The organism is Aerosakkonema sp. BLCC-F183, assembly GCF_041929145.1.
GTDB lineage: Bacteria > Cyanobacteriota > Cyanobacteriia > Cyanobacteriales > Aerosakkonemataceae > Aerosakkonema.
The window spans coordinates 1-57,671 of sequence record NZ_JBHFNU010000079.1; the positions used below are offsets into that span (position 1 = coordinate 1).

Here is a 57,671-nt window from a genome sequence, read left to right on the forward strand (position 1 = left end):
AACAGCAGCTTGTTGAGGAAGCTGCAAGACGTGGCATGACCCAATCAGAGTTGATTAGGAGTATGATTGCTAGACTACCAGAACCAAATAAAAAGCCGTCCTAGAAGGACGGGGCTTGTATCCCATTATTTTCGGTCAGCATTCATGAGGTAGACGATGCCGGAACCGGAACCACTTCCGGCATTCAAGCCTACCGTCTCGCCGTTAAATCATCGGGGGTACTCATCTTCGATTCGATAAATCCCCCTAGATTATAACGGGAGCCTTCTGCTGACATTAAGGTAAAGCAGATTTGACCAAAGGGGATCTCTATGGGGCGAAACTGCTGGGAGCCAAAATAGATGGTGCAGAGTTCACAGATGTCAGGATGTCGAATTCGACCAGACAGTATCTTTGTACGATCGCATCGGGGACGACAGCGTGGACTCACACAGAAACTAGAACTACCCTAAACTGTTCCTACAATCAAGTCAGACAAATTATTTTGAGCTAAATCAACAATAAAGCCAGAAAAAATCTGGGCTGGTCTCCTCAGTACCCAGATTTGGGGGAAATTTTACTACACGCTTGGCAATGGCATCAAAAACTGCACAAATAAAATTCAAAAGTCAATCATTCCAAATTATTTTTGGCCTTAATTTTCAGGCTGCGCCTAGATATACTTTTGACTATTTAACAAGCGCCTGTTCTGGCAAAAACAACTTTGATAGTCTTGAGAATTAACGCGATGTCATACAAAGGAGTCCAAATTGTTTGATAGCGTAGGTCTAGCAGAACGATGTCTTCAAAATCCTTGACCGAAGAACGACCGTTAACCTGCCATTCACCTGTCAAACCAGGCTTAACGTTTAATCTGCGCCAATGATGCTCGTTGTAATGAGCGACTTCATCAAGGGTGGGCGGTCTGGTACCAACCAAACTCATTTCACCTACCAACACGTTCCAAAATTGCGGCAGTTCGTCTAGACTGGTTTTGCGTAAAAAACGGCCCACTCTGGTCACGCGGGGGTCGTTTTCATTTTTAAAGATTAGCCCTTTAGCTTCGTTCTTAATCTGCGATTTCAGCGCTTCGGCATTTGTGACCATCGAGCGAAACTTACGGATCTTAAAAGGTTGACCCCGCAGTCCGCAGCGGTATTGGGTGTAAAATATAGGGCCGGAACTATCAAGTTTTATTGCGATCGCGATCGGCACAAAAACCACTGCCAGGATCAGTAAACCTACTGTACTGCCCACTATATCCAGTAAACGTTTAAAAATGGATCTAGCCGAAGGATGTACGTAGTGATGCACCGGAAAAGATACGGATGTAGATATTGCTGAAGGAATAACGCTCGGAGACAGTACTGGATGGCTCATCATAACGGGTTCCTAAATAAGACAACCGTAAAATCACTTAGATTCGATCCAAATCATATAGTTACTTTTTCGGAAGCGACACGATCGGGAGACCCAATTTGCTAAATCTTCATCGATTCCGCTCATATTGCCAGCTTTTGTAAAGTTACTGTGAAGTTTTTCCGTATAAACCAGGATTCTACTTAAAAGGGGAGGCACGTTCTTTGAGTACCTCTACGGATTGAGGAAGAGGGGCTGGAAAAGTCAAAAGTCAAAAAAGGGACTAGGGGCTAGGGGCTAGGGGCTAGGGAAGAGGGAGAGGTAAAGGGAAGAGGGAGAGGGCAGAGAGAAAGGGCAGAAGGAAGAGCTAAAAGGGAGAGGAAAACGGAAAAAGGGAAAATATTAATTCTTCTGCTCCCCTGCTCCCCTGCTCCCCCGCTCCCCCGCTCCCCTGCCCCCTGCAAAGGTTGGCAATTCGCTTATAGAGTCAGCTAAACTACAGCCACGCCCGATCGGTGGCAAATATTGTGAGTTAAGAAAAGGTTGTGAGGAGTGGAAGTCAGAATCAGTCGTTTGGAGTCCATTTTTGAGCAGATGGCAGAAACTGTAATCGCTACAAGCGAGACAGTTGACCGTCTGACTGAGCGGATAGATGCTCTATCGTATCAAGCACAGGAACAAGCTAAACAAGTGCAACAGCAAGGTTATCAGATCCTAGCGTTGGGTAATGCGCTGCAAACTCTAGCGGAAAATCAAGAGCAGTCGCTAGAACAACTGGCGTATCTTACGGAAGCTTTAGAGCGCTTGATGGCGAATATGGGCGAAAACAGGAGCTAGAAAGGATTTATTTAAATTTGCTCTCAAAAACTTTGCAGAAACGCTTTAGGAGATCGGGGATGCGCTTTTCTCGGTATGCTGTCATCCTTCCGCATACTGTCGCGATCGGTTGTCTGGTTGTTAGTTGCGGTGAAAGTAAAGTTACTCAGTGCAATAAGCTCAGCAATATAATTAATCAGGCTGACGCAGTTACCAAAGATGCCAAAACAGGTAAACCGTCAGCGTTGATTAAGGCAGCTGTTGAGCTTGACAAGGTGGCTCTTAGTCTCAAAGCGATCGAAGTTAAGGATGAGAAACTACAAGGTATGCGATCGAGCTTTGCGATCGTGTATCGCGATATCAGCAAATCTTTCCGAAAAATAGCTGGTGCTATCCAAAGGCAAGATGCACAAACAATAAAGTCTGGACTTAAATTTTTGAAGCAGGCGCGGAAAAAAGATAAAGCTTTAGTCGAAGAGATAAATAGTTATTGCGCTCATAAGTAATTTCAGGCAGCCTATCCTCACAAAAACTGCTTTGTACCCTGATGAACGTATGACAAGCGATCGCATTCAAGCCACAATATTTCAGATACAAATTGTCACCTGAATGCGATATAACCTACAAATTGGCAGATGGCAAAACTTTCACTTTATAGGCACATTCTTTCGCTCTTTCTCTAGCTTCTTCGACGGTTTCACCAAGCGCCAATGCTACACCCATACGGCGATTTTTGCGAGTTGTCGGTTTACCGAATAACCTTAATTTACTTGTGGGCACTTTTAAGGCTTCATTTATTCCGGTAAAGTGAGGATTATCTCCTGTTTCGTCAGCCAAAATAACCGCAGAAGCACCGCATTTAATTAACTCTATATTCCCTATTGGCAAACCCGTAATCGCCCGGACGTGCAATTCAAATTCGGACATATTTTGGCTAATCATTGTCACCATCCCAGTGTCGTGGGGACGCGGACTGACTTCGCTGAAATAAACAGTTTGCTTTCCATTCGGATCGCCAGCAATAAATAATTCAACGCCAAAAATTCCCCAACCGCCTAAAGCTTCAGTAATTTTGTGCGCGATTTCTTGACACTGAAGGAGAGTATCTGGATTTAATATACAAGGTTGCCAAGATTCTCGATAATCACCGCTAACTTGAATATGTCCGATCGCAGGACAAAAAGACGTACCTTCGATCGATCGCACGGTTAGCAAAGTAATTTCCGTGTCGAATTCCACAAATCCTTCTACAATTACCCGTTGCTTCTGGGTGCGTCCGCCAGTTTGGGCGTATTCCCAAGCAGGTGCGATTTCATCTTCCGTGCGAATGATACTTTGACCTTTTCCAGAAGAACTCATCACTGGTTTTACCACACAAGGCAAACCCAATTGCGCGATCGCATTTCGATACTCTTCTTCTGTATCGGCGAAACGATATGGCGAAGTTCGCAAACCCAATTCTTCTGCTGCTAAGCGACGAATACCTTCGCGGTTCATCGTCAGATTGGTTGCGCGTGCGGTGGGAATCACCCGCCAACCTTCTTTTTCCAATTCGACGAGAGTTTCAGTTGCGATCGCTTCAATTTCCGGTACGATTAAATCAGGTTTCTCCAAATCCACCAAAAAGCGCAGTTTAGCATCGGAAAGCATATCGATGACGTGGGCGCGGTGGGCAACTTGCATTGCAGGCGCATTGGTGTAATAATCTGCTGCAATCACTTCCAAACCGAGTCGCATCGCTTCGATCGCAACTTCTTTACCCAATTCTCCCGCACCCAACAGGAGTAAACGTTGAACTCCCTTCTGTAAAGGCGTTCCCCAAATTTGAGGTTTCGCTTGTAGTCCTGGCATATCTATTTTAGTCAAACCTTTGATAAAACCAGCGTAACCGACTGACAGGCGGCTGATCCGTCGAATCCAAAGAAAAATGCAGTAGCGTGGGCCAGAAGGCCCGCGTCTTTTATCCAGAGGCGTGATGAAACCTTTCTATTAAACCGTCACACGGATCTATAAAACAAGGTGGCTGGACTTGCTTCATCAGCTTTAGGTAGTTACTATAGGTAGAAGTGAAAAAGATATTTGTCCCACGATCGGTACACAAGTAATTTTGTGTTTCTCCCCTAGTTGACTGACAAAGCTCTTTATGCTGGCAAGTGAAAGTTGTACCTAGAAGAACAAAACCTGCCTTTGCGGGTTACTGGTCATTTTGCGTCAGCATATGCCGACTTTGCCATATTAGCAGCGATTCCAACCGCCTTGAACTAAAGATCTGTCAGTCAACCTGGCAAAGGTATGCTATGTGTTTACCCTAGATAAAGTTATCGCACGTCATGCAAACGCCAAAAGACTCTCTTAGCCAGCACTTAGAATCTGCTCGTTCCAAAATTCTTAATTCCTACCTTACAACAATTGAAGATAGTTTTCGAGAAAACTGTCCCCTACTCAAACTCATAAATTATGGTACAGGGTCGGGAAAGACTCACCAATTGTTCCAAGCAATATATCAAACTATTCAAAAGCATTCAAATATTCAAATCATTGGGATATATGTTGCCCCCTTAAGAGAACATTTATGTGTTCCAAGTTCAGTTGCGCTTCAATATCCAAATATTCCCGTCTATAAGCTAAATTCGTTAGATATGAAAACGACGGATGAGTATATCAAATTATACAAAAAATGGATATCTACAATCCTAAAAAACAAAAAATTTTGGGAAGTCATATCAAAAGGATATTCTCATGAACAGGTTCAGGAAAGTCAACAAGAACTTAAGACATTAGAAAAGGTTATACGCCGCCTTGAATACTTTAAGGAAGCAGATTTTGGGGACGAGGAATTAAATAATTCTGTTTCTAAGAAAGCAAGATGGGAACTGAATGACTTAATTGAAAGTTTTTTACAATTTATCATTAAAGGTAAATTAACTCAAGAAACTTGGCCAAATGAATGTTTCAAATTTATGGAAATATTTTTTCCTCTCCATCTACTTCGAGAAAAATCTGGTATTTTGATGCTCACGTATGATAAATTTGAAACCTCTATTCCGTACTTTGAGCATAATGGTGAAAAATGGGTAAAGAAAAGCTTTTATCTTGATAAATACATTATTCACAAAACAAACGAATCTAGAAAATTTATCGTTGCTCTTGATGAGCAGGAAGATGGTTATCAAATTATGCTAGATGAGAAAATTGATATCATCTCTCCGCAAAAACTAGCAATCAATAATGCTCTGTCTTCTATTAACAGAGAATTTTCTACTATTTTTTCTGCCCAAAACAATGAAAATATAGATTTTTTAAATTTTATTGATAAAAATAAAGGGGCTTTTCACGAATTTCAAGAACATTTTGAAAAAAACAAACCTATAGAACAAAAACTCGAAAAATTTGCTTCCATATATCAACGGCTGACCCATAAAGAAGGAAACTCTATTAAGTTTTTAGAACAGGTAGGAAAGATTAAAAACGCCCTGAGTAAATCAATAGAAGAAATAGTTAAAACTTTAGATGATTATGATGAGAATAATTCCATTACATTGAATTTTGAAATGTTATCTAGAGTTTTTTCAAAATTCGAGAATAATAGAAGTTTGTTGATTCCCCAGAAGCTTTACAACAAAATTAGCGATGAATTGATGAGTATTTTTTCATACAACAACCTATACATATACAATATCGAACTTCTGAAAAAATTGTTTTTAACCAGACCTTCCGGTGGTCATGTTCACATCACTGAGGAGAAAGTTTCAGATAATACCTCTTTAGCAGAATTAATTTATGCCATTCTAGCTGTTCGACCACAAATCAAAAACATTAAAGATTTTCTAGCTAATGTTTTGGATGCTGAAGATTCTCAATCTCGTTCTTTAGATATTTGGTCGAAACAAATAGATAAAGTCAAGAATGCAAGCGAAGAAAGCATTTCACAAAATCAACCGCTCAGATATTTAAACCGTATCTATGTCTATGAAAGCTATAAATCAATTATCAATATTAAAGAAATTTCTCGTTATCAAAGTCCTAAAAATAACTTGATCGAGCCTGCACTTAGAGAAGTTTCTATTGGCAGTACGGCTATATTGACTTCACCCGAACAAAAGATAAAGTCCATGCTAAGTAATAATAGCAATGTGATTTTTCTTATTTCAGCTACAGGGGGAATATTTGGGGATTTGAGTAGAAGTTATGATATGCGTTATTTAGAAGACAATTTACGTAATGAAACTGGTCAAAGTGGCTTTAAAGCAATGGTTGAAGAAGAAGTATTGCTTTGTGAAGAAATCAGAGAGCAGCGTGAGGCAAAGCGGCAAATTACAGCAAATTTTTTCAAGGAAAATTTATCATCTTTCCCCAATAACCAAACTAAAGAAGTTGCAGAACGATTTGAAAAAACGATTTTTAAAGAATTTATCGATTCTTTAAAGAATGATGGTACTTGGTTTGGTATTTACAAAATACAAGAAATAAAAAATTTCATTCGTTTCTTGTTTTACCTTTTTGAAGATGACTCCATTCAAGAAACAATAGCTTTTACTCAAACTCTACGCTGGATTGAAAAATTGCTCCATTATTGTAAGGCAATCCATAATCATAACTTTGTATTTGAGGGATCTCCAGAGCATCCAAACATATATTATATCAAGCTCAACCATAAAAAATATGAGAGTAATATTCGTATTAAACTCATCTTATATAAGGCATCCTTCAATAGGCTTTACTTTGATAAAACAACTCAAAAAACATATTTAGATGAGCTTCTTGAAGAAGAAGGGCAGAAAATTTTCTTTATATCAGCTTATGAGTCAGCTTCAAAAGGAGAAATAAAATGAAAAATAAAATGATTGAAGCCTTATCAGATATATCACGAACAAACCAGTTACAGATATTACAGACACCTGAAGAAGTTGCTGAAAAAATTTTCCAATATCTCTTTAAAAAAGGTAGAGGTATTGAGCATTTTACTCTTCAATATCAGGTTGCTGAAGATTACGAAGATGAGGATTCACAAGGTAGTTTTTATAAAAAACGGCATAAATTTATTAAAACTGAGATCCAAAAACGGCTTTCTGAATCTGGGGAAAAGCTAGGATATTCAGACATTCAATATTTCCTTTCATCTGTTGACGGAAAAAAGTATGTGTTCTTTTTATCTCCCAATAAAAACCATTCGGGGTGGAGGCAGTTATTTAGCAATAGTCGAGAAAGAATTTTTAATTTAGTTTTTAAATTTTATATTCTTTCTCAAGGCTTATCTGTTGAGACAGTAAATGGTTTTGAAGAATTACTCTTAGTCCATTCCAAAAGCCTAACCAAATCGAAAGATGCTCTTTTGGTGTGGGGACAAAATTTGTTAATCAAATACAATCAATATAATGTCCTAACGCTAAACTTATCTCGAAAGAGCCGACGCTTCTTATCAACAGATCGTTACAGTACCATAGATGGTGATGTTATAGGAGAATTGTTGAGCTATAAAAATAAGAAATACTATTTTGAACGTGACCGCGATGCGCGTCGCAAAAATTCTATTTATTTTATGCGGTTTGATAAAGATAACGAAGAATTTGACAAGTTCAAAAAGACTCAACTTTATCATTACCAAAACCTCATAACAAAGCTTGAAGAGTTTTTAAATGAGTGTGATATTGCTTTTAAACCTCTTCATTTTCAGGCCGATCGCTACTTAGAACACCCTTTTATCAAAAACATCAAATCTGTAGAATCATTAGAGATTATTAATAATACTGGAGCCGATCTGAATGAAGATGACCAACAATTGCTGGAAAATTTTCTGAAACATCAAGGGGTATGTCTTCTCACATTTTATAATTCTGGAAAAACCATTAGTACCTATGAACAAGTAGAACTTGAGCGGGAGGACGATACCTGCTGGAAAATTACTGAAGTTGTTCCCTGGTCAAATATTCAACTTGATAAAGGAAAAAACCATTTAGTTTTCAATAAAATTTTGGAGGAAGAAGCTGGCTCAATGGCTTACAAGGGAAATGATAATCTCTGGTATCCATCAACAAAAATAAGTAATAAAGAGACAGTTGATTTCTATTCACAGTTAAAGAAAAGATTTAACTATTTGGAGAGAGGAGAGTTTTTTAGCACGCAGGGGATAAATGTGTCAGAATTTAAGCTTGTTGGAAATGAAGACTCTCCTTGGTCAGTTCTCAATTATACAGATAAAAAAATTGATAAAGAGGCTTTGAGCGAAAATAATAAGGACTTTACGAATGGGGAATTTTTGGATGTAGAGGCATCTATTTACTGCTATCTAAGAGGACAAGAAAATACTGAACAATGGGAAAAATTTTGTGATAAATACAAGATCAAAATTTCGCCAGAATTTCAGAAGGTCTTGATTGAACTAGGAATTAAGAACTGGATCGGGCAAAGTCTTGTAAATTCCAGCTTTGGTTTGCCCATAACTCCTCAATCATTTGCTGAAAAGGAATTCTTTACTATATATGTACGCAGTCCTAAAAACCAGGAAGCTAAAGCAGTGGCGATAGAATTTCTTTATAAAGACGCCTGCATCTATATCAAAAATGTAATGCGCGATACAAAAGAGATTAAGCAAAAATTTAGATTTTTAAGGCAAAGGAAAAATTCAGAAGATTTAATTAACGATCTACAATATTTTGTAGATGAATTAGATCGTTTGTATATTAGTTGTTACATAAGTGATTCTTTCACACCAATATTAATTGGACGCAATGGTATTCTTGAAGACTTAGAAAAGAAAAAGCTAAAAATTAACCGACAAATTCAAGGAGAGAATAGTAGTAAATTATTACCACTGGTATCATATTATAATAGTGATATTAAACCCATTAACCTAATCCAAAATATGATATGTTTGGATTTGCATAACGAAACCTTTATCCAGTATTATGTTCCGCCAGCGAAAAGTATTGAGAGTTTTATTAAGAGGGGGTTTAGAGTATATCATTTGATAGGGAAAACATATTCCGGGGAGCCAATTCCGACATCTGAACTTATCGAGCATCCCATCACAGCTTTGCATTTTAATACACTCACTCAAAATGTTTTAAAGATTAGTGATAATAGTCAATCATCCTTGCTACAAAAAGTGGCAAAAATATTAATTGAAAATTGAGAAACTCAGTCGCTTGCTGTAGTAGCGAAAATAAAGCGTCCACTAGCTAGGGTTTCTTTACCTAAGTCCTCAGAAAAAAAAGCACCTGGAATTCCAGGCGCTGTTAACCAGGGGGTGGAAAGTTGAAGATACTCCTAACCTAGAGCTTCAGCACCAGCCACAACTTCCAACAATTCTTGCGTGATTGATGCCTGCCGTGCTTTATTGTACGACAAGGTGAGCGAACCAATCAATTCGGTGGCGTTGTCGCTGGCATTGTTCATCGCCGTCATTCTAGCGGCGAGTTCGCTGGCAGCGGACTCTTGCAAGGCCCGCAACAATTGGTTATTCAGGTATAATGGCAGCAACGCATCCAGAATTTGCACCGGATCTTGCTCAAACAGCATATCTCTGGGGAAACTGCGAACTTCGGTGGTTACTTTCTGCCGCTGGACCTCAAAATCACCACCTTTCGTGGTGAGGCGGAAAATCTCATCATCTGAAGATTCCAAACCTTGAGGGTCGAGGGGAAGCAGGGTTTGAATGACAGGTCGAGAGCTGATCAGAGATACAAACTTGGTGTAAACCAACTCAACTCTATCCACCGACTCGGAGAGGAACAAAGATAGCAGTTCGTCAGCAATTTGGGAAGCTTCCGCCGCCGAGGGAATTTGTTCCAAACCGGAGAATGTAGCGCTAATAGGTTGGTTGCGACGTTGGAAATACTGGATCGCTTTGCGTCCTACCAGGATAAACTTGTAGTCGCGGCCTTCTGCTTTGAGTTCCTTGGCGCGGTTTTCGGCGCGACGGATGACGTTGGTGTTGTAAGCGCCGCACAAACCGCGATCGCCTGTAACTACCAAAATCCCTACCGATCGTACTTCTCTTTGTCTGAGCAGGGGAAGGTTCGCTTCTTCAAACCGCAAGCGAGATTGCAAACCGTAGAGAACTTGAGCCAAAGCATCGGCGAAGGGGCGAGTGGCAATTACTTGCTCTTGGGCCCGACGCACCTTAGCTGCTGCCACCAACCGCATTGCTTCTGTGATTTTTTTGGTGTTTTTGACCGACTTAATGCGATCGCGAATTATTTTTAGATTTGCCATAATCCCTTTTTAGATTTTAAATTTTAGATTTTAGATTTTGGATTTTGGATTGAATCTAAAATCCAAAATCCAAAATCCAAAATTACTTGGCTGTTGCCAGGAAGGTCTTCTTAGCTTCGACGATCGCTTCCTTCAGCAGCTTTTCTGCTTCATCACCCAGCTTCTTCTCAGTTTGAATCAGCTCGATATACTTAGGCTTGCTGGTTTTCAAATATTCCCGTAGAGACCGGGCAAAAGGAGCGACCTGTTCTACAGCCAGGTCATCCAAATAGCCATTCAAACCAGCGTACACAACTGCCACTTGCTCAGCAACTGACAGCGGCGAGTATTGCGGTTGCTTCAAGAGTTCGCGCAAGCGCTGACCCCGCGACAACTGGTCTTGAGTTGCCTTATCCAAATCGGAAGCAAACTGAGCAAAAGCTGCCAAGTCATCAAACTGAGCCAGTTCCAGCTTCAGTTTACCAGCCACCTGTTTCATGGCCTTGGTTTGAGCGGCTGAACCTACCCGCGATACGGAGATACCTGGGTTAACTGCCGGACGCAAGCCAGAGTTAAATAAGTCGGAAGTCAAGAATATCTGACCGTCGGTGATGGAAATCACGTTTGTGGGGATGTAGGCGGATACGTCACCAGCTTGAGTTTCGATGATCGGCAGTGCGGTCATACTGCCTTCGCCCAGGTCGTTACTCAACTTAGCAGCGCGTTCCAACAAACGAGAGTGGAGGTAGAACACGTCTCCAGGATAAGCTTCCCGTCCTGGCGGACGACGCAGCAGCAGCGACATTTGACGATAAGCTTGGGCTTGCTTGGACAAGTCGTCGTAAATAATCAGGGTGTGCTTGCCTTTGTACATAAAGTACTCGGCCATGCTGGCACCGGTGTAGGGAGCGAGGTATTGCAGAGTGGCGGGGTCGTTGGCGTTAGCGGCAACCACAATGGTATAATCCATTGCTCCTCTTTCTTGGAGGACGTTGACTACGTTAGCGACTGTGGAAGCTTTTTGACCGATCGCAACGTAAACGCAGATCACGTTTTCGCTCTTTTGGTTGATGATCGTGTCAACTGCGATCGAAGTTTTACCGGTTTGACGGTCGCCGATAATCAGTTCGCGCTGACCGCGACCGATGGGAATCATCGCGTCAATAGCGGTAATCCCGGTTTGCATGGGTTCGTAAACCGATCGACGAGCGACGATACCTGGTGCGGGAGATTCGATCAAGCGGCTTTCAGATGTGTGGATTTCTCCTTTACCGTCGATCGGACGACCGAGCGCATCTACCACGCGACCGACTAAAGCGTCTCCCACCGGCACCTGAGCGATTTTACCGGTCGCTTTTACCGAGCTGCCTTCTTGCAGGTTGCGACCTTCGCCCATCAATACCACACCAACGTTGTCTTCTTCCAAGTTGAGCGCGATGCCGATCGTGCCGTCTTCAAACTCTACCAGTTCGCTTGCCATTACTTTGTCCAGGCCATAAACCCGGGCAATACCGTCGCCCACTTGCAGCACGGTACCAACGTTAGAAACTTGAACTTCTGTACCGTATTGCTGAATTTGCTGGCTAATAATGCTGCTAATTTCGTCTGGTCTGATGCTGATCATTTTTGTTGTCAGTTGTTAGTAGTCAGTTGTTGCTAGTTAGTAATTGGGTAATCTCAAATTTCAGATTCCAGATTGTCGATTGCATTGCCATCTAAAATCCCAAATCTAAAATTTAAAATTGACTTATCCTGCACTCAAGCGCATTCCGATGCGACGAAGCTGTCCTCGCAAACTGGCATCCAGCACTTGCGACCCTACTTTGATGATGACACCACCAATTAAATCGCGATCGATTTCCGTCTTCAATTCAACTTGTTGGGCACCAGAGAGGTATTTTACCCGCTCGACGATCGCTTGTCGCTGTTCTTCTGAAAGTTCGACAGCTGAGGTTACTTCTGCCAACGCTGTTTGCTTAATTTGGCGCAGCAGATCTTGGAAATTTTCGCAAATTCCCTGCAAAAATATGATGCGTCGCCGATCTACGAGCAGCTTCAAAATATTCATCGTGTATGGATGAACTTGCTCGCCCACCAACTGCTGCAACACGGCTTTTTTCGCTTCTGCTTCTATGATGGGATTTGACAGAAAATCCCGCAGTTCTGGAGAGCTTTGGAGGAGACTCAACAAGCCGCTGACATCTTCTCCAATCTTATCTACTTGGTTATTGGATTGGGCGACAGACATCAACGCCTCGGCATAAGGCTCCATTACTTCAGCGCTAATTAAACTGCCTTTCACGAGCCACCTCCTACGCTGGCAATGCTGCGGTCAATTAATCTTTGTTGAGCCGATTCATCTAAAATTGATTGCAGCTGATTTTCAACTCGCTGCATAGCTAATGCTGCTACGCGCTGGCGCAGTTCTGCATTTGCTCGCTCTATTTCTGTTTGCAATTCTTGGCCAGCTGTTTTCTTTAAATTTTCCACATCTTGCACTGCCTGAGCCAGAATTGCTTCTTTGGCTTTTTGAGCGCTTTCTTCTGCTGATTTCCTAATTCTTTCTGCTTCCGCTTGCGCCTGAGCTAATTTCTGCTGTTGATCTGCTAAAGCTTCAGCGGCTTGACGTTGGCGTTGTTCTGCCTCTGTAATTGCCTCAGCAATTCTGGAGCGTCTGTCTGATAATGTTTGGGTCAATACTTTCCGCCCAAAATAAAACAGCACGCCAATCAGAATAGCAAGGTTGATCAGATTGGCTTCTAAAATATCAAAGTTTAGGCCAAAACCACCTTCTTCAGCTGCATGGGCTACCTCAGCGCCTGCCGAGTGAGCCTCTGCCGCTAGTAATAACAAAGTCCCCATGATACCGCTCCTAAAAATCCCCTTAGATCGTGACTAAGCCTTGACCGAACACGCAGGTCGAGCAGTGCTACCCACGATTTTAATGCTGGTGTCTCGCCTGCAAATCCTACTCTCTTTACTTTTCATCCTCTCGTGTTAAATAAGCCTTAGCCCAGCAGCAACTGCCGCGATCGGCTGTTTGTACAAATACAGGATAAAGTTGCACTAAATCATGATATATCTGCATAAATATCATGATTTTTGCCTGCATTTACATGGCTATTCGCACTTTTGCGGCTGAGTATTCTAATAGGAAAGCATTTTCCACTTCTAGCCTATTTTTATAGGCACAAAGGAGAAGCGAACTAGCCTTAGCTCTATCTGTTGACAAGCTCCGGCCCCAAGATTTTTTCTAGAATCTGACGACTCAGAGCATCTACTTCTTGCTCAAGTCTTTGCATCGCTGCTTGCTTTTGCTCATCTATTTCTTGCTGAGCTTGTTTTCTGCCAGCCGCAGCTTCTTCTTGAGCTTCAGCAATTTTCTGAGCGGCAATTTTCTTAGCATCGTCCTGAGCTTGAGCGATCGCATTTTGAGCTTGCCTGCGAGCATTCGCTAGCTGTTCCTCATATTGCTTGGCCAACATCTCAGCTTTAGCCAAGCGTTCGCGAGCTTCAGCTTCGTTGGTGCGGATATAGTTATCGCGATCGTCTAATGCCTTGGTCAGGGGTTTGTAGAAAATCGCGTTCAACACAACCGCCAACAGTAGAAACTGCACTGCCATCAAAGGCAACGTGGCGTCGAAGTCAAACATTTTTTACAGGATCTAACAACTACTGGACTGAAGTTAGCAATTTGGTAATTTTCTATCTCAGATTTCAGATTTCAGATTGAATTTCAATCTAAAACCTGAAATCTAAAATCTAAAATTCCCGATTTGCTAACTCAAAACTTTTCTTAAGCGAATGGGTTAGCAAACAGCAGCACCAGGGCAATTACCAGACCGTAAATGGTCAGGGATTCCATGAATGCCAGAGTTAACAGCAGAGTACCGCGAATTTTGCCTTCAGCTTCAGGTTGACGAGCAATACCTTCCACAGCTTGACCTGCCGCATTACCTTGACCGATACCAGGGCCAATAGCAGCCAAACCAATTGCCAGAGCAGCAGCTAGAACGGAAGCAGCAGCAATCAATGGATCCATGATTTTTTACTTACCTTGACTACAAAACAAACGATTTTGGGTTTTCGATTTGGTATTTCGGATTTGAGACTTTCTAGTTCATCCAAAACACCAAATTCATCAACTGAGGATATTTTGTCAGATGCGAGAAAAGGAGAATGAATAATTCTATTCTTCCTTATTTCTGCAATCTTTCCTAATGAGAATGCTCCTCATGCTCTTCACCACCATGCCCTTCCATCGCCTCATGAATGTAGGCGGCTGCTAAGGTGGCAAATACTAGGGCTTGAATTGCGCTAGTAAACAAACCTAACGCCATCACTGGCAGCGGTACAAACAGAGGAACTAGGAGTACCAGCACGGCTACCACCAGTTCATCCGCCAGAATGTTCCCGAATAGACGGAAGCTGAGGGAAAGGGGCTTGGTGAAATCTTCTAGAATCGCGATCGGCAATAAAACCGGCGTCGGCTCAATATACTTCTTAAAGTACCCTAAACCGCGCTTACTAAAACCAGCGTAAAAATACGCAAGTGAAGTTAGTAATGCCAAGGCTACTGTGGTATTGATGTCATTAGTGGGGGCAGCTAGCTCTCCTTCCGGTAACTTTATCAGCTTCCAGGGAATTAAAGCTCCCGACCAATTCGACACGAAGATAAACAAAAACAACGTGCCAATAAAGGGCACCCAAGGACGGTACTCTTTTTCTCCCAACTGGTTTTTCGCTAAATCCCGAATAAATTCCAGGGCGTATTCCATAAAATTTTGTATGCCGCTGGGAATTCTCTGGATATTTCGAGTAGCCGCTAGAGAAGCTATCACCAGCAGGCCAATCACAAACCAGGAAGTGAGAAAAACTTGCCCATGTACTTTCAGACTGCCCAATTGCCAGTAGAAGTGATGTCCTACTTCCAATGAGGCCAGTGTAAAACAATTAAAGGGATTTAAGACACTGAGCATTTTTCCGTTCAGGAAGTTTTCCCAAGATACAAGTTTGGGGATGATTCCCAGCGTATCTGACTTATTTGGGGTCAGAAGGCAGGGTTGTTCGCACTGTATAGATGATGAGCGCGGCTTTGTATGTTAGAAATCCCAAAAATATGGGGATAACGTGTAGCTGACGCCATTGAGTTGCTATTATAATCAACCCAATAAACAGGGCGAACCGAGTTTTGCTCAGACGCTGTTTCTCGTTGCCAAGTCGCTCAACATCTTTAGCCAACATTCTCAAGTAAACCACACCTGTGCACGCCCCAATCAAATAATTTAGGGCAATGTTGAGGTTGTAAAAAATCCACACAGAAATAAAAATAATCCCTGTGCAAGCTAGGGTAGCTACGAGCAACTCTTGTTGCAGGCTATAGTATTCCTGCATAGATGCGCTGGCTTTTGATTCCGGCGAATCGGGTTGCAGAACTTCCCCATTTGTGCTGGTGGGTTGATGAGATGAGTCTGACAAGGTTCGGGGACTTGCAAATCAGTCCGACAAATTGACTTGGCTTCGATCAGCCAAAACAAATCATATCACGTTGAAGTAACAATACTTAAAATAAAATTAATCTTCGAGTTGGTGATGGGTAGGGCGTCGGGAAGTCAAAAGTCAAAAGTCAAAAGTCAAAAAAGGGCGTCGGGACTAGGGCGTCGGGAAGAGGGACTAGGGGTTAGGGACTAGGGCGTCGGGAAGAGGGAGAGAGAAGAAGAGGAATTTTGACTTTTGACTTTTGACTTTTGACTTTTCAAAGTCTTCCGGCCAAGTTAGCGACGGCGGCGGCTAACTCGGCTGGTTCGACAGGCTTGGGGATGTGGATCTGGAAACCTTCTAAGAGCGATCGCGTGCGATCCTCAGCTCTAGCATAAGCGGTCAGCGCCGCAGCAGGAATGCGTCCCCCTTCTTCGGGCGCGAGCGTTCTCACTTTGCGGATTAAACTGTAGCCGTCTTCATCGGGCATCCCAATATCGCTCACGAGGATATCCGGTTTTGACTTTTGAATAAACTCGAATGCCTCCCTTGCCGATGAAGCTACGGTTACTTCAGCACCGCATTCTTCCAGTACTGTGGCTAAAAACAACCGCGTGTCGGCATCATCATCTACCACAAGTACCTGTAAAGCGTTGAGAACAGGAGGGTTATCAAAAGGGAGAACTGGTTCGACTTTAGATATTGTGTCAGTATCGCTGGTTGCGTGCAAGCGCACGGGCATAATGGGAAGTCTGACGGTGAATTTTGCTCCCATACCATCTCCTTTGCTTTCGGCATAAACTGTTCCGCCGTGCAGTTCCACCAAATGGCGTACAATAGCCAAACCGAGGCCGAGTCCGCTGTATTGCCTAGTCATCGAACTATCAGCTTGACGAAAGCGATCGAAAACGTAAGGCACAAAATCCGGGCTGATACCTTTTCCTGTATCTTTTACAGTAATTTCAACCAGAGAATTATCTCGTTTTAGTCGCACCTCAACTCGTCCGCCGTTGGGTGTAAATTTAATCGCATTCGATAATAAGTTCCAAATTACCTGCTGCAAGCGGTCTGAATCGCCGGCAACCAAGCCAGTTGTAGGATCGAGAACGCGCTCCAGTAAAATTTCCTTAGCTTCAGCTGCTGGGCGTACCGTATCCAGAACCGATCCGATAATCGCAGTAAGTTCGACCGGACGGACATTTAAACGCAGCTTACCCTGAATAATCCGCGAAACATCCAGCAAGTCGTCAACCAATTGTGCCTGTGTTCTGGCAGTGCGTTCGATAATATCTATCGCCTTTTTTGTGGTTGACTCGTCAAACCTGCGGCTGTTGAGCAACTGAGCCCATCCCAGCATAGCATTTAGCGGCGATCGCAATTCGTGAGAAAGCGTGGCCAAAAACTCATCCTTCATCCGGTTTGCAGCTTCTGCTTCAGCGCGTGCCTGCTGTTCGCGGGCAAGCAACAGGGCGCGTTCGTCTTCAGCTCGTTTGCGTTCGGTAAAATCGCGCATAATTTTGGCAAAACCGCGCAACTGTCCGGTTTCATCTCGTAAAGGCGTGGCAATGCCACTCGCCCAAAAACGGTTGCGGTCTTTCCGCAAGTGCCAGCGTTCGTCCTCGGCCCGACCTTCCCTAATTGCTTTTTCCAGCTCGTGCTTGTCCGCGCCGCTTTTGAGGTCTTCAGGTGTAAAAATAATCGAGCCAGATTTTCCTAAAATTTCTGCTTCTTTATAACCTAATATACGTTCTGCACCAGCACTCCATCTAGTAACGCAGCCGTCGGTATCCAGGAAGAAAATAGCGTAATCTTCTACATTTTCCAACAACATCCGAAATCGTTCTTCGCTTGATTTGAGGGCTGATTCGGCGCGAATTCGCTGGGTGATATCAGCCACAATATACACAGCACCTTTAAAAGCTTTTAATCGATCGAATACTGGATCTGCGGTTATGGAAAACCATCGCTCTTGAAACTCTACCTGTGCGTTCTCTCGGCACCGAGTTTGTCGAACGCGAGTGAAGGGAGTTTCTGCCATACTTCCCAGGATACTCTCCAATATTTCTTGATGGAAGCGATCGCTAATTTCGGTTTCCGGTTTTCCCAAAAGCTGGGCCATCGCTTTGTTGCAGCGCAGCACTTTTCCTTCCGCATCCAGCAAACAAACTCCATCGCTAATGGCATCAAAAGTAGTTTGCCATTCTTTCGCCAAAGCCAATGCTGACTCCTCTGCCTCTCGGATACGGAGCAATGCTTTAATGGTAGCTAGCAATTCGATCGGCTCTACCGGCTGAGCTAGATAACCATCTGCACCGCCTTCTAAACCTTGTGCCTTATCCTCGCTTTTCACAAAGCTAGCAGATAGATGCAGCACCGGAATAAAAGATGTGGCAGGATTAGTTTTGATCCGGCGGCAGACTTCAAATCCGTCTATATCTGGAAGCCTCACATCAAGAATAACTAAGTCGGGTTGCTGCTCTCCTACTGAGCGCAGTGCAGATGCTCCCGTGCCAGCTTCTTCTACCTCAAATCCAGCACTGCGAAGGGTTCGAGCAACTACATAACGATTGGTTTCGTTATCATCTACGTGCAATATTTTAATTTGATGATTCTGAGGCATAATCGTATTGGTAATTGGCAATTTGGGTAAAAGCAATCATTTAAAATTTGGCGTTTTTATTTGCGGTTATATCTCGCTCGTCATGACTAAATTTAATTATTATTTTCCCCAATTTAATAACTATTTACTACTATTCCAGCCAAAATAAGTGCTTCTCGGAAAGAAGCGATTGTCTGTTCGTGGCATAAATTTTCTTTGGATAAAATTGCTATTACACGACTTTCTAAATAACTTATTTCTTCTTCAACGAGATGTTTGGAAGTATTAATAATTACAGGAATATTTTTGGTGGCGGGATTGCTTTTTAGTTGCTCTAGAACCTCAAAACCGTTCATGTCTGGCATCACCAAATCTAGAAAAATGCAAGCGGGATGTTCCACTTGCGCCAGATGGATGCCACTAGAACCCGAATCTGCTTCAATGACGAGCGGAAATGGTAAGCTCGGTAGTTCAGTTAGCGAAAGACACCCTACAGATTGTGAACTGGGATAACTATCAACTAAAACCTCGTAATTTGCTACTGTTCCATCTCTAACTGCTTCGTGCAAAATTTCCTTGAGGAGATAGCGGGCTATTTCATTATCATCAACAACTAACAACTTCTGCTGTTTATCGGCTTTGATCAGAGCGTTTATTTTGTTCAAAAGCGACAGACGCTCCACTGGTTTTTTCAGGAACGCATCTGCTCCTAAACCTAGAGATTTACGCTCGTTATCAACAACTGTGATCGCACAAATTGGGATATCTTGAGTTGCTGATTTGCTCTTGATTTCTGAGATGAAATCCCAGGCATTTTCTTCTTTTAAGAGTATATCCAAAATTACGGCTTTGGGTTTAAAAAATTTAAGTGCTTGTCGTGCTTCTTTAAGCGATTGCGCTGCCATAAGTTGGTAAATAGATTTTTCAAAATACTTTTGATAAGTAAAAAGTGTTTCTTCGTTATCTTCGATCGCCAATATAGGTTCGCGCATCGAATTTAATTGCCAATTCGTATTTGCTGCTGACTCTCTTTCTGTCACATTTCCGTAAACCAGAGGTATCGTAGCGAAAAATATGGAACCTACACCGACTTCGCTCTCGACCGATACACTACCTCCCAATAATTCAGCTAATCTGCGCGATAGCGATAGTCCGAGACCAGTTCCTTTAACGTGTTTTTGAATGTAAGAATCTACTTGAATAAATTCCTCAAAAATTCGCTCTCGATCTTTGGGCGCAATTCCAATACCGGTATCTGCTACAGAAAATACTACATTATTGCCATTTCTAAGTGCTTTAACGATCACTTCACCTTTTTCGGTATATTTCAGGGCATTAGAAATAAAATTTCTGAGAATTTGGGCTACTTTCGCTTCATCGGTGTGAAGGGTAGGAATATCCGTCGGTTCTTCAATTATTAACGAAATAGAAGAATTATAACTCAGAAGAGGACGCAACATTCCCCGTAAAGTTGCGAATAAATCCCTTACCTCAAATTCACTCGTATGAACGACAATCTTCCCAGCTTCTACTTTGGCCAAATCCAATAAATCGTTAACTAAATCTAAGAGACTTTCTGCTGACTTGCGGATGAATATGACCTGTTTTTCTTGTTCGGCAGATAATTCACCATCTAACCGATCGAGCAGCATCCTAGACAGAGATAATATCGAATTAAGCGGTGTACGAAACTCGTGGCTCATGTTCGACAAAAAGTGTGTTTTGAGTTCGTTTGCTCGCTGTAAAAATTCGGCTTTTTCATCTAACTCTGCATACAGAGCAACAACACCGCGATTGGTGTCTTCCAATTCCCGGTTGATCTGATTTAACTCTTCTTGACGCTTTCTTAATTCTTCTAAAGTCCGAATCAATTCTTGATTTTGGCGCTTAATTTCTTCAAATAGTTGGCTCGTGGGGCGGCTTAAAAATTTTGTTTCTCCAGAAATAGAAAATGAATTGTCTGGATATTTTATGGCTAATTGCTGAGTAATTTCCGCCAAGCGTTTGGCTGTAAGTATAGCGGCTCGTTTTGGTAAATTCTTGCCCATCACCACTTTAGTGCCATCATCGGGCGAAGATGCGATCTCAAAGCGATCCATTAACCGCTTGCTGCCAACTATCCCCAATCCCATACCTGTTTGAGATTTGTAGTTTCCGTCTAAAATTTGTTTAATGTTGGCGATGCCAGTGCCTTTATCTTCAACAGAAATCAGTAGCACCTGCTCGCAGTTTGGCAATGTTTTTAAGCCTTCTGGACTGACTTTTGGGGCGGCAATATTCGAGCCAGCCTCAGAAGTATCTTGACAAGAGGCAACTATTGAAGGCGCATGACCATTCATCCAAAATTTAACCTTTCCGCCCTTGGCGTATTGAAAAGAGTTGCGGGCAATTTCGGATACTGCGGTGGCAATGCGCGTCTGATCTTGGGAGTCAAATCCCAAAGCTTGTGCAATGTCTCGTGCCAGCTGACGTGACATTACGACATCTTGTTCCGAGTGTATTTCTATACTTAGGAGAGTAGTCATTGCTGGGATAGATTTCAGATTTAGGGTTTTAGATTTCTAATTGAGAAATTAAATTGGCAATCTAAAATCTGAAATTTAGAATTAATTTAATTCTCTTTGGCGATTAGCACTGTTACATCGTCGCGCCCCCGGTTGAAATCGCGGTACAAAACTCCGGCGATCGAACTGGGATGTTTCGCTACTAAACCAGGATAGCGATCTAAACGCCACTGTGTCCCTAAACCATCGGAGTGCATCAGTAAAAGCCCTCCTTTTGGCCACTGATAGACAAACTCTTGTATTTTGCGAACTTCGTGTCCGACCGTACCGTTGTGGGAAACCATACTGTAGCGACCAGAATCAGAAATAACGCTGGCAGAGATGTTGCCAACGCCTGCAAAGCGGAGGCTTTGTTCTGCCAAATCCAGTTGAGCGATCGCAATTGCAGCGCCCCGCGTACTTTTGAGGGCTTGATGAGCGGCTTCTATAACTGCTGCCGGACTTTTATCGGCATTTTCTCGAAAGATTTCGATCGCTTTTAAAGATGCCTGGGCTGCCATAGGGCCGTGGCCCAAACCATCCGAGACTAACAGCAGAGTGCGATCTTCGTATTGTTCGATCGCCCAAGCATCACCGGAAACCTCCTCACCTGTTTTTGGCAGACAAACTAGACCTATTTCTATATTGCTGTTTGATGAGCTAGTAGGTATCGGCGTTGCCCACAGCTGACTTAATAAAACCGTGCCGTTCTGGGGAACAGAATGAATATCAAAAAAAGCAGAAAGGCGACTAATTGCCCCCAAACCGTTGCCAGGAGTGCCTGCCGTCGAATACCCGTCCCGCAGGCACTGCCCGACATCAAGCATTCCCGGCCCTTTATCCAGGGCTAAAATTTCGATACCGACAATGTTATTTTTTGTGAGGGAACGCAGCAGCAACTGACCTTCCCTAGCGTGGCGAACCAAATTATTGGCTATCTCGGTAACTACGATACCGACTTTTCCTCTTTCGGTTTCGTTAAAACCGAGACGACTGGCTAAACTCATAGCTATCCGTCGCGCATCACCAGCCTGACTGGGCTCTACGATCGGCAAAGCGACGCTATCGCTCATCAAAACTCCTGGGTCTCTTCACCCCGCCATTCTATGGCGGCTTTACAATTGATTATTTCCACTTTGTAATGGTAATGCGGGTGCCTTCTCCCACACGGGAAAAGATATCGAATTCGTTGACTAGCCGCTTGGAACCGCTTAACCCCATACCCAGTCCGCCTCCGGTCGTGAAGCCGTCTTTGAGCGCCAGTTCGATATCGGGAATACCTGGCCCGGAGTCTTCAAAAGTCAGGCGCAGACCGCGACGGTTTCCTTGTTGCAGCGCTTCCAGTTTAACGGTTCCCCCACCACCATAGTCGAGCGTGTTGCGTGCCAGTTCGCTTGCTGCCGTGACGATCTTAGTCTGGTCTACAAGGCTGAAACCTAATTCCACAGCCCATTTCCGCACAGCTTGCCTTACCAGCACGATATCTGAGGAGGAGTTGATGCCCATAACTTCATGCCCCTGCATCACCATTTATGCTTCCCCCTTGAGAATCTCCTAACGATGCTCGCAGGAGAGCCATACCTTTTTCAACGTTTAAGGCGGTGCGAATGCCTTTGAGGGAGAGCCCCAATTCCACTAGAGTAATGGCTACGGCTGGCTGCATTCCGACAACGACCGTTTCCGCATCGAGTATGCGGGACATTTTGGCAATGTTTCCCAGTACTCGCCCAATGAACGAATCGACGATCTCCAGTGCCGAAATATCGATCAGTACACCGCGAGCGTTTGTCTGGGTGATGCGGTTAGTTAGGTCGTCCTGTAAAGTCATCGCTAGGCGATCGTGCATATCTACCTGAATGGTCACAAGGAGAAATTCGCCCATTTGCAGTATGGGGATGCGTTCCATAATACTTTTTTACTCCTCAAATAGCGGACTGTTAGCGTCCGATCGCAATTCCCGATCGCTTTAAAGCTAGGGCAAAAGCATCGGCTAGCGTCCCCTTAGTCGTTATATCCGCTAAATCTACACCCAAGTAGACAATAGTTTGGGCGATTTGAGGGCGAATACCGCTGATAATGCAATCAGCCCCCATCAGACGAGCCGCAGTTACTGTTTTTAATAAGTGCTGGGCCGTCAGCGTATCGACTGTTGGTACTCCCGTAATATCAATGATGGCAACTTGCGAACCGGTCTCGACAATTTTCTCTAAGAGAGATTCCATCACAATTTGGGTGCGGGCGCTGTCGAGGGTGCCGACGATCGGTAAAGCTAAAATGCCTTCCCACAGCTTCACGACTGGCGTTGAGAGTTCCAATAACTCTTCTTGCTGGCGCAGGATCACCTCTTCGCGGCTTTTCTGATAAATCTCGGTTGTCCACAGACCCAGTTTGTCTAAGAGGTTCGTAGCAGACAGAATTTCTTCGACAAGCATTTCGTTATCCTGGAGTTCCTGACGCAGGCGCTGGAACAAGGGCTGCTTCAACGAGAATACAAAACTGGCTGTTTCTGTTGGCGTCCAGCCTTTCTGAGAGCGCGATCTCGAAATACCCGCCAGCATGTCCCTCACGCCACGCCACTCAGCCGATTGGATGTCGGTTAAGTTGCCTCGGAAGACAGCCTCTGCAAACAAGTCGAGGAATTCTTTGCACTCTTCGCGCAGTTCGCTTTCCCTAAACAAGTCTTTGCGGATACCTGAAGTCTTTTGCTCTTTCAGCCACTCTGCCAACAGTTCGGCTTCGTGATTTTTCAGAATTTCTGAGATTTTGCTCTGTGTGTTTAAGTTCATTGGCATTCAAAACTCAGTGGGAGCAGGTTTTGTTGTTAGTTCTTTTGTTTCCATTACAAGTTTATCTGCTAGCCGTTTAATTTTGATGTTTGCACTGATGGGGCGAGGGCTCGATCGTTTTCCCCAAACACTAGACAAATAAAAATTTGATGTTAACCATACAACGTGCGATCGAGCAATCCCTATTGCTATGACACTCGACTTGGCACTGGCAGAACATTTCGCCGATACAAAGCTTCTTTTGGTAGCGACACAGCATCAATCCTTTCAAAATATGGACGGTTTGGGCGAAACTCAGAATCGGTGCGATCGTATGCCAGCGGTGTTTCCTGACAGTCTGGAAGGTAAGCCCTGTAGTATCGAAAGGTGGCATCTAAAAAGCCGAATTTATCTGGCATCGTTTCAAACGACATTCGCATTTCTTCTTCAGTTACCTGTCTGAACGTGCTACAAAACAAGTGTCTATACCATGATGGGATAGGGCTACTAGGATAAACACATTCTTGAACTATTTCTATATGTTATCCAAATCTATGAAAATCCTCCGAAATAGTGTTTTTGAGTAATCGATATCTTCTCGATGTGTCAGAACATATCGATGTATCCTCAATGCTCATACTTTAGTAGTTAACTTGCTGTCAGATCTCCTATCGTGTAGGTAGTTTCTGTTATTGTGTTTGAGTTAATATTTTTACTTCCCTGGTGTTAGTAAAATCAATTGTTGAGATAGGAGCGATCGCACTTCTTCCACCCCCAATTTTACCTCTGCCAAAATCTCTCCCACTGTTCTTGTGGGATGGGCATCTTGCCCGTTTTTATGTTTGGAATTATCATCGCAAGCTTGCAAAAATTCCAACTCAGTTTCTGACAAATTTACAATTTCATAATCGTAATTAAACAAACACCGACTCGGCCATCCATCCATACAAGGATTGCGTTCTGGAATCGCCGCCAATAACGCATCATCCGATGACCAATTTGCTTTAGGTAAAGGCGGACGTGCCAGGAAAAATTCGTAATGCGTGATATTTGCCGGATCTAATAATTCAATTAATCGATAACGTTCGCGATCGCTCAATCCTTCCGCCCGTTTCATTAACTCTGTATTTTTCCCCAAAAGTCTCTCCAACTGCCAAGTTTTCGGGTTAGAAAATCCGACAAAATCTAACCCGGACGCATCAATTAATTCAAATAAACTATCGATGTTGTAATCAATCTCTTGGGGATGAACGTACATATCGGCAAAACTTTCATCGCGCTGATTTTCCAAAGACCATCTTTCTTTTTCGCGCTTGACAAGACGGTTATTTTCTGGTAATGCAGCGAATATTTGTCGTCCCACTCGAACGCCATCGCGGTAATCTTGTGGCCCAGGCGTCCCCGCCGGCGATCGGCCCTGAAGGAGAGCGATCGCCTTCTGCATCAGCTGAATTTCCCAACGTCCCAGTTCTGCATAGACAAAAATGTGCATCAGTCCCCCTGGCGCTAACTTCGCCGCCAAAGACTGAATACCCCGCTGTGGATCGGGCAAGTGGTGCAGGACTCCCACACAGTTGATCAGGTCAAACTGACCGGGGAGTTGTCCCGCATCGTACAAACTGAGGTGATGGAACTCCACACGATTTGCACCCGATCGCTGACAGCGCTCTTTTGCTACCGCCAAAGCACCACCGCTCAAATCGATACCCACAACTTCAGCTTTGGGATTGAGGTGTACCAGGTACTCAGTCCCCACCCCCGTACCGCATCCAGCATCCAAAATGCGGATCTCCTGCGTCTGAGGTTTTTGCCCCGTGCAAAAGTTATAGGCGGAAAGCCAATTCCAACGCCAGTTATAGCCGGGGGGCGGATTATCCAGCAGCGGTTCTGGCGGAAAGGGATATGTATCGTAAAGACGCTCAACGGCGGAAGTAATATCTTGCATTTTTTTAGGGGCTGGGGGTTAGGGATTAGGGATTAGGGGTTAGGGGTTAGGGCTTAGGGCTTAGGGGAAGAGAGAAGAGGGAAGAGGGAAGAGGAATTTTGACTTTTGACTTTTGACTTTTGACTTTTAGCTCCCCCACTCGCTTGTAACAAAACTTATCAAGTCTCTCAGCTACTTTGTCGCAATCCAGTATGATTACGGAATACACAGCCGATGAGGGTTATACACATTTCTTAATAAATGAGTGTGACAAGCCCGAAACATTCTAATCTAAAGACTGGGCTGATTAACCCCAGGCAGTCGTGATGGCATCCTTTCTAAGCCTTCTTTCGCAGGCGAAATTGGATTGGGTCGAACTGCTAAGCGGCACCCCGGTCGGGTATAAGACGATAACGATTCTATAGGGAGCTTTAGAGAACCGATGAGTGTCAAAGCAAGTGGTGGAAGCTCAGTTGCGCGTCCGCAACTATATCAAACCTTACCAGTTGCAACCATTTCCCAAGCGGAACAACAAGACCGCTTCTTGGAAAGCGGGGAATTGAACGAACTGGCGAACTATTTCAGCTCGGGCGCTAAGCGTCTGGAGATTGCTGGCACGCTGACCCAGAACTCAGATTTGATCGTGTCCCGTGCCGCCAACCGGATTTTTGTTGGTGGTTCGCCGATGGCTTTCTTGGAAAAGCCAAAAGAACCAGCAATGAGTATGGTTGGGGCAGGGGGAGACGTAAAGGAATCGATGAAGCTGGGAACGGCGACATATGTAGAAACTAGCGGTGGCTTCTTTGAAGGATTGCGATCGCTATTTAGTGCTTCTGGTGGCGGACCAGTTCCCCCAGGTTTCCGACCGATCAACGTTTCCCGCTATGGCCCCAGCAATATGCAGAAATCGCTGCGGGACTTATCGTGGTTTTTGCGCTATGCCACTTATGCGATCGTCGCAGGTGACCCCAACATCATCGCTGTCAACACGCGGGGATTGCGGGAAATAATTGAAAATGCTTGCTCCGGAGAAGCCACCCTCGTAGCGCTGCAAGAAATGAAAGCGGCGGCGTTGGGTTATTTCCGACAAGATCCGGTCGGGGCAAATATTGTTACCCAGTACATGGACGTTCTGATTACAGAATTTAAAGCCCCAACTCCATCTGACAAACTGCGGCAACGTCCTTCTGGCGACCAACAAGGTTTGCAGCTGCCCCAAATTTACTTTAATGCGGCAGAGCGGCGTCCCAAATTCGTAATGAAACCGGGACTTTCCGCCAAAGAAAAGCAGGAAGTTGTTAAAGCTGCTTATCGGCAAGTATTTGAGCGGGATATCACCCGCGCCTATTCCTTGGGAATTTCCGATTTGGAATCCAAGGTTAAGAACGGTAACATTTCCATGAAGGAATTTATCCGCCGCTTGGGTAAATCTCCCTTGTATCGGAAAAACTTCTTCGAGCCCTACATAAACAGTAGGGCCCTGGAACTGGCCTTCCGGCATATCTTGGGACGCGGGCCTTCCAGCCGCGAAGAAGTGCAAAAATACTTTGCGATCGTATCTCAAAAAGGTCTACCCGGTCTGATTGACGCTTTGGTAGATTCCCAGGAATACTCCGACTACTTCGGCGAAGAAACCGTACCCTACATCCGGGGATTGGGTCAAGAAGCCCAAGAATGCCGCAACTGGGGGCCGCAGCAAGACTTGTTTAACTACAGTGCGCCCTTCCGTAAAGTACCGCAATTCATCACCACCTTTGCGGCATACGATCGGCCACTGCCCGACCAACACCCCTACGGTTCCGGTAACGACCCGCTGGAAATTCAGTTTGGCGCAATCTTCCCGAAAGAAACGCGCAACCCCAGCACTAGACCGGCACCTTTTGGTAAAGATACCCGTCGCATCCTGATTCGTCGCGGCCCAGGGATTAACAACCAAGTCAGCAATCCCGCAGCGCGGGGTGTGGCTCCCGGTTCTCTTGGCCCCAAAGTGTTCAAACTGGATCAAATTCCCAGCTTTACGGGTGGCAAATTCGGGAAGCGTACCGTATCAACCCAAGGTGTGAGTGTCAAGTTCTCCGAAAGCTCGACCCAAGCGCTCATTCGTGCCTGCTACCTACAAGTATTCGGGCGGGATGTGTATGAAGGACAGCGCCTGAAAGTGCAGGAAATCAAGCTGGAAAACGGCGAGATTACCGTGCGGGAGTTTATCCGCGCCTTGGCGAAGTCAGACTTGTTCCGCAAGCTGTACTGGACACCATTCTACGTTTGTAAGGCGATCGAATACATCCACCGTCGGTTGTTGGGTCGTCCTACCTACGGGCGTCAAGAAAACAACAAATACTTTGATATTTGTGCCAAAAAAGGCTTATACGCTCTGATCGATGCCATTATCGACAGCCCAGAGTACGGCGAGTCGTTTGGAGAAGACACAGTTCCCTACGAACGCTACATTACTCCGGCAGGTTTAGCTCAACGCAGTCTCCGCGTTGGCAGCATCGGCGAGACAGGTGCCAGAGTCGATAAGGAAGAAACGCCGCTATTTGTCGAACTCGGTCAAGTCACCGAAATGCGGACAGAACCAGATATTCAGTTCCGCATTAACCAAGGCGTCAGCAAGAAACGCGATCAAACCAAAGTCTTCAAGCTGACAGACACCAGCGACAAGAAGGCTGTAGAAACGCTGATTCGCGCTGCTTATCGACAAATCTTCGAGCGCGATGTGGAACCCTACATCGTGAAGAATGAATTCACCGCTCTGGAAAGCAAACTGGGTAACGGTGAAATCAACCTCAAAGAATTTATCACTGGCTTGGGTGAGTCTGGGCTTTACATCAAAGAGTTCTACACCCCATATCCCAATACCAAGGTAATCGAACTCGGCACCAAGCACTTCTTAGGACGGGCTCCTCTGGATCAAGCAGAAATTCGCAAGTACAACCAGATTCTCGCTTCTGGCGGTATCCGCGCTTTTATCGGTGCGATGGTGAATAGCGCCGAATACGCTCAGGCGTTCGGTGAAGATACGGTTCCTTACAATCGTTTCTTGACCCTGCCGGCAGCTAACTTCCCGAATAGCCAAAAACTGTACAACCAGTTGACCAAGCAAAGCGAGGAGGTAGTAGTACCCAGCTTCTCTACAACGAAGCCTCGTATGGACAGCACCAAGATGCCGTTGATGAGCAAAGCAATGGCAGACTTGGCGCGGAGAGCATTGGCGATGGACAAGAGCAAGCCACTGTTTATCGAGTTGGGACGCTCCTTCAGCAACGGTCAAGGGCAATCTGTGGAAGTGGGTGTCGGTACTACCCGCCGCAAACCAGCGCGGATTTATCGCCTGACCCCTGGTGCTAATCAAGCTGAAACAGCTCTGGTTATCAACGCCGCGTACTGTCAGGTGATGGATGTCTTCAGCGGTCAAGTGCCCAACGAGTTCCGTCGTTCTGACTTGGAAAGCAAACTCCGCAACGGTGAAATTTCTGTGCGCGAGTTTGTGCGCTTCTTGGCGGGTTCGGAGATCTATCGCCGTCGTTTCTACACGCCATATCCCAACACTAAGGTGATTGAGTTCTTGTTCCGGCATCTGTTGGGCCGCGCACCGGCTACTCAGTCGGAAATCCGTCAGTACAACCGCATTCTGGCCGAGAAAGGGCTGAAGGCGGCTGTGGAAGCTGTCGTTGATAGTCCGGAGTATGCCCAGTACTTTGGTGAGGATGTGGTTCCTTACCCGCGCTTCCCATCTCTGCCGGCGGGCAACTACCTGGGCAGCGTCAAAGCTGCTTCGGATTTGGTCAAGCAGCCTTGGTCTAGTCTGTCGCCCTCCTATCTTGGCGGTCGCTTCTAGGTAGGGAGAGGGAAGAGGGAAGAAAATTTCAGATTTTAGATTTAAAAGGGAAGATTTTGATAAATCTGAAATCTGAAATTTGAAATCTTCCGCTCCCCCACTCCCCCTTTCTCCTTGTCTGCCAAAAATTAATCCGCCTTATCTTCTAATTTTGGAGATAAGGCGATTTCCTATTGCTTATCATTTGCCAAGCGCCAGGTAAACATGAGGAGATTTATTACAAAGTATTAAGAGGAGAGTCAAAATGTGAACGTAATGTCGCAAAATATTTGCGAAGGTAGCTGTGTTTCAAATCAGATGTCGTTCTGATAACCTAAAAAACTTGAAGAATGCTGAAGCTCTGCTCAGAATGAATGCGATCGAACATTGTTCTGAGAATTGAGTGTAAATGCTTCGAGAATTCAAGTAAGCTACACAGTGGGTGTGTGTAAAGACGCGATCGCGACCAAAGCACACACAATCGATGCAAACGCCAGTTTAATCACATCTGGTTACATCTTTTTTGGAGGATTCCGTTAATGAGTATCGTCACGAAATCCATCGTGAATGCAGATGCTGAGGCTCGCTATCTCAGCCCCGGCGAACTGGATCGGATCAAGAGCTTCGTAACGAGCGGTGAGCGTCGTCTACGCATCGCCCAAACTTTGACCGACTCTCGCGAACGCATCGTTAAGCAAGCTGGCGATCAACTGTTCCAAAAGCGCCCTGATGTAGTTTCTCCCGGTGGCAACGCCTACGGTGAAGAAATGACCGCTACCTGCCTGCGCGACCTAGACTACTATCTGCGCCTGGTTACTTACGGAATCGTAGCTGGCGATGTCACCCCAATCGAAGAAATCGGTTTGGTGGGCGTTCGCGAAATGTACAATTCTCTGGGCACCCCCATTCCTGCCGTAGCTGAAGGCATTCGTGCTATGAAGAACGTTGCCGCCTCTTTGCTGTCTGCTGAAGACGCATCTGAAGCTGGCTCCTACTTCGACTACGTGATCGGTGCGATGCAGTAGGACGAGTGTCCTCTGGAAAGCACTCAATTAAAAATTCCCAGATTAGGTGACTTAAGGAAGCAAAAAGATGCAAGACGCGATTACCGCTGTTATCAACTCCTCTGACGTTCAAGGTAAGTACCTGGACACCGGTGCTTTAGAAAAGCTCAAAGGCTATTTCCAAACCGGCGAATTGCGGGTACGCGCTGCTACCACTATCGCTGCTAACGCCGCTGCGATCGTTAAGGAAGCAGTAGCTAAGTCCCTGCTGTACTCGGATATCACCCGTCCCGGTGGCAATATGTACACCACCCGTCGCTATGCTGCTTGCATCCGCGACTTGGACTACTACCTCCGCTATGCTACCTATGCGATGTTGGCTGGCGACCCCTCCATCCTCGATGAGCGCGTACTCAACGGTTTGAAGGAAACCTACAACTCCTTGGGCGTTCCCGTATCCGCTACCGTTCAAGCTATCCAAGCTATGAAGGAAGTTACCGCTAGCCTCGTAGGTGCTGATGCCGGTAAAGAAATGGGCGTTTACTTCGACTACATCTCCTCTGGCTTGAGCTAGAAAAGGCGAAAGTGAAAAGTGAAAGGCCAAATGACTTTTAACTTTTGAATGCCTGACTTTTGACTTTCACATGGTCTGGGAAGTCAGGAGTCAATGCTAGAGCGTTATATATTTGTCTAATTGACTGGATAAGTTTTAGCGGCTAGTATTTACTCTTGACTCCCAGACCTTGGTTTATCATCATCACTTCAAACGTCGATCGGATGCCAGGAGAAATTAACTCATGCGGATGTTCAAAATAACTGCTTGCGTTCCCAGCCAAACTAGAATTCGCACTCAACGGGAACTGCAAAACACATATTTTACGAAGCTAGTGCCGTATGACAACTGGTTTCGCGAACAGCAACGGATTATGAAAATGGGCGGCAAAATCGTCAAAGTTGAACTGGCGACTGGCAAGCCTGGTGCTAATACAGGATTGCTGTAATTCTGGAAAAAACCTTTACAAACTTCGCGAAATAAAATCGTCCCGTTGTGAAGATTGGGAGATTCAAAAAAAGCCGCCTGCGAATACATGGCTTGCAGTCATGCGATCGCAGGCGGCAAAGTTTTTTTAATTTTTGTAAAGTTAATGCAGAGTGGGCGGCAAAATACGATAAGGGTAAAAACACTATTTTTGGCGATCGCCCCAGTTTATGCGATCGCGATTTAGTAAACCTAATATATTGCGTAGTGGTAGGATCGACCTTTTGGCAGTTAACTTACGTCACCTAATACCTTTCTTTGATGGCGATCGAGAAGAATGGGGAATACAAGCCAGATTGTTGCGTTGGCTGACATTCCTATGGCTGTTTATGGGAATTGTGGTCTTGTTCTCAGCATCTTACCCTGTAGGCGATGCCTATTACGGAGACGGACTGTACTACGTTAAGCGCCAACTCATCTCTATTTTGATGGGCATGGTGGGGTTTAACCTGATCGTGCGTTTCCCACTCCGCTACATCTTGGGAATGGCGCACTGGTTTGTAGTGTTGCTGTTGGGATTAATTCTGGTAACTTTGATTCCAGGTCTGGGAACCACAACCAATGGTGCCACGCGCTGGCTGGCTTTGGGGCCAATGCCGATTCAACCCTCCGAGCTGATTAAGCCTTTTTTGGTGTTACAAAGTGCGCGGATATTCGGTCAATGGGATCGGCTGAGATGGAAAGTGCGTCTGACTTGGCTGTTTATTTTCTCTCTCGTACTTTTGGGAATTTTGTTGCAGCCTAACTTAAGTACGACGGCGTTTTGCGGTATGACGATTTGGCTGATCGCTTTAGCCGCCGGCTTACCTTATATTCAACTGGGGGCAACCGCTTTCGCTGGTTTGCTCTTGGGTATTATCAGTATTACCAGAAATGAATATCAGCAAAAGCGGATCATGTCTTTTCTGAATCCGTGGGCCGATCCGATGAAGACCGGTTATCAGTTGGTTCAAAGTCTGTTAGCAGTAGGTTCGGGTGGGGTTTGGGGCACTGGATACGGGCTGTCTCAGCAAAAGTTATTTTATCTGCCGATTCAGTACACCGATTTTATCTTTGCCGTATTTGCAGAAGAGTTTGGCTTTATGGGCAGCATGGTGCTGTTTCTGCTGCTTTTTGCTTATGGGACAATGGCTTTGATTGTGTCGATGAAGACTCAAAATGTCGTTCATCGACTGGTAGCGATCGGCGTCATGATTTTGTTAGTGGGACAGTCGCTAATGAATATTGCTGTGGCGACGGGTGCGCTACCGACAACGGGTTTGCCTTTGCCTTTGTTCAGCTACGGCGGTAATTCCATGATTGCGAGTTTGCTGGCAGCTGGATTGTTGATTCGCGTGGCCAGAGAGAGTAGCGAAGCAGAGGTGGTGTCTCTGGAAGAGAAGCGATCGGCTGTGAAACGGGGACGACCCAGAAGCAATTAAAAATTCTCAATCGAGTTCGATCGCTGTTTGTAGTTATTATACTACAATAATACAAGAAAAGCCAACTTGTCTGGACTTTGATAATGCCAGAAAAATTCGATCGGCCCAAAGACACCGATGCTGTACTTGGCGGACATTCTCCACCCCCGCTCACTGGTGTAGTACTGGGAGGATTAAGCGGAGTCAAGTGGAGGCTGACAAGTACATTAGTAGAGCAGCGTATGCAGGGACTTTATGAGGCTCTAAACTATGGCGATGCAGGTTTCGATCTGATAATTCAGGCATTATTCGATGAAGCCGAACAAGTACAAGAATTTGCCTCCTATCTGCTAGGAGAATGGCAGCAACTCGCCTTACTTGAAAAGGGTGTTGCGATTTGGAATAGATGGAGGAGGTTGCATATACTCAAGGGGCATCTCGATGCCGACCTTCGCGGAGTTAACTTGAGCGGGATGAACCTCAAAAGGGCTAATTTTAGACAGTGTAACCTCACGGGAGCTAACTTCAGCGGCGCAGATCTTAGCGAGGCTAAACTCTACAAAGCAAATCTCAGCGAGGCGAACTTTACGGGGGCAAACCTCAGTGGAGCAAACCTCAACGGAGCTATTTTGCAAGGGGCTATTCTTGAGGGAACGAAACTCGATCGAGCTAATTTTAGTAGAACTAACCTCAGTCAATTTAATTTTCGGGGAGCAGTTCTGCAAGGAGTTAACTTTACTAAAGCCCAGTTGGATAAAGTGGACTTCTCCAAAGCGAAATTGAGGAAGTTGAAATTTATTAAGGCTAATCTTCATCAAGCTAATTTTACCGAAGCAGATGTAAGCGGGGGAAACTTTAGAGGAGCTAGCCTTAGCGAGATTAACCTGAGTGGGTTTGACTTGAGTGGACTTAACTTCAGCGAAGCTAATTTTAGAAACGCTAATCTTAGTAGTGCGAACTTTCGAGGAGCGAATCTCAGTGCCGCTAGCTTTTTTGAGGCTAACCTCGTTAAAGCTAACCTCAAAAAAGCTAATCTCGCATTAACTAATTTCCAGAAAGCTATCATGCCTGATGGCAAAATATATAAGTAGCGACCGCCTAAATTTACTATGTACAAACAGCAACGTTGCATTGTCTGTAAAAATCTCTTCTCAGGGTGGCATTTCTTTTATAAGCAACTCTGCATAAACTGCGGCGATTTCAATTACGTGAAACGAAATCAAACTGCTGACTTGCAAGGTCTTTTTGCCTTAATCACCGGAGCGAGGGTAAACATTGGTTACGCAGTGGCTTTGAGATTACTCAGAGCAGGTGCAACTGTCATAGCTACAACCCGCTTTCCCCATGATGCTGCTACTAGATACGCGAAGGAATCGGATTTTTGCAAATGGAAAAATCGCTTACAAATTTATGGGTTAGATTTGCGAAATCTTGCGAACGTTGAGCGATTCACGCAACACATAGTCAGTTTTTATCCCGCACTCGATATTATTATCAACAATGCGGCGCAGACGATTCGCCGTCCACCTGCGTTTTATCAACATTTGGTAGACTTTGAAAGTTTATCTTTGGATGAGTTACCAGAAGAAATTCAGCCGTTACTTGTGCGCGATCGCTATTTGGCTATTAGCAAATTAAACGAAGAGACAAAGTTTCTCGGATCTGATGAAGGAAAATATTTTAAAGATGCGATTGCACCAAATAACTTATCTTTAGCAATCAATTCTCCTCTGACGTCGCAACTTGCTTTATTTCCGGGTGATAACCAACACGATGCGGCTTTATTCCCTCCAGGAATGTATGAAGAAGATGGACAGCAGATTGATTTGCGTGCGTTTAATAGCTGGCTCATGAAAGATGATGAAGTGAGTATTTTGGAACTGCTGGAAGTTCATGTAATTAATGCGATCGCACCCTTCATTATCAATAGCCGACTCAAGCAATTGATGAATAAAAAAGAAACCAGTAAATATATCGTGAATGTTTCTTCAATGGAAGGAAGATTCAACGGCGTTGATAAACCTTGGCGACATCCCCATACAAATATGGCCAAAGCTTCGCTACACATGATGACTCGCACCTGCGCGAAAGAATACGCCAAACATAACATTTTTATGAATTGCGTTGACCCAGGATGGATTAGCTTTCAACATCCTTACCAGATGGCTAAAGCAATGCAAGAACGAGGAAATAAACCACCCTTCGATGCAATTGATGCAGCAGCACGTATCTGCAATCCAATTTATGTAGGATTCAACGAAGGACGTAATTTATTTGGTAAGTTCTTCAAAGATTATACCGAAACAGAATGGTAATTTAAATCGCGGATTTGACAGTTATAATTTAAGTATTCGGCAGCGTAGCTTAATGGTAAAGCAGGCTTCATAATCCTAGATGACGGTTTGATTCCGTCCGCTGCCACCAGCGACGTAGTTCAAATAGTAGAATACTTTGGAGCAGACCAAGAGATACGGGTGCAAATCCCGTTGTCGCTATCAAATTAAGAATTAAAAAAATAAACCTTTAAAATCGCCCACTTCAATAATAGCTTGTAAATAGATTACTCTGTTTTGTCTTTGCTATCTTTTGAAAATAATTTTTAGATACATTTTTATATAGTAATTAACACTTTTTAAAAAAAATAAATAAATTTTTCATTTAGAATTTTAGTATTGAAAAATACCGAATTATTAAGTGATTTCATGTCTAATATATAAAAGTTATGTTGTGCGGGAGATGCAGCACTCCCATGCTTGGAAAGATGAAACTAACCATCGCTGGTAATTAATCCAGTGTTGAGCAAATTATGAACATAGATTCCATCGAGCAGGAAGCGATCGCAGATACAGACACAATAATGACGACAGTAGTAATTAGTGCAGTCGCCAGTCAATGTGTTTTAGCAAGACAAATGATTGATATTTTGGGCCGTCCTGGCATAGACAATGACATGGAATTTATAGGATCGGGCGAGCGATGGGCGATTAGTTGGACACAACCCAAACTCACACTAAACGAAACAAAAACATTAGTAAATAAAGCCATTTACCCAAAAGTGGGAACTATCTAGTAATTGGAATGAAAAATTTATGGCAACTTATAAGGTAACTTTAATTAACAGAAAGCAGAGTTTCCTAAAAACAATTGATGTACCTGATACTGAATATATCCTGGGAGAAGCGGCTGAATATGGCATCAAAATTCCCTTCGAGTGTGTGGTAGGATCTTGTGCCATGTGCCAAGCAAAAATTGTCTCTGGAACCGTCGATCAATCCGAACAAATGTTCTTAAGCGAAAAACAAATAAGCGAAGGATATGTGTTGATTTGTGTTGCCAAACCGACTTCTAATTGTATACTAGAAATAGAGTTAGAAGACTATCTCTAAACCAATTGAAAAGGGGAAAAAAAACACAAAGGAGTTCATCATGTCTATTAGTAAAATCAAATCTTTTGCTAAAAAAACTGTAGAGGATTCCCAACTTGCAGAGCAATTAAAAGGTTGCGAACGGGTTAAGTAATTAGTCGATCTCGCCAAACAAAATGGATTTGACTTTGCCGAAGAAGAACTTTATCCACCGAACGAACCTGGATTTACCGCCGAACAGTTACATTCTAAACTGGTCAAAGTGTTACTCCGGTAACCATCGCTTTTAATACAAACTAGAATGGGTAAGGATAATGATAGTGCTGTCATTGCAAGAAATGAATCAATGGCTGTTAGCCAACGGATTCGATCCTAGCGATCTAAATCAACGGGGCAGTAATGGCGATACAGCTATGATGAAAGCGACCCAAGCAGGTGAAATAAACATTGTGCGATCGCTCATTGATGCAGGGGCAGAGCTAAACATCAAAAATAACGATGGCAACAATGCTTTATGGTTTGCTTGTTTTCGCGATCGCTTTGACCTGATTGACTTACTCGTAGAGGCTGATATTGATATCAATAATCAAAATGATAACGGTGCAACAGCACTCATGTATGCAGCTTCCGCAGGTAAAACAGCAATCGTAAAGGCGCTTTTGGCAGCCGGAGCAAATTCTCAGTTGAAAAATTTGGATGATTTCCAGGCGGTAGATTTTGCCGCTAATCTTGAGATTTTAAGGATTCTGAAAAATGCTGCCTAAAATTCTCAAGAATGACTATCACGAAGCAACGAAACTTTCGTTCCTTTCGGTGCAAATTGACCCCAATTACGTTGATGCAGCAACTCAACCCGCTCCGTTTAAACGTTATCCCAAATTCTTTCGCAGATTTACTCTAGATTTGGAAAATCCCACCCATTCTTTCTTACATTTTACCAGTGCCATTACTGCCCAAAAAATGTATCGAGAAGGTGCTTATTCGCTGCGGGTAAATCCTTCGGCTGGAGCGCTTTATCCCACAGAGATTTATGTGCAGGTACGGGGAATTAATGGCCTTCTGGATGGGATTTATCATCTAGAAGTGGAAACGAAGTCTCTGACTTTGATATATGAATTAATTGATGATGGATTGGAAGGTTATTTAGTTGATAGTCGCCTCATTAAAGGATATATTTTTTTAGTTAGTTGCGTTTATTTTCGCTCTAGTTGGAAATACAAGAATCGCAGTTTGCGTTATTGTTTTTTGGATAGCGGTCATCACCTGGGTGCGATCGAAGCTTCTGCTTATGTACAAGATTACACGACCCAAATTTTATTCGATTTCGATCATTTAGCGCTCAATGACGATCTGGGATTTGAAAATAAGGAATTGATCGCAGCCGCTATCGTCGTTGGGAATGTGAAGGAAAAAGCAGTTCGCCGATTGCGATCGCCTATTCCTTTTGTGTGCGGTACTGATTATTTTGAGCCAAATCGATTTGTTGAAGCAGGCTACAAACAAACTCTTTTACCAACAAATCATCAGCAGGAAATCTTACAACCTAACTTTAAGTTTGAAAAAGCAAAATTTCTAGAATCAATTCAAAAGCGCCGTTCGGCAAGACGCTTTCACCAATCGCAAATTACCCAAGAGGAATTTTTTATAGTTTGGGAATCACTCAATCAACCAATTGCAACTCACAGTGATGAGGCGATCGAAATTTATGCTGTTATCCAAAGTGTAGCCGGAATAGAACCTGGTATTTATCGGGGAAAAGATGGCTTGAAAACGGGAAACTTCCGGGAAAAAATGGGTTATCTTTGCGTGAATCAAGCGATCGCACGAGATAGCGCTGTATTGTTCTTCTTTGTATCTGAATTTCAGAACTATCGAGTCGCTTTACAATTAGCGGGACTAATAGGACAACGAGTTTATTTGAGTGCAACCTATCTGGGATTAGGTTGCAGTGGAATTGGAGCCTTTTTTGATGATGAAATCCAGGCATTTTTGGAGGCCAAAGGAAGTATACTGTATGCGATCGCCATCGGCTAACTTCTTAGGGCGATATCATCTAAATTAACGGCAAAATAGTATATTCAAAAGGTGAAAACTATACCTTATAATAAATGCGCGGCAGCGTAGCTCAATGGTAGAGCGCCTCCCTTTCACGGAGGAAGAGACGGTTTGATTCCGTCCGCTGCCACCAGCGACGTAGTTCAAATAGCAGAATCCCTTGGAGTAGACCAGGAGATGCGGGTGCAAATTCCGTCGTCGCTATTTCCCATTACATACTTTTAATTGTTCTCTCACTTCCCGATGAGTAGCCAAATAATCCTTTAACCAATCGCATCCCCTATCCAACAATTCATCTAATTCTTCCACGCGCCAAATCCTAACAGTACTGTCAGAACCGGCGGTCGCTAAACTCTTACCATCATCCGTAAAAGTAACGCTAAAAATATCACCCGGTTGCGCTTTAAATTGCGCCAGTAACAACTGTCCTGATGGTTTATCAAACCTTACCCAAACTTTTACTGTCCCGTCCGCACCAGCAGTAGCAAGGCGTTGTCCGTCCGGACTAAAACTCATACTTCTGACTTCTCCTTGCTCGGTATTAAATTGAGTCACAATTTGCCCATAACCATCCCAAATTTTGACAGTACTGTCATCCCCGGCGGTGACAATGCGCTGTCCGTCGGGAGACCAAGATACGCTCCAAACTCGACTTTGATGCGCTTTGAAAGATAAAGGTAGCGGTTTTCCAGATTGGTTCCACAGTCGCACAGTGCCGTCATCGCCAGCGGTGGCAATGCGCTTGCCATCCGGACTAAAACTCATGCTCCTAACTTGTGCTTGCTCACTTTTGAATTCAGCTAATTGCTCTCCGGATTGATTCCAAAGTCGGACTATGCCATCGTCTCCCGATGTGGCAATGTATTGCCCATCACGGCTAAAACTGACGCTCAAAACCCAACTTTGATGAGCTTTAAATGCAGAAATTAACTCCTGCCCAAATTGATTCCAAAGTCGCACCATGCCATTAGAATCGGCTGTGGCAATGTTATTTCCGTTAGGGCTAAAACTGACGCGCCAAAATTCTTTATCTTTGAGCAGTAATTTTTGACCTCGCGATACAGAGCGCGACACTTGTAAGCCCCACAAATCTGCCAATCGTACTGTACCATCATCTCCAGCGGTGGCAATGCGCTGTCCGTCGGGGCTATCTCCTTTGGGACTGAAACTCACACTCAAAACTTCGCCTTGATGGGAGCTAAATTTATCTAATTGCTGTCCGAATTGATTCCAAAGTCGCACCGTACCATCTGCACCTGTTGTCGCCACTCGCTGTCCGTCCGGAGTGAAACTTACACTCCAAACTCCACCTTGATTGCTGTTGAATTTAGCTATTTCTTTGCCAGATTGTTTCCAAATTCGCACTGTACCATCTGCACCTGTGGTAGCTATGCGCTGTCCATCGGGACTAAAATTTAAACTCCAAACTCCACCTGGGTTACTTTTGAACTGATTTAACGGTTGTCCGGATAGGTTCCAAAGTCTTACTGTACCGTCATATCCTGCGGTGGCAATGCGTTTTCCATCGGGGCTAAAATTCATAGTCCTCATTTCGCCCTGTTCGCTATTAAATTTTGCTAATTCTTGCCCGGATTGGTTCCAAATTCTTACTACACCGTCAGCATCCGCAGTGGCAATGCCTTTTCCATCAGGGCTAAAACTCATAGTTCTAACTACACCTTTATAACCTTTAAATGGCAAAGCCAGCGGTTCTCCAAACTGATTCCAAAGTCGAATTGTACCATCTGTTCCGGCGGTGGCAATGCGCTGTCCGTCAGGGCTAAAAGTTAGGCTTTTCACTTCTCCTTGATGGCTGTTCAGTGTAGCCAGCAGTTTACCGGCAGGATTCCAAAGGCGGACTGTATTGTCGTCTCCGGTGGTGACAATGCGCTTGCCATCGGGGCTAAAACTAACGCTCCAAACTTGACCTTGATGTCCTTTGAGTTGATTGCGTTCGTGGATTTTATCGAGGATTGTTTGTAAGGCTAGTAAAGGACTGACAGCTGGATAATTTTGCGGATGTTTGTGCTTTTTGACTATTTTTTGTAAGTCTTGTCCGACTTGCATTGCTGATACTAAAGCTTTGAGTTCTTCGCCTCCTTGTGCTTCAAATAATCTTAAGGAGTTCATGCCTCGCCACTCTAGTTTTAAGCCTTGCCATTCTTTTCTAAGACTGGTGGCAGCCTGGAAAATAACTGTTGCTGTTACGGCTGATAGTACTGCGAGTATGGCAATACCTTTTTTGATTGTGCGATTGGCTTTTTGTTGAGCTTCGGCTAAGATTTGATTGGCTTGTCTTTCGGTTTCTAAGGCGATTTGTACTTGTTTTCGGTCTAATTCTTGGCTGGCTGTTAAGAATTGATAGTCGCGATCGCTCAAGCTTTGATCGGCTGCCCATTCTAAGGCGTCCTGCAATGCTTTACCGCGCAGGAGGCGCGATTCGTCTTGGCAATCAGAAGCTAACCAAGCTGTGAGGGATTCTGCGTAAGGACGCAGATTTGCGAGGACGTTTTCTACCCAAATTTGGTTAAAAACAGCAGCATATATGCGATTGGCAATTTTTAGTTTGGCTTGCTGTTTGATTACTAATCCCGATAAGAGTAATTCTGTTTGTTCGGAACTGTTATCGGCTGGGATTTCACTTTGTTGGAGAACTTGCTGATATAATCCTAGCAATCTGCCTGTGCGCTGTTCGTTTCTTAAAAGGCGATCGCGTATTGTTTTGAGGTGTTTTGGTTCGTCGGTGGCTTCCCAGTTTTCGATGATGTGCGTGAGCGTTAGCTGCGCGATAGTGCTTCGCACAATATTTTCAACCAATTCTGGAATTGCCGTAATTGCGTATTGGTTATTCCGATCTGACTGGCTTGCTTGTTCCAGAATCAGCTTTAAAATCTTTTGGGTAAGAAACGGCTGTCCGCCAGTCCAGGCTAGCACTTCTGCTAACACAATTTGCGGATTGGCAATTTTTTCGCCTAAACCTTGAGCTAAAGGTTGAGCTTCCTCTAATTGAAAGCCATTCAGTTGAATTGCTCTGCCAATATTAAAAGGTGTGCGATTTTTGTCTTGAATAAGATCGGATGGCGTCGCTACTCCCAAAAGCGCAAAAGTGAGGCGTTTGTATTCGGGGTTTTCGGCTCTTTGGTTATAACAATAGCGAATAAATGCAAAAAAATCATCTATGGGGAAATTTAAGCTGAGAACGCTATCGATTTCATCGATAAAAATAGCGATCGCTTGTTTGACTTCCACCAGCAGCACTTCTTGAATAAACTGACTCAAGCGTTGCACGGGGGAAAGAAACTCGCGATCGCGCCACCAAGTCCGCAGGTCGATTTTGTCAAATAAGTCAAAACTATTGACTAAGGAATAGACTACACCTGCATACCACTGATTTTGGCTGACATCCCAATTCCCGATCTCGGAAAGGTCGATCGATGCACAAGCGATACCATCTGCTTGCAACTTCTGCATTGTCCGCAGCTGCAAGCTGGACTTACCCATTTGACGGGAATTGAGTACATAACAAAATTCGCCTGCTTTCAATCCTTCATAAAAATCGCGATCGGCTTGTCGCTGCACGTAAGTAGGAGCATCAGGCGGTAGACTTCCCCCGACTTGATATTTATAATCATAATGATGCGAAAGTCCGGGCTGATAACTTTCTGCTTTCATATAGATGAACCCTATCAATTTTAGATTTTAGATTTTGGATTATATTTGAAGGTCGGTTATTTCTTACTGGACTTCAAAATCCACATTTCTAACAGCGCTAGTGCTACAATTTACTTCTCTCTGGCGGGGAAAGGTTTTCACAGGCAAAAGCGAACCGGATTCGCTGCGAAAAACGCGCAGAACATAACGACCTGTCGGTAAAGAAGATAATCGATAAGAAGGGTTAGAAGAATCAACACGAGCCATCTTCGATGAAGGTGAATCGTTATCCGGATCGGAAGGTACAACATAGTAAGACCGCTCCCTTTCTATACCGCTACCGAACAATCGTCCGCTAATCGAACAAGATTTTTGACCTTGTTTAGATTCCACTTTCATTTGTACTTGACTTGCTGGAGTTAGCACCAAATCTGAGGCTTTAACAATATCTTTTAACCAGAAAGGTGCGAACAATATCGCAATAAGGGCTAGTTTTTGTAATGTCTTCATCCACTGCTTCCCAAGCGCTCCCGGAAATAACGACGATATAAATCGCAACGGGGTTTCACATCATTGCCTTGCAAATGTACCAATCCCATACTGTGTAACTGAAAAGCAATTTCTGCTTGCAAACGCACCGGGTTGGTTGTACTAACAACCTCCAGCATTGCTGCTGCTAACTCCGGATGTTGTTGCAAATTCCATAAGTGGCGTCGCAGGTGATCGCTGTAAAGCCCCGCTTCTGTGGGAGCAGTTTGCATAAGTTTGTCGAGGGAAATATCTCCACGAGCAATGTGATAGAGAGCAACCCGCACTAAATAGGGGTGTCCTCCGACTGCGTTCATCAATTCTTCTACGTGGTCGGCGTTGCAATTGAGTCCGTATCGCTGTGCCAATTCCAGCACTTGCTGGTTGGAAAATTCTGGCAGTTCAATCGGCAAACCTACGTTGAAAGGTGATTGATTGATATCGAGGGGGATGTAAACTTCTGTGGAGTGTACGACGAGCAAACGCAGTTTTTTCCAGATATCGCGTTTTTTAGAATCTTCGTGCCAAGTTCGCAGCAATCCAAAAAAGTCGTCAGCAATTTCTGGGTGTTGGAAAATGCGATCGACTTCATCCAGACCCAAAACCAGCGGCCTGTCTATTTCGGCGAGGAGATATTTTTCAAAGTAAGCTTTACAATTAACCTTGCTGCCAAAAATATCATCCCAATAGTCAGATAATTTATTGGGGAGTTGCAACTCCAAACCAACATAAGCGCAGAACCACTTTAAAAATTGCTCCAGGTTACTGAAGACCGATCGCTCTGCTAGCTGAAAGCTCAAACTTACCGTTTTATAACCTTGATTCGCTCCATAATTCATAATCCTCGCCATCAAGGAAGTTTTGCCCATTTGTCTGGGTGCTTTGATGCGAATCAAAGCACCGGGTTGCAAAATCATTTCGTAACAGCGAGATTCAATCGGAGGTCGCTCTATATAAAAGAAGGAAGCTAAATCTACCTGACCTTCCGGTACTTCTGGGCCTGCAACTGGCAACGGGCGACCGTCTGGAGTTTCCCAAGCGATGGGTAAGTGGGAAGGATCGAGGATAAAAGATGAGGAATTGATTTGTTTCTCCTGAGTTCCTGTGAGTAGGCTCAGGATTTCTTGCACAATGGCGGGTGTGTCGCTGTCGCGTCGCCACTCTCGCTGGGGAATGCCCTGTAAGTGACTGCGGAGGTCATAGCTGAGGGGGGAATCGAGGGGAAAATCGACGCGAATAGTTAAAATTGCCGGTTTGTTGTGGGCGGCACGCAATTCTTTGACGTGCTGTAGTTCCTCGATGAGCATATCGCTGAAGGCAGATTGAGGACATAGCAACAGCACGAAGTAATCGCATTGTTTTAATTCGGCGTCGATGCGTTGCGGCCAATTTTCTCCCTGCCGGATACTCTCCTGTGCCATGAAGACTTGGTGTCCGGCTGCTTTCAAGGCTTCTGAGAGCTGCTGTGCCAAACGCAGGTCTGGTTCTTGCGATCGATAAGAGATAAAGATATTGCGTTTTTGGGAATGAGGCTTGGCGAGGTCTCCTCCTCTCCCGTTACTTGCGGCTTCTTCGCCGAGTCGCTGCGCCTGATTGAGCAGGTAAATGCGGAGGCGGTTTTCTTTGCCTCTGGTGAAACCGTCGATCCCGAATTTGTTGTAAACCTGACCCATGCGTTTGAGGCAGGCACCTTCGGAGGTTTGCAAGAGCTGGGCGATCTCATCGTATTCTTTGTCTTCTGCAAATCGCAGCAAGAAGACTTCCTCCTGTTCTGGAGAAAGTTCGCGATCGTGCGCCATCTGTAATAGAAATTGACGCGAGAACATTAATTTATCGCCTCTCTAACGATACAACAGTTCAGACTCCTACAACCTCTTTAAGTGCTACCTCTGAAATAGTTTACAAAAATTATGGAGTTAAATAAACTCACCAAAGCAGAGTTTTAAGGTAGGTGCAGAGGCTGCCATCGGGGAAAAACTTCTTCCTTGGATCGATGCACGTAGGGCAACCAAGGTGAATGCCTCTGTTTATACAATAGCTTATTACAGCTTGGCTCATTTATGTTCGGCTGTGTTCGGCGATCGCTACCTCTAACTTGCCATACAAAGAAACCGGGTTTGTACGAAAAATGGTAGGTTTCACCGTGAACGATCGACGAAGAAACCCGGTTTCTAGCCCCAGCAAAAAAACACCGAGTCTGTTCGCCCAGGCGAGACATCTGTCGGTGTTTGGAAGTTGGATGGGAAAAAACAATATCCTAACGCGATGCTACGCGATCGCATTTACCTTTGTTTGGTTATTCCACTTCAACGATTAAAGTCTGTCTCAAAATGCCGCTACCTGCGGTTGATTGAGCTACCGTTGTTTCAGCACCAGAGAACTCCACTTTCACTGAGTTATTTGCAGGTTTATAGTTACCATAAATTTCTATGGTGTGTCTGCCTCTGGTAAAACAATTTGATAAATTAATTCTACCTCCACGACCTCTGATGATTTTTACAACTCTGCCGTTTACAGTAATTTCTGCATTTAGTTGAGTGCCAGAATCAGTGGTAATTAACAAATTATGCGGTTGTTTCGCACTGCGCGAATCTAAATTAATGCGGGTAGTTTCTTCTTGTGATTGGGAAACATTCCTATTTTCAGTACTCGGCTTTCTCGTGTGTGTTGTAATCTGATTAGATCTAGGCCGTGCCGCCAATAACATATTTGCTTCTGTCGTATTTGTCGGCAAAACTTCACCGATATCCGTGTCGGGAATGTAAAATTCTTTATTTATATACAACAAATGATTCAAGTTGCTTGCCTTGGCAACCTTATCCTCAATAATTTTATGGAAAATGTCGCTTTCTTCGTTGTTAGACTGAATAAATATTTGCGCGACCGCCGCATGATTGTATGCGGTTACTAAAACAAGACATACCGTTGCAGAGAACAAAAACATCCTATTCATGTAATTCCTCCTAGATTAATTAAGAAAAACGACGCTCAAAATTTAAAAAGTTAAATTATTTAACTTCTAAAAAACTTTGAGCATCGTCAGTTCTCTTTGCGAGAGAGTGTGTATTAACTACCAGTTATTTTAGCAAATCGAGCGTAAATTTTTCCTTTATCGCTGCTGTAAATTTCTGTAGCGATCGGCGGGATTATTTACATCAATTGTGGGGTTGACTCGAATTTGAATTGTCCGGCCACCAGCGATACCGTTATTATTAGTACCGCGTATAGTTTGGCGGACATTTCTTTCTTGAACGGCCCGACCTGGCCCTACGTGAATTTGTTCGCCGGTAGTTACAATAGTGTTTCCAACACATCGGCCTTGACTTTGCATTTCTACGTTGTTGCTGCGCTGTGCTGGGCCAGAACCGCTGACGGAAATTTGAATACCCTGATCGAATTGTACGCACTGCGCCCTAGCCGAATTATTGGAAAAAGATTCAAAAGCTAGTGCAGTAGAAAAAGATAACAAGCTTAATGCCAGTAAAGAAAATTTCATGTCTACCTCTTGGAAAAGCTAGGGATAAGAAATAGTTCAAATAGACATATCGACATAACCGTTAGCGCCTCTGTTACTATTAGATTGCTGCGCGGTTTGACGAACTCTGTTGCGATCGCCCCTGACATCGGCTCCCTGGTTTTGGTTCTGCACGACAGCCCGGTTGCCCGATGGTCTCTGACCCCTGTTGCTGGGACTGCGATTGATATTAATCACCTGGATATATTTGTTTACAGTGTTGCTGTTACCCGCCACATTAGCGTTTTGCGAACTTTGTTGAGAGACAGCACTATCACCGTTTCTACTGCTGTAAGATTGCGCTTGAGCAGTGAGGGGAAATATCCCAACTGCGGCAACAGCCACAATACCAAATATGCAAGTTGTGTTCATAATCTTACTTTTTGTGAGTAGCAGCCTCTGCGAGGAGGAAGAAATCGCTTTGGCTTAGGAACGCTTGAAGTTTTTGCTTTCTCCCTCCACTACCAGAAAACTGACAAAATCAAGGTCAGACTCTACTAAATGCCATTTTTGGCGCAAGTATTGTTGCAGGCATTGGAGCGATAAACAGGACGCTGTGTGATGGGACGGCGGTTTTGGCCGCGACTGCTTTGATTGGATGTTTGATTTATATAGTTGCCATATCCAGAATTATTCGCTCCCTGAGATTGGTCTTGCACAATACCTTGGTCGCCGCCTGTCGGACGACCGGAGATAGCTGACTGATTGGAATGTTGGTTAACACCGTTGCCGCTACCCTTGACAGTAGCTTGTTGGTTACTTGTCTGAACAACAGCGCTATCGCCACCGCGAGCTTGGCAGCAAGGATTGGGATTTGCTCCGGCGGATAAGGGAACTATTCCCAGAGTGGTAGCAGTCAAAATACCAACTAAATAAGATTTTTTCAGTAAGTTTGCAAAGCTTAGGTCTGTTTTAATTGTGTTGATAGTAGCCATGTCAGTTTCTTCCTCTAGTACAAATTGTCGTTTGGTTCAGTTTCTCTGGGCTCTTCCGGACGCCTCCGTTAGCCTCTGAAACTATATTGACTTTCCTCTGATATCCTCGTCAAGTTTATTTACAAAACTTTACAAAATTTTTCTGGTTCTGCAATTTTCCCGCTTCCCAAGCGCTCGCAGCAGAGGGAGGTGGGGGAGCGGGGGAGCGGGGGAGAAAAGGAGAACAGGTATAGCAACCGCCTTGGCGATTAAGGCATTCTGAATTCCTGAAACCCTTGATTATAAAGACTTCTTCCCCTAATCCCGACGCCCGACGCCCTAGCTATAACTTGCGATCGATAATCTTACGGCGCGAAGGGAGTAAATCGGCCTATTCCTCTGGCAAGCGAAGGGAGAAAATATTAAGCCCCTCTCCTAAAGCGCCAGTCCAGTAAAAGAGGTTGACGGAAGAATTAAGGTGTGTATGCTTATATAAACCTCGGCTCCGGCGTTGCATTTGGATAAAAAATTGTTGCCGATCGCGATCGATTGTCGCCCAAATGCGAGAGCCCCTACACAATACATATTTCATTATTTTTGTCAATTCATTCTACTGGACTGGCGATCTTGCAAGGAGAGGGGCAAATGCAATCAACACGATCGATCGCTCTGGGACTAAGCCCCACCTGGCAACGGGTCGCAGCGAATTTCGATAATCAAACCATCCGGGTCGTAAAAATAAATTCCTCTTCCCGTAGGACGAGTTACTGGGCCACTATCTATTTGCACTTGATGCTGTTTCAGCACCTCAACGGCTGTATCGAATAATTGTGGAGCGATATCAAAGGCTAAATGATTGGCGCGAGTAAAAGCACGAGAGGGGTCTGCATCTGGCGGCGAGAGTTCCGGTTCCCAAAATAAATCGATCACTGTACCATCTGGAGTCACGAAGTTGGCAACTTTCCCAGCAGCTACCAAATCAACTAGCGTTTTGGGAACTTCATCCCCTGTGAGTTCGTGCAATCCCAAGATATTTCCATAGAAATGACGAGAAGCCTGCATATCTTTGACGTTCAAGGCGATATGATGAACGCGACGCAGACTTCCTGGAACAAGCGCTGGCTTTTGGGATTGGGGGCTAGACAGCATGGCAGGAAGCGATCGACTCAGATAACTGCCACCAGTTTAGCTCAAATGCTGCCAGAGTTAGAGTTCTGTCTCTGCTAGATTTTGTAGCCTGAAAGAGTAGAGATAGTTATACAGAAAAGAGAAGATGAAAAAGCCAGTTTGGACGATCTTACTATTAGCTTTATTAGTGATGGCGATTGTCTCACCTTTTTCAGCTTTAGCCTTACTGATGTTTTTCGTATTAATTTCAGCAATTGTCTCGACAATTTGGACTTTGCTAAGAACTGCTCTGAGCGAAGATGTCTAACTCATCTAGATTCAATCGGCCTGTTTCTGTTTGCCTTTATTCAATATCGCGAGGTTCGATTACCAGCCTCACTCCATCAGTAATCTGGCGTACTCGTGCGGGCGAAACTGTGCCAATCTTTTCACCTAACTGATTTTTGCTCACAGTTAAAATCTGAGAGACGTTAACAACACTTCGATCTGGAAGGTTTGCTTCCCCTGCCTCCAGTAGCACATTCCCAGGTGCATTTGCCCGTCTGAGATTTGAGGTAATTGTGCAAACGACAACCGTGTTGATGCGGCTGCGATTGAACGTATTGTTCTGAATCACAACATAGGGGCGATAATAACCTGGTTCGGAACCGGAAGGTGCGTCGAGATCGATCGAAAAGATGTCACCTTGATTGATTACCATTCGCCTTCAACCATCCGCCGATGATAGCGGGTCATACTGCGAAGGAGGGCTTCTTCTTCCTCATCGGGAGAATCGTCATAGGCGGCGTTAATTTTTGCCAACAATTGTCGGTTTTGATGACGACAGATAAATTCTTCTAGCGCGAGTGCTATGAGGCGACTGCGCGAAACTTTGAGTTCCTCTGCTATCGCCTCCGCTTCTTCAAACAAAGATTCTGGCAGCGAGATGGCGGTTTTGACGTTTGACATATAGTGATATTTTTTTTATTACTAAAAGTATAACTTATAGTATAAATATCGGTAATACACAGCCTGTTCTCCACCCCAGTAGCCCAGCAAATTGATGCAATTTGGTGCTGTTTTCAGTAAGAAACCCGGTTTTTCTAAAAAACCGGGTTTCTTGAATCCTAGAGACATAGCAACCGTTATCCTCAGTGAGGGGGTTCTTAATTCCTCCTTTCCCTCTACCTCTTACCCCGACGCCCTCACCCCTAGCTACAGACGATCGCTCACCTCGCTACCTCCAATAGGCTAAAATGCAAGCAGATCGAGCATTTCACGAGCGAACCAGTCTATGATCGAAACACTGCAAACCTATCTCTACCAACTCCAACAACTTGCCGATAGCCTCGTAAAAACTCAGCTAACCCAACTCACCTGGTTGAGTGTCGGCGTCATCTTTGCTGCGGGCTTACTGACCAGCCTGACACCCTGTATGCTTTCCATGTTACCGATTACGATCGGCTACATCGGCGGGTACGAAGCCAAAAGTCGCCTACAAGCGATCGCACAGTCTACTTGGTTCTCCTTGGGATTGGCAACTACACTCGCTGGATTGGGAATTGCTGCCGCTTTAGTAGGAAAAGTTTACGGACAAATAGGCATTGGGTTGCCCATTATCGTCAGCATCATCGCCATCATCATGGGGCTAAACTTACTAGAAGCCCTGCCTTTGCAATTTCCCTCCTTTGGCGGTACAGAATGGATTTCCCAAAATTTACCAGATGGCGTGCGTTCCTATTTGTTGGGTTTAACTTTTGGTTTAGTTGCTTCCCCTTGCAGCACACCCGTCCTGGCTACATTGCTCGCTTGGGTTACACAAACGCAAAACGCGGTTTTAGGTGGCCTTTTTCTGCTATTCTACACAGCGGGATACGTCGCACCGTTAATTTTGGCAGGTACCTTTACCGGGTCTATCAAAAAGTTGTTGGAATTGCGTCGCTGGTCTAGTTGGATCAACCCAGTTAGCGGTACATTGTTAGTCGGATTTGGCGTATTTTCCTTGCTGTCTCGGATTCCTTTGGGTAATTTTTAAGCGAATGAGTTTAAAAGATTTTTCTTCATCAAATTTGGCTAAAGTTGTTGCATCAGTTAAAAATTTTTTTCGACAAGAATTACTGCCCCTACTGGCAGATTTGCGATTGGCAATATTACTGCTGTTAGCGATCGCAGTCTTTAGCATCAGCGGCACAGTAATCGAACAAGGTCAATCCATCCCCTATTATCAATCCAACTATCCCGAACATCCAGCTTTATTTGGCTTCCTCACCTGGAAAGTTATCATCATTTTGGGATTGGATAGCGTATATAGGACTTGGTGGTTTTTATCGCTGCTAATTTTGTTTGGCACCAGCTTAACCGCCTGCACCTTTACCCGCCAGTTTCCGGCATTAAAAGCTGCCCGCAATTGGAAATTTTTCGATCGAACTGGCCAATTTGAAAAATTAGCTTTGAGTGCGGAATTTGAAACAGGTTCGCTCAATTCTTTATTACCGGCATTGCAAAAGCGCCGCTATCGGATTTTTCAAGAAGGAAATTCTTTATATGCGCGTAAAGGCATAGTAGGAAGAATTGGCCCGATCGTCGTCCACGCCAGTATGTTAATCATTCTAGCTGGTTCGATTTGGGGAGCAATGACCGGATTTATGGCACAAGAATTGGTTCCCAGCGGAGGAAGTTTTCAGGTAAAAAATATCGTCGATGCTGGGCCATTAGCAAATCCGCAAATTCTCAAAGATTGGTCGGTTAAAGTAAATCGCTTCTGGATTGACTATACGCCAGAAGGAGAAATTGACCAGTTTTATTCGGATTTATCTGTTTTGGATAAAGAGGGGAAAGAAGTAGATCGTGAGAAAATTTACGTGAATAAACCCCTGCGTTACCGAGGCGTGACATTTTATCAGACAGATTGGTCGATCGCAGCTATTCGATTCCAGCTAAATAACAGCCCTATTCTACAGTTACCGATGGCGCAACTCGATACTGGTGGCCAAGGTAGAATCTGGGGTACTTGGATTCCCACTAAACCAGATTTAAGTGAAGGCGTTTCCCTTTTAGCACGCGATTTGCTGGGCACTTTACTAATTTACGATACCAAAGGCCAACTGCAAAGCACCGTTCGCGAGGGAATGACTACAGTAATCAACGGCGTCAGGCTTAAAATTGTGGAAGTTGTGGGCAGTACCGGTTTGCAAATCAAAGCCGATCCGGGAATTCCCATAGTTTATACTGGTTTTGGCTTGCTGATGCTAAGTGTGATGATGAGCTATGTTTCTCACTCCCAAATTTGGGCGCTGCAAAAAGACGATCGCCTCTATGTAGGAGGTAGAACAAATCGCGCTCAAGTTGCTTTTGAACGGGAGATTATCGAGATTTTAGAGGAACTGCAAAAGCCAGAGATGAGCGAAAAAGTTGCGATCGCACCTACCTCTTTAGCCAGTGAAAGTTAAATTTCTCCGGGTTTGATAAACTGATATCGTGTCCGGTAGCATTGCTAGTGCAAGAAAAGATGTTGAGGATTGTCTGCACGAATCGAGGGTTAAAATTTAACCACAGATGAACACAGATGAACACAGATGAACATAGATGAACACAGATGCGATGAGCGCAAATTTTTTACGCTACAATGCAACCGGACTTGATATGATTCTTGGCACAACGAGTCCTAAACTCACAAGACAATGTTAGAACCCGCAAAAACGATCGTCATCTTTCAAAAACAATCAGACCCGAAAATATTTTCAACAGGCCAAGTCATCTTCGAGGAAGGTCAGTCAGGTGATGTAATGTACGGCATCCTGGAAGGGGAAGTTGACATTTTAGTCAACGGTAAAGTTGTAGAGACAATCAAAACAGGCGAAGTTTTTGGTGTTGGCGCACTCGTCGGCATAGGAAACAGAACCTATACAGCCATTGCCAAAATAGGCTGCAAATTGGCTTTTATTGACAAAAAACGATTTCTTTTCGCCGTTCAGGAAACACCCATGTTTGCGCTGGAAGTGATGAAAACTTACTCTGAGCGTCTAACTCGCCTAGAGCATAGCTTATGATAGCCTAATTGTTGACCTAAAAGACTGTAGAGACGTTTCATGAAACATCTCTACAACCGATCGAGATAAGCAGCGTAAATTATGTGAGATAAACCGAGCTTTATATGTAGATAGCTAGTTACTGAAATTAATAAAAAGGTTATATTCAACATAAAAAAATGATATAACTGCAAGCATATTGCCTGTTCAAAATCAAAACAGACCGAAAAAAGACATTTCAAGCCACCTATTTCAAGCAGAATCATCAAAAAAGTTGTTCCGAATTGCAAGTTCAGTCCGATCTTTGCGGAAGCAATCTAAAATCCACTCATCCACTCATCCAAAATTCGATGACCGGAAAAACCACCAAAACAGATTGGCAAAATCTATAATTTATAAAGGTTATCAACGTATTGCCAATTTTTGACCGTAACTGACCATGACCACCTCCCCTCGCCGCTATCACATCACTACCTTCGGCTGCCAGATGAACAAAGCCGACTCCGAACGCATGGCTGGTATCCTGGAGGATATGGGTTTTGAGTGGTCGGAAGATCCCAACGATGCCAACGTAATTCTCTACAATACCTGCACGATTCGGGACAACGCCGAACATAAGGTTTATTCTCACTTGGGAAGACAGGCAAAGCGCAAGCAGGAACAACCCAACCTGACTCTGATATTGGCAGGTTGTGTCGCCCAACAGGAAGGGGAAGCGCTGCTGCGACGAGTGCCAGAGATAGACTTAGTGATGGGCCCACAACACGCCAATCGCCTCAAAGATTTGCTCGAACAGGTATTGGCAGGCGATCGCGTCGTAGCTACAGAACCCGTTCATATTATGGAAGATATCACCAAACCGCGACGGGATAGCACCGTCACAGCTTGGGTGAACGTAATTTATGGCTGCAACGAACGCTGCACCTATTGTGTCGTTCCTAACGTGCGCGGTGTGGAACAATCTCGCACGCCAGAGGCAATTCGCGCCGAAATGGCAGAATTGGGGCGTCAGGGTTATAAGGAAGTAACTTTACTCGGTCAAAATATCGACGCCTACGGTCGAGATTTACCGGGAGTAACGCCAGAAGGTCGTCACCAACACACCTTGACAGATTTGCTTTACTATGTCAGCGATGTACCGGGTATAGATCGCATTCGTTTTGCGACTTCCCATCCTCGTTATTTCACAGAACGCCTGATCGAAGCTTGCGCCAAATTGCCAAAAGTGTGCGAACATTTCCACATTCCCTTCCAATCTGGCGATAACGAATTGCTGAAGGCGATGGGAAGAGGTTACACCCACGAAAAATATCGTCGCATTATCGATACAATTCGCGATTATATGCCGGATGCGTCGATTAGCGCCGATGCGATCGTCGGTTTTCCGGGAGAAACAGAAGCACAATTTGAGAATACGCTCAAATTAGTGGCAGATATTGGTTTTGACCAATTGAACACAGCCGCTTATTCTCCCCGTCCGGGTACACCAGCAGCTTTGTGGGAAAATCAACTCAGCGAAGAGGTGAAAGTAGACCGATTGCAGCGCCTCAATCACTTAGTTGGAATTAAAGCGGCTGAGCGATCGCAACGTTATTTCGATCGCATTGAAGAAGTTTTGGTAGAAGACCGAAACCCCAAAGATCCAACTCAAGTAATGGGGAGAACTCGCGGAAATCGCCTGACATTTTTCAGCGGCGATATCGCTAAGCTCAAAGGTCAACTGGTACAAGTTAAAATCTCTGAGGTTCGTCCTTTCAGTTTATCTGGCGAAATCGTTGAGATAAGGCATCCCGTAACTGTGTGAAAATGTTCGGTAATGCTTCTAGGTTGGGTTTCGATCGCTCTCAACCCAACCTACAAACTGACTGAAAATTGATTGGATTGTCTGTGGAAATCGCTAGTTAAAATTTAACCGCAGATGTAGGCAGATGAACGCAGATAAACGCAGATAAGATCGCAAATTTTTTGACGCAACTGATACTAGAGCGCCAGTCCACTAGAATAAATTGACAAAAACAATGAAATATGTATTGTGTAGGGGCGAAGCAAGAGGGCGACAATCGATCGCCAGAAGCAACAATTTTTATGTCCTCTTGCTTCGCCCTGCCAAGGTTTCTATACAAATATACATCTTATTTCTTTTGTCAACCTCTTTTACTGGACTGGCGCTCTAGCGAACATGATATTATTTCGCGACTGGTATACTATTTGTATCGAGATGAAGTGCGCGGTTAATATCTTCAATTCCGCCAAATCGATCGCCCAGATGAAAACGCGCTAGACCCCGATTCAGGTAAGCTGCACTGAGATTGGGATTTAGTAAAAGAGCTTGGTTAAAATCTTCGATCGCCTGCCTATTTTCTCCTACTCTATAGCGAGCAAATCCTCGGCTATTGTACGCTCTAGCATCCTTGGGATTGAGTTGCAACGCTCTGCTAAAATCTGCGATCGCTCCCTGTTTATCCCCTAAATCCGAGCGTACCAAACCTCGACTGACATAAGCTTCAGATAAGTTTGGATTTAATCGCAAAGCTTGGTTAAAATCTTCTAAAGCTTGCTGAATGTCGCCTCGATCGCGAAGAGCAAGCCCCCGGTTATTGTAAGCTGCGGCATAATTGGGGTTAAGCTCAAGAGCGCGATCGAAATCTGCGATCGCTCTGTGATGGTCGCCAATAGAATAATAGGCTAGACCCCGATTATAGTAAGCATTAGCTTTATTGGGATTAATAGTTATAGCCTGAGTATAGTTTTCAATCGCTCCTCGACTATCTCCCATCAGAGCGCGAGCATTACCTCGATTATTGTACGCTTCGGCATCGTTAGGATTGATACCAAGTGTTTGATTATAATCCTCAACCGCTCCTTTCTTATCTCCCAACGAGTAGCGAGCAAAAGCTCGATTATAGTAAAGTTCTGCCATAGTAGAATCCATTCCCAAGGCTCGCTTAAAATCTTCAATAGCTCCTGTTGAGTCACCTAATTCAACGCGAGCTAAACCTCGATTATTGTAAGCTTCAACTAAATTAGGCTCGATGTTGAGAGCGCGGTTAAAATCTTCGATCGCTCCTTTAGAATCACCCACTTCAAACCGAGCCATACCGCGATTATTATAAGCTTCGGCTAAATTGGGGTCGATCCGCAAAGCGCGATCGTAATCTGCGATCGCTCCAGCAAAATCCCTCATATAAAAGCGAGCTACACCCCGGCTGATATAAGCTTTAACAAAATCAGGATTTAACTTTAAGGCTTGATTAAAATCTTCAATCGCAGCTTCCTTATATGCTAAATCCAAATGTACTAGACCTCGGCTGATGTAAATAATGGCACAGTTAGGATTCAGTTCTAAGGCTCGATTAAAGTCCTTTAGGGCTATGTGATATGCTCCTAAATTACGGTGGGCGTTACCTCGGTTGTTATAAGCTGCCACGCAGTTAGGATTGATACCTAAAACTCGATCGAAGTCCTCTATCGCCCCTCCATCGTCCCCCAAGTCATACCGGACAAGCCCCCGATTGTAGTACGCTTTGACATTGTTCGGCTCAAGCCGCAAAACCTCATTAAATGTTGCAATGGCACCCTGGTAGTCCCCTTGCTGAGCCTTGTCTATACCTTCGTTCAAGCAATTTTTAATACTCATAGTTTGCAATTCCGATTCCGCAATAATTGATGTCCGATCTTTTGACTATTGGTGGGATTGCTAAAAATCCCACCAATAGCTTTACAAATTTGTATGAATGGGCATAGAAACCAGGTTAGAAACCAGGTTTATGAAAAAAATCGTCCTTTTAAACAGTTAACTATCTGCATAAATCCGGTTTCTAGCCCTACCTGGGGTCAGTTCCGATTTGCGAAACTCAAACTAGAGTAGATTTCTCTCCCGGCTTATGTATAGTCAATATGCCATTTTTTGCCTGTCCATTTGAGGCAAATATTTGAGGATAATTGTCTAATCGCTCTGGTTTACCCTGTCTGTCTAATCCGTAAATATACCGTTATTTACCCCAAAATTAACGGTTGACAGATCATTCTTTACAAAATCTTTATATATAATCTAGTTAGTTTCACTTAAGCTTTATATTTTAAATATACAGACACAGACAGGTGCAGGAGGGTGGCTCTATACAAATGTAAAATTTTTAACAGCCTTGAGGAGGAATTATACTACTTCCTTTAAGACAGCAATTTTGAAGAGGGAGATGGGAAAAGGACACAAGGGCAAAAGGGCAAGAAGAACTAAGTGTTACTACCTAAATGGCATCCAGATTAAAACAAAAAAGGCAAAAGAAAAGATAACTTTTGCCTTTTAACTTTTAACTTTTTCTTTTTGCCTATTCAGAAGCATCCTGGGCGGCAAAGCTATAAATTTTTTGGGTTTCTAGATGGCTACAGACAGAAGAAGGCAACTGCTGCAAAGAGAATGTTTGCCGATCGAGCTGTATCTGCAAACCAGTCAGGGGGTCGCAACCCGGAGAAATCAGGAATTCCAAACGTTGGACGTAGGGTAAAGCGGCTAATTTGTCAAGAATCTGCGCGATCGCTTGGACATAAGGATGGTTAGATTGCTCGAACCATCCCGGTGCTGCTAAATTGGGTTGATCGAAGCCCAAGTGAACGGTAAGGGAAGGCTTGCCGAAGAGAGCGATCGCCACAGGTCGCGCTTCCTCCTGCAAAAGCAAATGAGACGTTGCCGCTAAATAGCGCAATTTCTCCAGCCGATCGTACCGTTCTTGTACAGAAGCAGCTTCATCTTTCCACTCGATCGCCACCGTTACCAGATAAGTCTGCAACAGCATATGACCGAGTTTTTCCGCTTTGGTGGCGAGATAACTGGAATTGTAAGGCGTCGCCTCGATCAACAACGGCACGCGATCGACCACTTCCAAACCGTAACCCTTCAAACCCGCAATTTTGCGAGGATTATTCGTAATCAAGCGAATTTTTTTGACATTCAAATCGTTGAGAATTTGCGCCCCTACCCCATAATTTCGCAGGTCGGCGGGGAAACCCAATCGCTCGTTTGCCTCTACTGTATCGAGACCCAAATCCTGCAAGGAGTATGCCTTCAACTTATTAATTAAACCAATTCCCCGACCTTCCTGGCGCAAATAGACCACCACCCCTCTACCCGCACTTTCGATCATCTTCAGCGCTGCTTGCAACTGCATCCGACAGTCGCAACGCAGAGAACCCAAAGCATCACCGGTAAGGCATTCCGAGTGCATCCGCACCATCACTGTTTGGTCTGGGAACTCAGATGGGTCTCCTTTGACAATCGCGACGTGTTCCGAATTGTCCAAACTGTTGCGATAAGCGTAAATTTGGAACTGACCGAATTGACTTGGTAATTGGGCTATAGTTTCGCGGCAGACAAATCGTTCGTGCTGGAGGCGATAACTAATTAAATCTGCAATGCTGATAATTTTAAGATGGTGAGTTTTCGCATACTCAATTAACTCCGGCAACCGCGCCATCGATCCATCAGGGTTTTGAATTTCGCAGATCACTCCCGCAGGATACAATCCCGCCATTCTCGCCAAATCGACACCGGCTTCCGTATGACCGGCCCGTTTCAGTACGCCCCCAACTCTAG

Annotated in this window: 52 protein-coding genes, 3 tRNA genes and 2 pseudogenes (1 of these 57 running past the window's edge); 26 read left to right on the forward strand and 31 right to left on the reverse strand. The window is 44.4% G+C overall.

The window, feature by feature from the left end; all coding sequences use genetic code 11:
• Positions 1-292: 292 nt before the first annotated feature.
• Positions 293-493: a hypothetical protein gene (locus ACE1CD_RS23330; protein ID WP_374793649.1), complete on the forward strand. Its 201-nt coding sequence runs from the start codon at positions 293-295 to the stop codon at positions 491-493.
• A gap of 179 nt (positions 494-672) precedes the next feature.
• Here ACE1CD_RS23330 and ACE1CD_RS23335 read toward each other — a convergent pair whose 3' ends face one another.
• Positions 673-1,362 (reverse strand): sugar transferase, encoded by a 690-nt coding sequence (locus tag ACE1CD_RS23335; protein WP_374793651.1) that lies wholly within the window; start codon positions 1,360-1,362, stop codon positions 673-675.
• A gap of 528 nt (positions 1,363-1,890) precedes the next feature.
• Here ACE1CD_RS23335 and ACE1CD_RS23340 point away from each other — a divergent pair.
• Entirely contained in the window at positions 1,891-2,175 is a 285-nt protein-coding gene (locus ACE1CD_RS23340) for a hypothetical protein (protein ID WP_374793653.1), read from the forward strand.
• A gap of 59 nt (positions 2,176-2,234) precedes the next feature.
• Complete coding sequence (locus ACE1CD_RS23345) at positions 2,235-2,660, forward strand: hypothetical protein (RefSeq protein WP_374793655.1); 426 nt, start codon at positions 2,235-2,237, stop codon at positions 2,658-2,660.
• 115 nt (positions 2,661-2,775) lie between these two features.
• Here ACE1CD_RS23345 and purT read toward each other — a convergent pair whose 3' ends face one another.
• Positions 2,776-4,005, reverse strand: coding sequence for a formate-dependent phosphoribosylglycinamide formyltransferase (purT, locus tag ACE1CD_RS23350; RefSeq protein ID WP_374826403.1), 1,230 nt, complete (start codon positions 4,003-4,005; stop codon positions 2,776-2,778).
• A 479-nt stretch (positions 4,006-4,484) separates the two neighbouring features.
• Between purT and ACE1CD_RS23355 the strand changes: the two genes are divergently transcribed.
• Positions 4,485-6,986 carry a hypothetical protein gene (locus tag ACE1CD_RS23355; RefSeq protein WP_374826404.1) on the forward strand — a complete coding sequence of 834 codons (2,502 nt, stop codon included), beginning with the start codon at positions 4,485-4,487 and terminating at the stop codon, positions 6,984-6,986.
• Positions 6,983-9,286 (forward strand): hypothetical protein, encoded by a 2,304-nt coding sequence (locus tag ACE1CD_RS23360; RefSeq protein WP_374826405.1) that lies wholly within the window; start codon positions 6,983-6,985, stop codon positions 9,284-9,286. Before ACE1CD_RS23355 ends, ACE1CD_RS23360 begins: the two co-directional genes overlap by 4 nt.
• 134 nt (positions 9,287-9,420) lie before the next feature.
• Here ACE1CD_RS23360 and ACE1CD_RS23365 read toward each other — a convergent pair whose 3' ends face one another.
• The 16 genes from ACE1CD_RS23365 to ACE1CD_RS23440 form a co-directional block, all read right to left on the reverse strand.
• Complete coding sequence (locus tag ACE1CD_RS23365) at positions 9,421-10,368, reverse strand: F0F1 ATP synthase subunit gamma (protein ID WP_374793660.1); 948 nt, start codon at positions 10,366-10,368, stop codon at positions 9,421-9,423.
• 82 nt (positions 10,369-10,450) lie between these two features.
• Positions 10,451-11,971: a F0F1 ATP synthase subunit alpha gene (gene atpA / locus ACE1CD_RS23370; protein ID WP_374793662.1), complete on the reverse strand. Its 1,521-nt coding sequence runs from the start codon at positions 11,969-11,971 to the stop codon at positions 10,451-10,453.
• 123 nt (positions 11,972-12,094) lie between these two features.
• The gene (atpH, locus tag ACE1CD_RS23375) at positions 12,095-12,649 is read right to left on the reverse strand and encodes an ATP synthase F1 subunit delta (RefSeq protein WP_374826406.1); all 555 of its coding nucleotides are present in this window, start codon (positions 12,647-12,649) and stop codon (positions 12,095-12,097) included.
• Complete coding sequence (locus ACE1CD_RS23380; protein ID WP_374793666.1) at positions 12,646-13,209, reverse strand: F0F1 ATP synthase subunit B; 564 nt, start codon at positions 13,207-13,209, stop codon at positions 12,646-12,648. The genes atpH and ACE1CD_RS23380 overlap by 4 nt, the downstream gene beginning before the upstream one ends.
• 356 nt (positions 13,210-13,565) lie before the next feature.
• Positions 13,566-14,000 (reverse strand): F0F1 ATP synthase subunit B', encoded by a 435-nt coding sequence (locus tag ACE1CD_RS23385; protein ID WP_374793668.1) that lies wholly within the window; start codon positions 13,998-14,000, stop codon positions 13,566-13,568.
• A 143-nt stretch (positions 14,001-14,143) separates the two neighbouring features.
• Entirely contained in the window at positions 14,144-14,389 is a 246-nt protein-coding gene (atpE, locus tag ACE1CD_RS23390) for an ATP synthase F0 subunit C (protein WP_190465118.1), read from the reverse strand.
• A gap of 175 nt (positions 14,390-14,564) precedes the next feature.
• Positions 14,565-15,326 (reverse strand): F0F1 ATP synthase subunit A, encoded by a 762-nt coding sequence (atpB, locus tag ACE1CD_RS23395; RefSeq protein WP_374793670.1) that lies wholly within the window; start codon positions 15,324-15,326, stop codon positions 14,565-14,567.
• A gap of 61 nt (positions 15,327-15,387) precedes the next feature.
• The gene (locus tag ACE1CD_RS23400; RefSeq protein ID WP_374793672.1) at positions 15,388-15,825 is read right to left on the reverse strand and encodes an ATP synthase subunit I; all 438 of its coding nucleotides are present in this window, start codon (positions 15,823-15,825) and stop codon (positions 15,388-15,390) included.
• 277 nt (positions 15,826-16,102) lie between these two features.
• Entirely contained in the window at positions 16,103-18,445 is a 2,343-nt protein-coding gene (locus tag ACE1CD_RS23405) for a response regulator (RefSeq protein ID WP_374826407.1), read from the reverse strand.
• Between the two features lie 113 nt (positions 18,446-18,558).
• The gene (locus ACE1CD_RS23410; RefSeq protein ID WP_374826408.1) at positions 18,559-20,949 is read right to left on the reverse strand and encodes an ATP-binding protein; all 2,391 of its coding nucleotides are present in this window, start codon (positions 20,947-20,949) and stop codon (positions 18,559-18,561) included.
• A gap of 86 nt (positions 20,950-21,035) precedes the next feature.
• The gene (locus tag ACE1CD_RS23415; protein ID WP_374826410.1) at positions 21,036-22,040 is read right to left on the reverse strand and encodes a SpoIIE family protein phosphatase; all 1,005 of its coding nucleotides are present in this window, start codon (positions 22,038-22,040) and stop codon (positions 21,036-21,038) included.
• Positions 22,041-22,092: 52 nt separating this feature from the next.
• The gene (locus ACE1CD_RS23420; RefSeq protein WP_374826411.1) at positions 22,093-22,497 is read right to left on the reverse strand and encodes an anti-sigma regulatory factor; all 405 of its coding nucleotides are present in this window, start codon (positions 22,495-22,497) and stop codon (positions 22,093-22,095) included.
• Complete coding sequence (locus ACE1CD_RS23425) at positions 22,478-22,873, reverse strand: STAS domain-containing protein (RefSeq protein ID WP_374793681.1); 396 nt, start codon at positions 22,871-22,873, stop codon at positions 22,478-22,480. Before ACE1CD_RS23425 ends, ACE1CD_RS23420 begins: the two co-directional genes overlap by 20 nt.
• A gap of 31 nt (positions 22,874-22,904) precedes the next feature.
• Positions 22,905-23,753 (reverse strand): STAS domain-containing protein, encoded by an 849-nt coding sequence (locus ACE1CD_RS23430; RefSeq protein ID WP_374826412.1) that lies wholly within the window; start codon positions 23,751-23,753, stop codon positions 22,905-22,907.
• 188 nt (positions 23,754-23,941) lie between these two features.
• On the reverse strand, positions 23,942-24,166 hold the full coding sequence (locus ACE1CD_RS23435) for a hypothetical protein (RefSeq protein WP_374826413.1): 225 nt from the start codon (positions 24,164-24,166) through the stop codon (positions 23,942-23,944).
• A gap of 278 nt (positions 24,167-24,444) precedes the next feature.
• Entirely contained in the window at positions 24,445-25,677 is a 1,233-nt protein-coding gene (locus ACE1CD_RS23440; protein ID WP_374793687.1) for a class I SAM-dependent methyltransferase, read from the reverse strand.
• Positions 25,678-26,098: 421 nt separating this feature from the next.
• On the opposite strand from ACE1CD_RS23440, the pseudogene ACE1CD_RS23445 reads away from it, so the two are divergent.
• From ACE1CD_RS23445 to ACE1CD_RS23520, 16 genes and pseudogenes are all read left to right on the forward strand, one after another.
• Positions 26,099-28,789 (forward strand): annotated as a pseudogene (locus ACE1CD_RS23445) (phycobilisome rod-core linker polypeptide); the annotation flags it as partial.
• A 228-nt stretch (positions 28,790-29,017) separates the two neighbouring features.
• Positions 29,018-29,497, forward strand: a pseudogene (locus tag ACE1CD_RS23450) (phycobilisome rod-core linker polypeptide); the annotation flags it as partial.
• Between the two features lie 518 nt (positions 29,498-30,015).
• Positions 30,016-30,501 (forward strand): allophycocyanin subunit alpha, encoded by a 486-nt coding sequence (apcA, locus tag ACE1CD_RS23455; protein WP_190465108.1) that lies wholly within the window; start codon positions 30,016-30,018, stop codon positions 30,499-30,501.
• Positions 30,502-30,568: 67 nt separating this feature from the next.
• On the forward strand, positions 30,569-31,054 hold the full coding sequence (gene apcB / locus ACE1CD_RS23460) for an allophycocyanin subunit beta (RefSeq protein WP_190465107.1): 486 nt from the start codon (positions 30,569-30,571) through the stop codon (positions 31,052-31,054).
• Between the two features lie 223 nt (positions 31,055-31,277).
• Positions 31,278-31,481, forward strand: coding sequence for a phycobilisome linker polypeptide (locus tag ACE1CD_RS23465; protein WP_190465106.1), 204 nt, complete (start codon positions 31,278-31,280; stop codon positions 31,479-31,481).
• 54 nt (positions 31,482-31,535) lie between these two features.
• Positions 31,536-31,706: a hypothetical protein gene (locus tag ACE1CD_RS23470; RefSeq protein WP_374826414.1), complete on the forward strand. Its 171-nt coding sequence runs from the start codon at positions 31,536-31,538 to the stop codon at positions 31,704-31,706.
• Positions 31,690-32,940, forward strand: coding sequence for an FtsW/RodA/SpoVE family cell cycle protein (locus tag ACE1CD_RS23475; RefSeq protein WP_374793692.1), 1,251 nt, complete (start codon positions 31,690-31,692; stop codon positions 32,938-32,940). The genes ACE1CD_RS23470 and ACE1CD_RS23475 overlap by 17 nt, the downstream gene beginning before the upstream one ends.
• An 83-nt stretch (positions 32,941-33,023) precedes the next feature.
• Positions 33,024-34,010, forward strand: coding sequence for a pentapeptide repeat-containing protein (locus tag ACE1CD_RS23480; RefSeq protein WP_374793694.1), 987 nt, complete (start codon positions 33,024-33,026; stop codon positions 34,008-34,010).
• Positions 34,011-34,127: 117 nt separating this feature from the next.
• Positions 34,128-35,234, forward strand: a complete 1,107-nt coding sequence (locus ACE1CD_RS23485) for an SDR family NAD(P)-dependent oxidoreductase (RefSeq protein ID WP_374793696.1) — start codon at positions 34,128-34,130, stop codon at positions 35,232-35,234.
• A 38-nt stretch (positions 35,235-35,272) separates the two neighbouring features.
• A tRNA-Met gene (locus ACE1CD_RS23490) sits at positions 35,273-35,343 on the forward strand.
• Positions 35,343-35,414: transfer RNA gene (locus tag ACE1CD_RS23495), tRNA-OTHER, on the forward strand. Before ACE1CD_RS23490 ends, ACE1CD_RS23495 begins: the two co-directional genes overlap by 1 nt.
• Before the next feature lie 311 nt (positions 35,415-35,725).
• On the forward strand, positions 35,726-35,989 hold the full coding sequence (locus tag ACE1CD_RS23500) for a hypothetical protein (protein WP_374793698.1): 264 nt from the start codon (positions 35,726-35,728) through the stop codon (positions 35,987-35,989).
• 19 nt (positions 35,990-36,008) lie between these two features.
• Positions 36,009-36,305, forward strand: a complete 297-nt coding sequence (locus tag ACE1CD_RS23505) for a 2Fe-2S iron-sulfur cluster-binding protein (RefSeq protein WP_374793699.1) — start codon at positions 36,009-36,011, stop codon at positions 36,303-36,305.
• 293 nt (positions 36,306-36,598) lie between these two features.
• Positions 36,599-37,048, forward strand: coding sequence for an ankyrin repeat domain-containing protein (locus ACE1CD_RS23510; protein WP_374826415.1), 450 nt, complete (start codon positions 36,599-36,601; stop codon positions 37,046-37,048).
• Complete coding sequence (locus ACE1CD_RS23515; RefSeq protein ID WP_374826416.1) at positions 37,038-38,318, forward strand: SagB/ThcOx family dehydrogenase; 1,281 nt, start codon at positions 37,038-37,040, stop codon at positions 38,316-38,318. Before ACE1CD_RS23510 ends, ACE1CD_RS23515 begins: the two co-directional genes overlap by 11 nt.
• Positions 38,319-38,398: 80 nt before the next feature.
• Positions 38,399-38,472, forward strand: a tRNA-Glu gene (locus ACE1CD_RS23520).
• Between the two features lie 68 nt (positions 38,473-38,540).
• Here the strand turns inward: ACE1CD_RS23520 and ACE1CD_RS23525 are convergent.
• From ACE1CD_RS23525 to ACE1CD_RS23565, 9 genes are all read right to left on the reverse strand, one after another.
• Positions 38,541-42,011: an AAA-like domain-containing protein gene (locus ACE1CD_RS23525; protein ID WP_374826417.1), complete on the reverse strand. Its 3,471-nt coding sequence runs from the start codon at positions 42,009-42,011 to the stop codon at positions 38,541-38,543.
• Between the two features lie 63 nt (positions 42,012-42,074).
• A complete protein-coding gene (locus tag ACE1CD_RS23530) occupies positions 42,075-42,500 on the reverse strand; it encodes a hypothetical protein (RefSeq protein ID WP_374826418.1) in 426 nt (141 codons plus the stop codon).
• Complete coding sequence (locus ACE1CD_RS23535) at positions 42,497-44,344, reverse strand: AAA-like domain-containing protein (protein ID WP_374826419.1); 1,848 nt, start codon at positions 44,342-44,344, stop codon at positions 42,497-42,499. The genes ACE1CD_RS23530 and ACE1CD_RS23535 overlap by 4 nt, the downstream gene beginning before the upstream one ends.
• A gap of 470 nt (positions 44,345-44,814) precedes the next feature.
• Positions 44,815-45,471, reverse strand: coding sequence for a hypothetical protein (locus ACE1CD_RS23540; RefSeq protein ID WP_374826420.1), 657 nt, complete (start codon positions 45,469-45,471; stop codon positions 44,815-44,817).
• Positions 45,472-45,627: 156 nt separating this feature from the next.
• On the reverse strand, positions 45,628-46,014 hold the full coding sequence (locus ACE1CD_RS23545; protein WP_374793715.1) for a hypothetical protein: 387 nt from the start codon (positions 46,012-46,014) through the stop codon (positions 45,628-45,630).
• A 36-nt stretch (positions 46,015-46,050) separates the two neighbouring features.
• The gene (locus tag ACE1CD_RS23550) at positions 46,051-46,404 is read right to left on the reverse strand and encodes a hypothetical protein (protein WP_374793717.1); all 354 of its coding nucleotides are present in this window, start codon (positions 46,402-46,404) and stop codon (positions 46,051-46,053) included.
• A 125-nt stretch (positions 46,405-46,529) separates the two neighbouring features.
• Positions 46,530-46,967 carry a hypothetical protein gene (locus ACE1CD_RS23555; RefSeq protein WP_374793719.1) on the reverse strand — a complete coding sequence of 146 codons (438 nt, stop codon included), beginning with the start codon at positions 46,965-46,967 and terminating at the stop codon, positions 46,530-46,532.
• A gap of 370 nt (positions 46,968-47,337) precedes the next feature.
• Complete coding sequence (locus tag ACE1CD_RS23560; RefSeq protein ID WP_374826421.1) at positions 47,338-47,538, reverse strand: hypothetical protein; 201 nt, start codon at positions 47,536-47,538, stop codon at positions 47,338-47,340.
• Between the two features lie 83 nt (positions 47,539-47,621).
• Positions 47,622-48,095, reverse strand: coding sequence for a VOC family protein (locus tag ACE1CD_RS23565; RefSeq protein ID WP_374826422.1), 474 nt, complete (start codon positions 48,093-48,095; stop codon positions 47,622-47,624).
• Between the two features lie 124 nt (positions 48,096-48,219).
• On the opposite strand from ACE1CD_RS23565, the gene ACE1CD_RS23570 reads away from it, so the two are divergent.
• Positions 48,220-48,381, forward strand: coding sequence for a hypothetical protein (locus ACE1CD_RS23570; protein WP_374793724.1), 162 nt, complete (start codon positions 48,220-48,222; stop codon positions 48,379-48,381).
• A gap of 36 nt (positions 48,382-48,417) precedes the next feature.
• On the opposite strand, the gene ACE1CD_RS23575 is transcribed toward ACE1CD_RS23570, so the two are convergent.
• Complete coding sequence (locus tag ACE1CD_RS23575; RefSeq protein WP_374793726.1) at positions 48,418-48,774, reverse strand: type II toxin-antitoxin system PemK/MazF family toxin; 357 nt, start codon at positions 48,772-48,774, stop codon at positions 48,418-48,420.
• Entirely contained in the window at positions 48,768-49,022 is a 255-nt protein-coding gene (locus tag ACE1CD_RS23580; protein WP_374793728.1) for a hypothetical protein, read from the reverse strand. Before ACE1CD_RS23580 ends, ACE1CD_RS23575 begins: the two co-directional genes overlap by 7 nt.
• Before the next feature lie 325 nt (positions 49,023-49,347).
• On the opposite strand from ACE1CD_RS23580, the gene ACE1CD_RS23585 reads away from it, so the two are divergent.
• The 4 genes from ACE1CD_RS23585 (at position 49,348) to miaB (ending at position 53,885) form a co-directional block, all read left to right on the forward strand.
• Positions 49,348-50,088, forward strand: coding sequence for a cytochrome c biogenesis protein CcdA (locus ACE1CD_RS23585; RefSeq protein ID WP_374793729.1), 741 nt, complete (start codon positions 49,348-49,350; stop codon positions 50,086-50,088).
• A 4-nt stretch (positions 50,089-50,092) separates the two neighbouring features.
• Positions 50,093-51,502 (forward strand): cytochrome c biogenesis protein, encoded by a 1,410-nt coding sequence (locus tag ACE1CD_RS23590; RefSeq protein WP_374826424.1) that lies wholly within the window; start codon positions 50,093-50,095, stop codon positions 51,500-51,502.
• 231 nt (positions 51,503-51,733) lie between these two features.
• Positions 51,734-52,102 carry a cyclic nucleotide-binding domain-containing protein gene (locus tag ACE1CD_RS23595; protein ID WP_374826425.1) on the forward strand — a complete coding sequence of 123 codons (369 nt, stop codon included), beginning with the start codon at positions 51,734-51,736 and terminating at the stop codon, positions 52,100-52,102.
• Between the two features lie 418 nt (positions 52,103-52,520).
• The gene (gene miaB, locus ACE1CD_RS23600; protein WP_374826426.1) at positions 52,521-53,885 is read left to right on the forward strand and encodes a tRNA (N6-isopentenyl adenosine(37)-C2)-methylthiotransferase MiaB; all 1,365 of its coding nucleotides are present in this window, start codon (positions 52,521-52,523) and stop codon (positions 53,883-53,885) included.
• Positions 53,886-54,266: 381 nt separating this feature from the next.
• On the opposite strand, the gene ACE1CD_RS23605 is transcribed toward miaB, so the two are convergent.
• The gene (locus ACE1CD_RS23605; RefSeq protein WP_374826427.1) at positions 54,267-55,718 is read right to left on the reverse strand and encodes a tetratricopeptide repeat protein; all 1,452 of its coding nucleotides are present in this window, start codon (positions 55,716-55,718) and stop codon (positions 54,267-54,269) included.
• Between the two features lie 691 nt (positions 55,719-56,409).
• Positions 56,410-57,671, reverse strand: partial view of a bifunctional 3,4-dihydroxy-2-butanone-4-phosphate synthase/GTP cyclohydrolase II gene (ribBA, locus tag ACE1CD_RS23610; protein WP_374793741.1) — the 3' portion only. It continues 433 nt past the right edge of the window; only the last 1,262 of its 1,695 coding nucleotides appear in the window; its start codon lies beyond the right edge, outside the window; the stop codon is at positions 56,410-56,412.

What these genes read in the sequence shown, in the direction of transcription:
- ACE1CD_RS23425 (WP_374793681.1), bottom strand. Translation starts at nt 22,873, where the DNA reads ATGGAACGCATCCCCATACTGCAAATGGGCGAATTTCTCCTTGTGACC.
- ACE1CD_RS23430 (WP_374826412.1), bottom strand. Translation starts at nt 23,753, where the DNA reads ATGAACTTAAACACACAGAGCAAAATCTCAGAAATTCTGAAAAATCAC.
- ACE1CD_RS23500 (WP_374793698.1), top strand. Translation starts at nt 35,726, where the DNA reads ATGAACATAGATTCCATCGAGCAGGAAGCGATCGCAGATACAGACACA.
- ACE1CD_RS23355 (WP_374826404.1), top strand. Translation starts at nt 4,485, where the DNA reads ATGCAAACGCCAAAAGACTCTCTTAGCCAGCACTTAGAATCTGCTCGT.
- ACE1CD_RS23360 (WP_374826405.1), top strand. Translation starts at nt 6,983, where the DNA reads ATGAAAAATAAAATGATTGAAGCCTTATCAGATATATCACGAACAAAC.
- ACE1CD_RS23530 (WP_374826418.1), bottom strand. Translation starts at nt 42,500, where the DNA reads ATGAAGACATTACAAAAACTAGCCCTTATTGCGATATTGTTCGCACCT.
- apcA (WP_190465108.1), top strand. Translation starts at nt 30,016, where the DNA reads ATGAGTATCGTCACGAAATCCATCGTGAATGCAGATGCTGAGGCTCGC.
- ACE1CD_RS23465 (WP_190465106.1), top strand. Translation starts at nt 31,278, where the DNA reads ATGCGGATGTTCAAAATAACTGCTTGCGTTCCCAGCCAAACTAGAATT.
- ACE1CD_RS23555 (WP_374793719.1), bottom strand. Translation starts at nt 46,967, where the DNA reads ATGGCTACTATCAACACAATTAAAACAGACCTAAGCTTTGCAAACTTA.
- ACE1CD_RS23580 (WP_374793728.1), bottom strand. Translation starts at nt 49,022, where the DNA reads ATGTCAAACGTCAAAACCGCCATCTCGCTGCCAGAATCTTTGTTTGAA.
- atpE (WP_190465118.1), bottom strand. Translation starts at nt 14,389, where the DNA reads ATGGATCCATTGATTGCTGCTGCTTCCGTTCTAGCTGCTGCTCTGGCA.
- ACE1CD_RS23505 (WP_374793699.1), top strand. Translation starts at nt 36,009, where the DNA reads ATGGCAACTTATAAGGTAACTTTAATTAACAGAAAGCAGAGTTTCCTA.
- ACE1CD_RS23595 (WP_374826425.1), top strand. Translation starts at nt 51,734, where the DNA reads ATGTTAGAACCCGCAAAAACGATCGTCATCTTTCAAAAACAATCAGAC.
- ACE1CD_RS23560 (WP_374826421.1), bottom strand. Translation starts at nt 47,538, where the DNA reads ATGAAATATGTATTGTGTAGGGGCTCTCGCATTTGGGCGACAATCGAT.
- ACE1CD_RS23475 (WP_374793692.1), top strand. Translation starts at nt 31,690, where the DNA reads ATGCGATCGCGATTTAGTAAACCTAATATATTGCGTAGTGGTAGGATC.
- ACE1CD_RS23515 (WP_374826416.1), top strand. Translation starts at nt 37,038, where the DNA reads ATGCTGCCTAAAATTCTCAAGAATGACTATCACGAAGCAACGAAACTT.
- ACE1CD_RS23410 (WP_374826408.1), bottom strand. Translation starts at nt 20,949, where the DNA reads ATGACTACTCTCCTAAGTATAGAAATACACTCGGAACAAGATGTCGTA.
- ACE1CD_RS23510 (WP_374826415.1), top strand. Translation starts at nt 36,599, where the DNA reads ATGATAGTGCTGTCATTGCAAGAAATGAATCAATGGCTGTTAGCCAAC.
- ACE1CD_RS23525 (WP_374826417.1), bottom strand. Translation starts at nt 42,011, where the DNA reads ATGAAAGCAGAAAGTTATCAGCCCGGACTTTCGCATCATTATGATTAT.
- ACE1CD_RS23585 (WP_374793729.1), top strand. Translation starts at nt 49,348, where the DNA reads ATGATCGAAACACTGCAAACCTATCTCTACCAACTCCAACAACTTGCC.
- ACE1CD_RS23345 (WP_374793655.1), top strand. Translation starts at nt 2,235, where the DNA reads ATGCGCTTTTCTCGGTATGCTGTCATCCTTCCGCATACTGTCGCGATC.
- ACE1CD_RS23385 (WP_374793668.1), bottom strand. Translation starts at nt 14,000, where the DNA reads ATGTTTGACTTCGACGCCACGTTGCCTTTGATGGCAGTGCAGTTTCTA.
- ACE1CD_RS23575 (WP_374793726.1), bottom strand. Translation starts at nt 48,774, where the DNA reads ATGGTAATCAATCAAGGTGACATCTTTTCGATCGATCTCGACGCACCT.
- ACE1CD_RS23590 (WP_374826424.1), top strand. Translation starts at nt 50,093, where the DNA reads ATGAGTTTAAAAGATTTTTCTTCATCAAATTTGGCTAAAGTTGTTGCA.
- ACE1CD_RS23440 (WP_374793687.1), bottom strand. Translation starts at nt 25,677, where the DNA reads ATGCAAGATATTACTTCCGCCGTTGAGCGTCTTTACGATACATATCCC.
- ACE1CD_RS23380 (WP_374793666.1), bottom strand. Translation starts at nt 13,209, where the DNA reads ATGGGGACTTTGTTATTACTAGCGGCAGAGGCTCACTCGGCAGGCGCT.
- ACE1CD_RS23550 (WP_374793717.1), bottom strand. Translation starts at nt 46,404, where the DNA reads ATGAACACAACTTGCATATTTGGTATTGTGGCTGTTGCCGCAGTTGGG.
- atpB (WP_374793670.1), bottom strand. Translation starts at nt 15,326, where the DNA reads ATGCTCAGTGTCTTAAATCCCTTTAATTGTTTTACACTGGCCTCATTG.
- ACE1CD_RS23480 (WP_374793694.1), top strand. Translation starts at nt 33,024, where the DNA reads ATGCCAGAAAAATTCGATCGGCCCAAAGACACCGATGCTGTACTTGGC.
- ACE1CD_RS23605 (WP_374826427.1), bottom strand. Translation starts at nt 55,718, where the DNA reads ATGAGTATTAAAAATTGCTTGAACGAAGGTATAGACAAGGCTCAGCAA.
- atpA (WP_374793662.1), bottom strand. Translation starts at nt 11,971, where the DNA reads ATGATCAGCATCAGACCAGACGAAATTAGCAGCATTATTAGCCAGCAA.
- ACE1CD_RS23415 (WP_374826410.1), bottom strand. Translation starts at nt 22,040, where the DNA reads ATGAGCGATAGCGTCGCTTTGCCGATCGTAGAGCCCAGTCAGGCTGGT.
- apcB (WP_190465107.1), top strand. Translation starts at nt 30,569, where the DNA reads ATGCAAGACGCGATTACCGCTGTTATCAACTCCTCTGACGTTCAAGGT.
- purT (WP_374826403.1), bottom strand. Translation starts at nt 4,005, where the DNA reads ATGCCAGGACTACAAGCGAAACCTCAAATTTGGGGAACGCCTTTACAG.
- ACE1CD_RS23540 (WP_374826420.1), bottom strand. Translation starts at nt 45,471, where the DNA reads ATGAATAGGATGTTTTTGTTCTCTGCAACGGTATGTCTTGTTTTAGTA.
- ACE1CD_RS23570 (WP_374793724.1), top strand. Translation starts at nt 48,220, where the DNA reads ATGAAAAAGCCAGTTTGGACGATCTTACTATTAGCTTTATTAGTGATG.
- miaB (WP_374826426.1), top strand. Translation starts at nt 52,521, where the DNA reads ATGACCACCTCCCCTCGCCGCTATCACATCACTACCTTCGGCTGCCAG.
- ACE1CD_RS23335 (WP_374793651.1), bottom strand. Translation starts at nt 1,362, where the DNA reads ATGATGAGCCATCCAGTACTGTCTCCGAGCGTTATTCCTTCAGCAATA.
- ACE1CD_RS23420 (WP_374826411.1), bottom strand. Translation starts at nt 22,497, where the DNA reads ATGGTGATGCAGGGGCATGAAGTTATGGGCATCAACTCCTCCTCAGAT.
- ACE1CD_RS23565 (WP_374826422.1), bottom strand. Translation starts at nt 48,095, where the DNA reads ATGCTGTCTAGCCCCCAATCCCAAAAGCCAGCGCTTGTTCCAGGAAGT.
- ACE1CD_RS23365 (WP_374793660.1), bottom strand. Translation starts at nt 10,368, where the DNA reads ATGGCAAATCTAAAAATAATTCGCGATCGCATTAAGTCGGTCAAAAAC.
- ACE1CD_RS23545 (WP_374793715.1), bottom strand. Translation starts at nt 46,014, where the DNA reads ATGAAATTTTCTTTACTGGCATTAAGCTTGTTATCTTTTTCTACTGCA.
- ACE1CD_RS23405 (WP_374826407.1), bottom strand. Translation starts at nt 18,445, where the DNA reads ATGCCTCAGAATCATCAAATTAAAATATTGCACGTAGATGATAACGAA.
- ACE1CD_RS23435 (WP_374826413.1), bottom strand. Translation starts at nt 24,166, where the DNA reads ATGTCGTTTGAAACGATGCCAGATAAATTCGGCTTTTTAGATGCCACC.
- ACE1CD_RS23535 (WP_374826419.1), bottom strand. Translation starts at nt 44,344, where the DNA reads ATGTTCTCGCGTCAATTTCTATTACAGATGGCGCACGATCGCGAACTT.